This window comes from Aurantimonas sp. 22II-16-19i (assembly GCF_002088275.1).
Lineage (GTDB): Bacteria > Pseudomonadota > Alphaproteobacteria > Rhizobiales > Rhizobiaceae > Jiella.
Genome location: NZ_AQQS01000011.1, coordinates 1 through 56,838, shown reverse-complemented (window position 1 = coordinate 56,838; position 56,838 = coordinate 1). Strand labels below are relative to the sequence as shown.

Here is a 56,838-nt window from a genome sequence, read left to right as displayed (position 1 = left end):
GATGCGCAATCACATGCGCAAGGGCAGATGATCGGCCCGCCGACACTGATGGACGGCCGCCGTTCTGTCGGATGTCTCACGACATATCCGAACGCTACGCCCCCTTCGGCGGCAAGACTTGCGAGAGGCGCAGAACTCTTCAACATGGGCGCACCCTATCTGTTGGACAGCCGAATGACTGCAAAGGAACTCAGAAGATGATGATGATGGACGGAATGGGCTGGATGATGGGCGGCATGGCGCTCGTCTGGATACTGGTCCTAATCGTGCTTGTGCTCGCGATCATAGCACTCGTCAAATACTTGAAAACCTGACGTCCTGGCGACTGTCGCTATTCGGAGCGCAAGAAAAATGAACGACAGGGAAATCGTCATCATCACCGGAAGCAGCGGCTTTATCGGATCGGCGGTGATCGACACGTTGTCCGAGCGTTTCACGCTCGTCGGTTTCGATCGCGAGACTTCGCCGCACCCGCCGGCGGCGGCCGAGTGTGTCTGCATCGATGTGACCTCGACTGAGAGCATCGAGGCCGCCCTCAAGCGGGTACGTGTGGCACACGGTAGTCGCATCGCTTCGGTCATCCATCTTGCCGCTTATTTCGACCTGAGTGGCCAGCCAAACTCGAAATACGATGAGGTGACGGTCCGCGGCACCGAAAGGCTTTTGCGCGGTCTTCAGTCGTTCGAGGTCGAGCAGTTCATTTTCGCCAGCACCATGCTGGTCCATGCGCCGGGCGCGAAGGGTAAGCCGATCGACGAGGATTGGCCGCTCGACCCGAAGCTTCCCTACCGAGAGTCGAAGATCCGCACCGAGGCTCTGATCCGGGAGCAGCGGGGCTCCATTCCTGTCGTCATGGTGCGCCCTGCGGGCGTTTACGACGACATCTGTCATTCGGCATTCCTGTCTCGTCAGATCGCGCGGATCTACGAGCGCCAAATCACCGGCCACGTCTATCCGGGCGACCTCGATGCTGGGCAGCCGTTCTTGCATCTCGATGATCTAACCGATGCTTTGCTGCAGATCGTCGAGCACCGGAAGGAGCTGCCGACCGAGCTGCCGCTCCTTCTGGGCGAGAGCGAAACCTTGACCTTCGGTGAGCTTCAGCGCGAGATCGGGCGGCTGATCCATGACGAGGACTGGGGGACCCAGCAGATCCCGAAGGGATTGGCCAGGACCGGCGCTTGGGTCGAGAGCGAGATCTTGGACGAGGATCCGTTCATCAGGCCGTGGATGGTCGACATCTCCGACGACCACTACGAGCTCGACATTTCCAGTGCCCGCGAGCATGTCGGCTGGGAGCCGAAGCACTCCATTCGTGACACGCTCCCGAAGATGATCTCGGCCCTCAAAGCCGATCCTGTCGGATGGTATCGCGCAAACAAGCTGAATGCCGCAAAGGTGGCGGCGAAACAGAAGGAATCCGGCTCGAACGAGGAGACTTCAAGGAATCCCGCCCAGCATCAAGATATGATGCACGAACATATGCAGGGCATGCGGCAGATGCACTTCAATATGCTCTGGGTACACTTCCTGAATATTCTGCTGGGTGCCTGGCTTGCGACAAGCCCCTTCGTCTTCGGTACGTTCGCCGAGGACACATTCAGAGAGGCTGTCGTGCAGGTCTCGCAGGAGCGCGGCCTTTGGGAGCCCTCCTTTCGGAGCACCCTCACCGCCTGGAACGACGTCATCAGCGGCCTTATGATCATGGCCTTTGGTGCTCTGTCGCTTTCATATCGCCTGAGCTGGGCCCAGTGGGCCAACACTGCGGTCGGTATCTGGCTCCTTTTTGCGCCGCTTATTTTCTGGACGCCGAGCGCTGCGGTCTATGCCAACGATACCTTTGTCGGCGCCCTGGTCATCGCCTTCGCCATTCTTGTGCCGATGATGCCGGGAATGAGCATGGCGGGCATGATGGACTCGTCCGATACGCCGGCCGGCTGGACCTACTCGCCATCAACTTACCTGCAGCGGCTGCCGATCATTGCGCTGGGCGCATTCGGCTTCCTGATCTCCCGCACGCTCGCCGCGTACCAGCTCGGTCATATCGACTTTGTCTGGGAGCCCTTCTTTTCGGGGGACGCGATCCGAAACGGCACCGAATACATCATCACCTCCGACGTGTCTCGTGCCTGGCCGATCGCCGATGGGGGCCTGGGGGCCACAACCTACATGTTCGAGGTGTTGAGGGGGGTCATGGGCGGTCGTGCTCGCTGGCGCACCATGCCCTGGAGGGTGGCCGCTTTCGGCATCATCGTCGTACCCCTCGGCGTTGTATCGATCTACTTCATCATCATCCAGCCGATCGTCATCGGCACTTACTGCACCCTATGCCTCGTCGCGGCGCTGGCGATGCTGATCATGATTCCCTACTCGCTCGACGAACTCGTCGCCATGGGTCAGTTCCTGGTGCAGAGCCACCGGCGGGGAGAGCCATTCTGGCGCACCTTCTTCATGGGCGGCGCTGACCCGCTCGGCGGAAAAGACAAGAAGCCGGGCTTTCAGGCGCCCATTCCCGACGCAATCGCCTCTGCAGTCCGTGGAGTTACGATACCCTGGACGCTTGTTGCGAGCGTAATTCTCGGTGTCTGGCTCATGTTCAGCCGTCTTGTCTTCGGCAAGGTTGCACCAATGGCGGACAGCGACCACCTCGTCGGGGCGCTGATTATCACCGTGGCCGTGATCGCCATGGCCGAGGTTGCCCGGCCTCTACGTTTCATCAACGTTGCATTTGGCCTGTGGCTGATCGTTTCGCCATGGCTCCTCGACGGCGCGGGATGGGCCGCATCCTTGATGAGCATCGTCGTTGGCGTGGCTGCTATCGGATTGAGCCTGCCTCGAGGCTCTCGTAGCAAGGAGCACTACGGCAGTTGGGACCGTTATATCGTCTGATGACCCCGGCCCACATACTCGCGCAGAATTCAGCCGCGGCAATCATGCCGAGGACGACGATAGTACCTGAGCTTGGCTCAGTTGCGGCCCCTCACGAAACCCTTCGAGGCCGCACATCTGCGTGGCCCTCCATCTCCAGGGGCCAAGCGCCGGCAGCCCCGAAAGGACGTGAGCATCATGAGTGCTGAACACCAGAGTGATCTTCTTGCCGGGCATGAGCATCATGATAGCCACGGCCCTCGCTCTTCAGAAACCGGCACCGTGCGCGATCCCGTCTGCGGGATGAGTGTGGATCCTGCCACCACTCCGCACCGGCACGAGCGCGCAGGCAAGACCTACTATTTCTGCTCCGCCGGATGTCGGTCGAAGTTCGAAGCCCGGCCCGACGCTTTTCTGGACGAGGCGCCACGAGCGGCCGTGCAGGGGCCGAAGGATGCTATCTACACCTGTCCGATGCATCCCGAAATCGAGCAGATCGGCCCCGGCACTTGCCCGATCTGCGGCATGGCGCTGGAGCCGAAGGGCGTTGCGGTCACGGAAGGCCCGTCCGAAGAGTATCTGGACATGCGCCGGCGGCTCATTGTGTCGGCCGTCCTGTCCGTGCCGCTCGCGGTCGTCGCCATGGGCCGGCACTTCTATCCGCCGATGTCGGAGATCGTCTCGGCCCGGGCTCTCGACTGGATCGAGCTCCTCCTCGCCACGCCCGTGGTCCTGTGGGGCGGCTGGCCTTTCTTCGTGCGCGGCTGGCAGTCGGTGAAGACGCGCCATCTCAATATGTTCACGCTCATCGCGCTCGGCGTCGGGGTCGCCTACGTCTATTCAGTGGTCGCGACGATCGCACCCGGCATCTTCCCGCCGCAGTTCCGCGGCCACGAGGGCGAAGTTGGCGTCTATTACGAGGCCGCCTCCATCATCGTCGCCCTGGTGCTTCTCGGACAAGTGCTCGAGCTGCGCGCTCGCGAGCAGACCGGCGGGGCGATCCGCGCCCTTCTCGATCTCGCCCCGAAGACGGCGCATCTCGTCGAAGACGGGGCGGAGAAAGAGGTTCCCCTCGACCTCGTCCGGTCGGGCGACACGCTGCGCGTGAAGCCCGGCGAAGCCGTGCCGGTCGACGGCACCGTTCTCGAGGGCTCCTCTTCGGTCGACGAGAGCATGATCACCGGGGAGCCGATCCCGGTGAAGAAGCGGGCGGACGACGCCGTTACAGGCGGCTCCATCAACCAGACCGGCTCCTTCCTGATGCGGGCCGAAAAGGTCGGCTCCGAGACGATGCTTTCGCGCATCGTGCAGATGGTCGCCGATGCCCAGCGCTCCCGGGCGCCCATCCAGAAGCTCGCCGATCAGGTCGCCGGCTGGTTCGTGCCCGCCGTCATCGCCGTTGCCGTCCTCGCCTTCATCGTCTGGTCGATCTTCGGTCCCGAGCCCTCCATGGCCTTCGCCCTGGTCTCGGCCGTGTCGGTGCTGATCATCGCCTGTCCCTGCGCGCTCGGGCTCGCAACGCCGATGTCGATCATGGTCGGCGTCGGAAAGGGAGCGGGCAGCGGCATCCTCATCAAGAACGCCGAGGCGCTCGAGCGCTTTTCGGCGGTCGACACGCTAGTCGTCGACAAGACCGGCACGCTGACCGAGGGGCGGCCCGCCCTCGTAGGCGTGGAGACCGCCGAAGGCTTCACTGAAGTCGAGCTGCTGACCTCCGTCGCGGGGCTGGAGCGCTCCTCGGAGCATCCGCTGGCCCGCGCCATCGTCGAGGGTGCGGGCGAGCGCGGCGTTTCCGCGCCTCCCGTGCAGGACTTCGAAAGCGTCACGGGCAGGGGCGTCCGCGGCACGGTCGGGGGCCGCTCGGTCGCGATCGGCAACGCCGCGATGATGGCCGAGGCCGGAGCGGACGCCGAAGCCCTTCAGTCGATCGCGAAGGAACGTCAGGGACGGGGCGAGACGGCGATGTTCGTCGCGATCGACGGCAAGGCCGCCGGCATCATCGCCGTCGCCGACCCGATCAAGGCGACGACCGAGGCCGCCGTCCGGGCTCTTCATGAGGAGGGGCTGCGGGTCATCATGCTGACCGGCGACAGCAAGGCCACGGCCGAAGCCGTCGCGTCCCGTCTCGGCATCGACGAGGTGATCGCGGAGGTCCTGCCGGAGGACAAGCATGCGGTCGTTCAGCGGCTGAAGAACGAAGGCCGCGTGGTCGCGATGGCCGGGGACGGCGTCAACGACGCCCCGGCGCTTGCCGAGGCGGACGTCGGCGTCGCCATGGGAACCGGGGCGGATGTTGCGGTCGAAAGCGCCGGAGTAACGCTGGTCAGGGGCGATCTGGACGGCCTGGTCAAGGCGCGGCGGCTCAGCCGGGCGACGGTGTCCAACATCAAGCAGAACCTCTTCTTTGCCTTCATCTACAACGGCATTGGGGTGCCGATCGCCGCCGGCGTTCTCTACCCGGTGACCGGGCTTTTGCTGTCGCCGATGATCGCCGCGCTCGCCATGAGTCTGTCCTCGGTGAGCGTGATCGGCAACGCCCTGCGGCTTCGAACGCTGAAGCTATAGCTGCACCGACATCGTCCGAACGCCCCACGCATTCCGGTGCGCGGAAGGCCAGCGGGCCTCCAGATAGGGAGATCCGAGCAATGGATCAGATACTGCAAGCTCTTATGACCGGCGCCGGCATGCTGTGGAAGGCGCTGTGGGCGCTGATCTTTGGCTACGTCATCTCGGCCGGAATCCAGGTCCTCGTCACGCGCGAGCAGATGGCCAAGCTCCTCGGCGAGCGCGGGCTACGCCAGGCAGGTCTCGCCGGCTTCTTCGGCTTCATCTCCTCCTCCTGCTCCTTTGCGGCGCTCGCTGCCTCACGTTCGGTCCTGGTCAAGGGAGCGCATCCGGTCAACAGCCTCGCCTTCCTGATCGCCTCGACCAATCTTGTCATCGAGCTCGGCATCGTGCTCTGGGTATTGCTCGGCTGGAAGTTCACGCTCGCCAACTTACTGCTCGGCATCATCATGATCATCTACGCTTATGCGCTGACCAAGATCTGGTTCCCGGGCCATCTGGAGGAGAGTGCCAAGCACCACGCCGAAGAAGCGCAGAAGAGCGAGGGCATGGACATGGAGCACGGCATGGAGGGCTCCCTGCGCGACAAGCTCCTCTCCCTGAAGGGCTGGCAGAACATCGCGCACGCCTTCTTCATGGAATGGAAGATGGTGTGGAAGGAGATCCTGTTAGGCTTCACCATCGCCGGCTTCATCGCGGTCTTCGTGCCGCAGAGCTTCTGGAGCGCGATCTTCCTCGTCTCGGAGGGCGGTGCCGAGGCGAGCCCCGGTTTCTTCACCGTTGTCGAGAACGCGCTCGTCGCGCCGGTCGTGGCCTTCTTCACCTTCATCGGCTCGATGGGCAATGTTCCGCTGGCCGCCATGCTCTGGTCGCGCGAGGCCTCCTTCGGCGGCGTGGTTTCCTTCCTCGGAGCAGACCTCGTCGCGGCGACCGTGATTTGGGTGCATGCCAAATACTACGGCTGGGCATACGCGCTCTATCTGTCGGCCCTGCTTTATGTCTGCATGGTCGCGGCTGGGATCACGGTGCATTACCTCTTCGCGCTTGTCGGCATGATCCCGACGGAGCGCCCGTCGCTCCAGGAGATGGTGCGTTTTGGGATCGACTACACCTTCTTCCTCAATCTGGCCTTCCTCGCCGTGGCCGCCGCGCTCCTGTGGTTGCACTTCCGCGGCGGAGGCGGCGAAGCTCCGGTCGATGCTCACGACAGCCGTCACCAGGCCAGAGCGTGACCAGTGCTCTGAAGGAGTGAGAAAGCAGCGCTTGCAACCGCATCAGCGGCTTTCCTTCACCTGCAGATTTTCTCGAAGATGCCGACAAGCTCGCGAAACTTCTCCCGCTGCGCTTCTGGATTGGTCGAGGCGATCGCTTCCTCCACGCAGTCGTCTGCATGGTCCTCAAGAATGAGGACTTCCACCTGGGCTAGCGCGGAACGGATGGCCAAGGTCTGGTTGAGGATGTCCACGCAGTAGCGGTCATCCTCGATCATCCGGATGACGCCACGGACCTGTCCTTCAAGCCTGGCGAGGCGTTGCAGGGCTGCATGCTTGCGATCTCTCATTGCGTCGCTGCTCATTCGTCGGCTGCCGAAAAACCCATAACGGCTTCAGAAGGTTTCAGGGAACACCGGAAGATGAAACCCGTTGAGGTCTGATACCCCGGAGGGGTATGGGCGGACGCCCCCGAAGTGAACCAGAGCATCGAGCGGAACGAGCGACACTAGCGGGAGAGAATGCATGACGAAGAAGTTTGGAGCCGGCCTCGCGCTGGGCATCGTCGGGACCCTCCTGATAGCTGTCGCCGTCTGGCTGACCGTCGCCTACACGGGCGCTTACAACGTCGCTGCGTCGGATCAGCATGCTGATGTGGTCCGGTGGACGCTCGACACCACGATGCGGCGTTCGGTGGCCAGTCGCGCCGGCGGGGTAGAGCTACCAGAGAATGTCTCCGAGAACCTCCTCGCCGAGGGCGCAGGCCACTACTCGGAGAGCTGCGCCCATTGCCACGGAGCGCCGGGCAGTGAGCCTGCGGAATGGTCGCGGGGCATGCGACCCGAGCCGCCGCATCTGGGGGAGGCTGCCAGCGAGTGGACGCCGGAGGAGATCCACTGGATCGTCAGCAACGGCATTAAGATGTCGGGCATGCCGGCTTTCGGCAAAAGCCACTCGCCCGAGGCGATCGTTGCGCTTACCGCCTTCGTCAGCGCGCTCCCCGGATTGACAGCCGATGATTACGCGAGGCTGAGCGGCTCCGCTGAGGATCATGCGGAGCAGCCGCAAGCTGGTACCGAAGACGGATCAAACAGAGAGCCGGAGGGCGGAGCTCCGGAATCCCCCCTCCAATAGCTTATTCCAGCAGGAATGCGAGACATGTCCTACATCCGTTTCGGCCTGATGATCCTCACCTCCACGGTGGTGATGTTCATCCTGATGTACCTGAACACCTACGCTTGGGAGCACGTCTTCTTCTCCGAGACGCGCACCTACATGGCGATCATGATGGGCGCGACCATGGCGGTGATCATGCTCGCGTACATGCTCGGCATGTATTCCAACAAGCGGCTGAACATCGCGATCTTCGCCGGCTCCGTGATCGTCTTTGCGCTCTCGCTGTGGCTCGTTCGCAGCCAGGTCACGGTGTCCGGGCCGAGCTACATGCGGGCGATGATCCCGCACCACTCGATCGCCATCATGACGTCGGAGCGAGCGCAGATCCGGGATCCGCGCGTGCGAAAGCTCGCCGACGAGATCATCGAGGCGCAGCGTCGTGAGATTGCGGAAATGCGGTATCTCATCGCAGAGGTTTCCAATGGCAACACCGTGGAGAGCATCTACCAAGACCCGCCGGCCGAGCCAGGTAGCGTGGAAGACGCGCTCGCGAATATGCTGATCTCTACCCTCGACCTTGCGCCCATGCCGGAAGCCGAAGCCGACCGAGTGCTTGATGCTGCCGCGCGCTGCACCTTCAATCGTAGCCCCGAGACCGACCCTGTCCTGTGGGCTGCCCAGGACGGTGGCGCAGCGACCATGAAGCTGAACGGCATTCTCGTCAGTCTCGACGCGACCGGCGAGCCGCAGGATGGCGCCGCGGAGTTCTCGGCGCCTGGCGCCACGGTTACCGTCCGGCCGCTCGGCGACGAAGCCGACTGGCGCCAGAATGCTGAACTCGTCTTCCAGCTCGATCAGGGTTTCAGGGTCGGCTATCGCGGCTTCTACGGCTGTGAGGCGAACTGACGATCAAGGAGATCGAGTTCCTCGAATGGAGGCTTCACAAGGCTTTGGATCAGAGCGGAAAATCCGCGTCACTCTACCGGATGGTCATGCCCGACCACATCTGCCCCTACGGGCTGAAGTCAAAGGATCTGCTCGAACGACAGGGTTTCGCGGTCGAAGATCACCATCTGAAGACCCGCGAGGAGATCAATGCCTTTAAGAGAGAGCACGGGGTCGACACCACCCCGTAGACCTTCATTGATGGCGCACGGATCGGCGGCTACGACGACCTGCGCGAGGATTTCGGGCAGCAGGTCAAGGACGCCGACGAGACCAGCTACCAACCGGTCATCGCGATCTTCTCGGTCGCGCTCCTCATGGCCCTCGCCGTCAGCTGGTACACGTTCGGCGCTCGACTTCATCACCCCGCTTCAGTTCGAAAGGCAGGCCGCGTAAAATCGAGAACGCTCTCCACGAACGCGGCTCTTGCGCAAAGTGTGTGGTTTCATGTTGCCAGAAGCAACCTGCGGCGGAGTAGATCGAGGCTCCCGCGGCCATACATCGAGCGCTTCAGAAGCTTGAGCCTGTTGACCTGGCCTTCGACCTGAGCGTTGCTCCAGCCGGTTCGCAGAGCCGCATAGATAGCAGCGCCGTCCTGGTCGAGCCCCGCAGCGAAGGTCTCGACGGCGTGCACGCCGCAGTTCTTCGCGTCGAGAAGCCAAGCGTCGAAGACTGGACCGGCATCGCGGGACCTAATTCCGACGCGGCGCACGAGATCGACAAAGCGGCGAACTAGTCGGACCACCATGGCGGCTTCACGATCCTGACCGATCTGCTGGATCGCGGCGACGTCCTCGGTCGATCTCGTCTCGGGCGCCCGGACAATCAGCCACGCAAGCTGCTTTGGCGACGGAAGCGCCGATGGCCGCCGGGCTTCGACGCTCGGTAGAGCATCATTGCGTGGCCGGTGCGGCGCATGCTTCGATGGAGCCGTCCGGTGATCCTGAAGCCAGAGATGGATCTGCTTGGGCGAGCCGGAATAGCCAAACTCTTTGCATTCGCGCCAGAGCTGCAGGCCATTCTCGCAACCGTCCGCCAGCCGCGCCTCCAGCATCGGCAGAAACGGATCGATCATGCTTCTTCCGAGCCTCGGCGCCGCGCGCTCGGGAAAGGCTTCGGCATAGGCGAACTTGCGCACGGTCGTAGGGGACAAGCCCGTCGCGCGGGTGATCGCCATCAGCTTCTCGCCGGTGAGATGACGTCGGCGAACATCCTCATACTGGGCCATGCGCCGCGCCCGGCTGTCGGCGGCCACCGCCGCGTCCGATCGAATACGCCTGAAACTCTTCAGCCGGATGGCTTTGTTCGTCTTTCGCAGGGGCAGCACGGGAAGTCGCCGCAAATGCGCGTGGGCACCAGCAGCCCAGCGCTCAACCATCTGCCGCGCATTATAAAGCAAGTGCCATCGATCGGCGACCTGGACCGCGCCCGGGGCGCCGATGGTGATGGCGCGCCGATATTCGGTCGAGCGATCCCGTGCGACGATTTCGACACTGGGCCTCTGGTTGAGCCAGTCGCTCACTGTTCTCGCGGTGCGATCGGGCAAGAGATCAATTGGGCGATGGCGCTCGAGATCGACGATGATCGTGCCATAGCGCAGCCGCTTCTTCATGGCCCAATCATCGACGCCGATGACGGTGGGCTTCGGCGGGACCGGCTGCGGCATTCGGCGGACAAGACGCAGGATCGTGTCGCCGCTCGCCGGCATCGCAAGCTCTCGCGCAAGGCGACCGCCTGCTGCGCCGCCGAGTGCAATCCCGATCTTCGCCTGCGCCTTGGCAAGCCGCCTGGTTCTCCGCGCCGACGGCGCAACCAGCAACGGTAACGGCTCGGCGAAGGTTCGGCGTCGGCAACAGGTGTTCCGGCAGGCATATCGCCGAATCCGAAGATCGAGCCTGACCTGCCGTCCGGCAATGGGCAGATCGCTGGGGCGGCGACAATAATAACCATGCACGACCCTCGATCGCCGCCGGCATTCCGGGCAACATGCCCCATCATGCCGTCCGCGCAACAAAATGGTCAGTCCCGCCTGTCCTTCGCGCCGAGCTCCGTCGCAAAGGCAGCCGGACATTATGGAAAGCTGAAGCATCGTTCCTCCACCGCATCGTCTGCGGTGTCAGAAAGAGTCGCGACGCCTCACGACCACACAAAGTGCGCAAGAGCCACGAACGCGGAGCAAGTCCTACCTCCTGGCGCGGCGCTGGATGCGCTACAGATATATCTATCCATTCGGCGAGGCGCTGGCGGGCATCCTAACGGTGGCCGGGGCGCTGATCTGCATTGCTGCACCGGTCGCGCTCTTCATTGGAACCGTGGGCGCGGTCTCGGTCTTCAACCGCCGGCATAGGCGCCGTAGACCCGCGCCGGATCGGCGGGGCTGACCGTCAGCTGGTGGAAGTCCACCGGGCCGTTCACGCCCGGCGAGACCTGCTGCCGGGTCTGGCTCCGATCCACGGAGGTTGTATTAACTCAAAAAACGTATGGCTCGCCCCGCCTGCAAGCGACTTTTTGACGGCTTTTCAGTCTGCGCCAACGTATCCGGTCTCGGGGCCATGATCCTCCCCGGCCAAGATGGAGCTTTCGCACGTACCGATCCTCATAAACACCTCGGCGTCTGGCGCCATTTTTTTGGTCAGGATGCCGGTACGCCGTTCGACTGTCAGGCCATCTTTCCAGTCCACTCACAGACAACGCCGGCCTGAAGGATACCCTCCCTCCCGGCCGATCTCTGATCATCTCATCCGGCTGACGGCGACGCAGCCATCTCGAAGGGGCGGCCGCTTCTCAGCACCGCCCAGATGATCCTGGCCATCTTCGCCGCCAGCGCGACGACGGCTGTGTTCATGTGCGCTCGCGACAGCAATCCACGCAGCCACTCGCCCATCGGCGTCTTCCCCTTGGCCAGAGATGGCAGCGCCGCTCGCGCTCCATGGATCAGCATTCGCCGGAGATAGCCGTTGCCGCGTTTGGTGATCCCCAGAAGTCGCGGCTTGCCCCCGGTCGTCATCTGTCGAGGGACGAGACCGAGCCAGGCCGCGAGGTCACGGCCACGGCCAAACGTCTCGGCCTTTCCGATCGAAGCGACGAAGGCGGTCGCATTCAATGGGCCGATCCCCGGTATCGTCGACAGCAGCCTCATCGATGCATCGGTGCGGGCGAGGTCCGCGAATTCCGCATCGAGGGCCCCGATCCGGTTGTCGAGGGCGCGCCATTCGTCCCGCATATCCTCGATCAGCACCCTCATCCGACGGCCGATCGCCGTCTCTTCGGCGAGAAGCTGTTCCAGCCGAAGTTGAAGCTTGCGCCGCCCCTTGGCGATCACGATCCCCCGCTCGAGCAAGATCGCCCGAAGCTGGTTGATCAGAGCCGTGCGCTCCCCAACAAGCCGATCTCGAGCCCGGTGCAGGCTCTGCATGTCGAGCTGTTCGTCGCTCTTCAGATCAACGAAGCGCATCGTGGGACGGGTCGCGGCTTCCGCGATCGCCTCGGCATCCCGATCGTCGTTCTTCTGCGCTTTCACGTAGGGCCGGACATATTCGGGCGACATCAACCGGACATCGTGGCCCTGCTCGCAAAGCTGGCGGCCCAGATGGTGGGTGCCGCAACAGGCTTCCATTGCCATCACGCAGGCCGGCATGCCCGCCGCCAGCTTCGATACGCTGTCCCGACGCATTCGGCGCCTCAGCACCACTTTCCCAGCCTCATCAAGGCCGACAACGCTGCAAACGTCCTTTCCAAGATCGATACCAAGAACCCTGATCTCATTCAACGGCTCGCCTCCCTGCCATCCTCATCGACGACGCAATCATGCGCCGAGGGAAAGGGGCGAGCCATTCCATAAACTTTGCAGCCATCGCTCTAGGCTCCGGCCCGATCAGGCGGCCTGAGGCGCGTCGACCTCGACGGTCAAATGCGACAGGTCGTGGATGTGGGCGAGCTTCTGCCGATAGAAGTCCACCGGCTTTGGCTGGTCCGTGACGACGGATACGATCGCGGCGTGGTGGCCCGGCCCTACCTGCCAGACGTGAAGATCGCTGATGCGGTCCTCGTCCGTCTCGATCGCCTCGCGGATCTCCTCCGGTAGGTCCTCGCCCTCCGGCACATAGTCGAGCAGCACGCCGCCCGTGTCCCGGATAAGACCCCAGGACCAGCGGGCGATGACGAGCGCCCCGACGACACCCATGACTGGATCGAGCCAGATCCAGCCGTAGAGGCTGCCGAAGGCCAAGGCGACGATGGCCAGCACAGATGTCAGCGCATCCGCCAGAACATGGAGATAAGCGGCGCGAAGGTTCTGGTCCTGGCCTCCCTCGTGCCGGTGCTCGTGATGATCATGGTCGTCGTGACCGTGCGCGTGCCCATGGCCGTGATGGTGATGCGAATGGTCGTCCCGCAGAAGCCAGGCGCTGGCGAGGTTCACCAAGAGGCCGAGGACGGCGACCGCGATGGCTTGGCTGAAGGAGATTGCCACCGGGTTCGACAGGCGCAGGAAGCTCTCATAGCCGATAAATAGCGCGATCAGCGCCAGGACGATGGCGCTGGCGAACGCTGCGAGATCGCCGACCTTACCGGTTCCGAAGGTGAAGCGCGGGTTCTGGGCGTGCTTGCGAGCGAAGTAATAGGCGCCCGCTGCGATCAGCATGGCGGCGGCGTGAGTCGACATGTGGAAGCCGTCGGCCACCAGCGCCATCGAGCCGTAGATCGTGCCGGCGACGATCTCGATGACCATCATCGAGGCAGTCAGCGCGATCACGAACCAGACGCGGCGCTCGTTGCGCGCTTGACTCTCGCCCAAGAAGACATGGCTGTGGCCGATCGGCTCTGCGTTCACATCCCGCGGCATTATCGTCTCCGGTTCACTTTAAGTAGGTGCGCACGACATCGATCAGCTCGGCCGCGCCGCGAGCCCGCTCGGGATCGGGCTCGTGGGCCGGATCGACCACATGGAAGCGGATGTGATCTTCCATCACCTCGGCGGTGAGCCCGTTCACTGCACCGCGAACGGAGGCGATGAGCTGGAGAACGTCGGCGCAACCGATCTCAGCTTCCAGCGCGCGCTCGACCGCTTCAACCTGACCTCGGATGCGGCGGACGCGGGCCAGGAGCTTGGTCTTTTCGCGGATTGTATGCGCCATCGGTGTCTCTGCCGTGTTGGAATATAGGGTAGAGGGGTATATTAGGCGTTCAGGAATTGCAAGTTCAAGGTTTGTGGCCATGGCGCAGCGTCAGGATGAGATCACGTGGAATTGGCTGGGCAAAACCCTCCGCCTCGGAGTGGATCGGCTCGGCACCGGGCCGACCCTCCTGATGCTGCCGGCACTCAGCTCGATCTCGACCCGGCACGAGATGCGGCCCCTTCAAGAACGGCTCGCCGAAGCTTTCACGACGGTGTCGCTCGACTGGCCCGGCTTCGGTGATCGGCCGCGGCCCACCGTCGCTTGGGAGCCGGACGCCTACCGGGCATTCCTCGCGCATGTCCTGGCCGAATTGGTTCCTCACCCTCATGCCACGATCGCGGCGGGACATGCCGCGGGCTATCTCCTGGCTGAAGCCGCGGCATCGCCGGGAGCCGCGGGCCGGCTCTGCCTGATCGCTCCGACGTGGCGGGGTCCGCTGCCGACGATGACGGGAAGACATCATCCCGCCTTCGCCAGGATCGCGCGAGCCGGCGATCGGCCTGTGCTCGGCGCTCTTCTTTACCGGCTGAATGTGAACCGCCCTGTCATCGGCATGATGTTGCGGGGCCATGTCTATGCCGATCCGGCCTGGATGACGCGCGAGCGCATGATCGAGAAACTGGCCGTCGTCGAGGCCCCCGGTGCCCGGCACGCCTCCATCCGCTTCGTCACCGGGCTCCTCGATCCCTTTCCGAGCCGGGAAGGCTTCCTGGAAGCGGCCGAGCGCGTGTCCGACCCGCTTCTCGTCATCTACGGCGCAAACACGCCGCGCAAATCGAAGGCGGAGATCGAGGCGCTGGCAAAGCTGCCGAACGTCAGCTCCATCGTGCTCTCGAACGGCAAGCTGTCGGTACATGAAGAGTATCCGGACGAGATGGCGGCCGCTGTTGGGGCATTCCTCTCGCCGGATGCTCGGCCAGAAGAGGCAGGTCCGCCCCGTTCTGATGTTGCTCGTTGATGCCGGAAGGGATAGCCCCGGCTCAAAGCCCGGTCGCGGCCGTTCATCTGCGTCGGGCCAGGTCGGCCAACCACCTTCGCTCATTCCGCTCGCCCGACCCGCAAGGGGCGGTCGGGCCTGCCTGCCGTTCGAGGATGCCAGTTGGATAGAACAGTGAAGCTTGCTCTGGGCAGCGTCGCCGTCGGCTGCGTGGTGCTCGGCCTGAAATTCCTCGCCTATTGGCTGACGGGAAGCGTAGCCCTCTTCTCCGACGCGTTGGAGAGCATCATCAACATCGCCGCGGCCTGCGCGGCGGTGATGGCGCTGCGCGTCAGCTCCATTCCTGCCGACGCCAATCATCCCTACGGGCACAGCAAGGCCGAATATTTCTCCTCCGTGATCGAGGGCGTCCTGATCGTGATCGCGGCCCTCGCCATTCTGCGGGAGGCCTATTTCGGATTCCTCGATCCCCAGCCGATCGACGCGCCGACAACGGGCTTGGCGATCAACGGCCTTGCCTCCCTCCTCAACGGTGCCTGGTCGTGGCTGCTGATCCGCAATGGGCGGCGCTGGCGCTCGCCGGCGCTTATCGCTGACGGCAAGCACCTTTTCACGGACGTCGTCACCTCGGGTGGGGTCCTCATCGGCGTGGCGCTGGTCGGCCTCACCGGATGGCTGGTCCTCGACCCGCTGCTTGCCGCTCTTGTAGCCCTAAACATCCTATGGTCGGGTTGGGGACTGGTGCGCGAGTCGGTGGGCGGCCTCATGGACGAGGCGGCCCCGCCGGACATGCTCGATCGCATTCGCGCGCTGATCTCAAACCACGCCGATGGTGCGCTCGAGGCCCACGACCTGCGCACGCGCCACGCGGGCCGACGGACCTTCATCGAGTTCCATCTGGTGGTTCCAGGCACCATGAACGTGGCCGAGGCTCACGACATTTGCGATCGGATCGAAGAGGCGCTGAAGAACGAGATTGAGGACAGCACGATCACCATCCACGTTGAGCCGGAGATGAAGGCGAAGCAGACAGGCGTGCTCGTGCTCTGACGGTCTACGCTCAGCCTCGCGCCTTCGATCGGCTCGCCCGATGGCGCGAGGAGATACCAGCCGCCCCAATCATCATGAACGTCCTGACCCCCGGTGCCGCCGGACGTCTGATCGTCGTGGTAGTAATAGAGGGGCCAGCCGCTATAGGTGACCTGCATCGTGCCGTCGTCACGCGCGATCGTTCCCAGCATGGAGGCGTCAACCCCATCGCCAGCTTCTGGTTCGCCCGTTGTGGTCAGGAGCGGCCACTCCTCGACGCACTCGCCGGAGCAGACGCTGACTGCTTCGGTGCTGCCGGTAGCCTGCGTGTCGGTCTCGAGCATGTAAAGGCTCTTGCCTTCGTCATCGACGAGATATTGGCCGAACGGCTCCTTTTCGGACACCCAAACCGACTTTGCGACATTCGAAACGTGGGATTTTTGCGACAGCGAGAGGTCGCAGGAGGGCGGAAATCCGCACCCACGGCAGTCATTAGGCGCGATCGCGCGCGACCTCACAAGCGGACGCCCTCTTCTCCGCTACGCAGAGGTAACCAGCGCCGAGCAACCGTCGTTCGAGACGGATAACCGCCATGTGTTGTCGCGCCGCCTCCCACGGCCGGAATCGCTCATAATCGCGACTAACGCCGAAGCGTCGGGTTAGCCGTACACCAACATTGATCAGCCAGTCTGGCCAGCCTTGCGGGTGCTTGAGGCCGATCAAGCCGAGCCGTCCGCCGACAGGCAGTCGATGCGCCGTCCGGGCGATTACCCGCTCATATTCCGGCACCATCTCCAGGCCAAAGGTCGAGAGCGCCGAGCGCGTTCTGGGCGGCAGATCGAACGTGGCCACGTCCGCTTCTATCAGCTCGACGTGGCAAAAATCCGCTTGCGCGACCTTCTCCCGCGCTCGCTCCAGCATCGCTGCGGACAGATCCACACCGACAACACGGCCACCGCTCCCCACCGCCCGAGCGAGCTGGAGCAGGTTCTCCCCCGTCCCGCAGCATAGATCAACGACGGTGTCGCCCGGCGACAGCTCAAGCGCATTGATGAGCGATGCGCGCCAGCGGCGTAGCCCCGATAGCCGGAACAGGGCGAGACTGGCGTCGTATGCACCGGCCTGCTCATCGTAGAGACGCCGCACCTCATTGCTGTTCAGGATGGCCACACGCTCAACTCCCTCAGTACTGGGAACGCTCCCATGGCGCCGCGGTTCGCTAGGAGGGAAACCGCGACTTCAGCCCCTAGAACGCGACAGCAGATCGTTCTACACGATCGGCTCACCGGAACCTGTGCTCGTTGCCGACTTCCTCAACGGGGCAATAGTTTCGGCCTTAGTTTTGGACATATCGAGCGAGGGACGATGCTTCCTGCTGACCGTCTATCCATGTCGGCATGATCGAAGAATTGGAGCGGCAAAAGGCCTTCTCGGGAGATTGAAGACGACCTTCATATTGTAAGTGCGCTCTCCAGCCGGGAATTTCTGAAAACATTCGTTCGAAATTGAGCTAAATTGGAGTGCCGAGTTTGGATCGAGAGTAAAGCCGGCGTGTCATTCTTCTCCTCATAGACGAGGAGACGAAGATGCTAACGCGTTCTAAGCTGGTTACCAATCTCACACTCGGGCTTTTTGCCGTTATTCTTTCCTGCACCAATGCGGCGGCGAATCCTTCGTGGATGCCCACAACCGGCACGACATCTCAACCCGTCGGCCACTATGAATTCTGCCAGCAGTATCCGACGGAGTGCCAGCCGAATGCACCGGCAGCCACCCCGGAGCTGACTGCGGAAGTTTGGGAGCAGATGGTCGAGGTGAACAGCTCCGTCAACGCGGCTATCCTCCCGCGAACCGACGAGGAGATGTTTGGCGTCCCTGAGCTTTGGTCCTACCCCACGACCGAAGGCGATTGCGAAGACTATGCGCTCCTGAAGCAGTATATGCTCCAGCGCGCCGGGGTTCCGCGCTCGGCGCTCCTGATCACCGTCCTGCGTCAGCGCAACGGCGCCGGACACGCCGTGCTGACCGTACGGACCGATCAAGGCGACTTCGTGCTCGACAATCTGGATGAGCGTATTCTTGCCTGGAACGAGACGGATTACCTTTATCTCAAGCGGCAGTCGGAGCGGGACGCGGGAAAATGGGTCGCCATTGCCGATGACCGCGACATCCTCGTAGGCAGCATTCGCTGACCGATCTCATCGCGCAGGGGCTGGTCCAAATCCTAGCGCTTGACGCGGGGCGGGGAACCAAAGTTGTAAACCCGACAGTCCCTATTCCGCGGAGCGCGCAATTCAACCCTGAGCGGCTGTGTTCAAATCGAAGCTGACGCGCTGTCGAAATCCCGCCCGAGGAACACCCAAAGGCTGGCAGAAGCGCAGAAGTGAGGATTATGAGAGGGCCGCTCCACCCTCAGGTTAGTGGCGCAAGGCCAACGCTGGTGAGGGCATTCGACCGATGTTTTCAGTCACATCGTTCAATCCTGGCAGATGAAAGCCCCTATCCCTGAACCTCGCCGCATCGATGGCAACGGAAGATTTACCGCCGCTATGGTGATCTGCTTCATTCGTCATGGATGTTGACTTGAGGGAGAGCAGCAGATGATCGATCGGCGGCAGCTTCTGGCCGGCGTGGCCGCATGGATGGTCCTCGCCACCGAGGCCGGCGCGCACGGCGAGTTCCAGCTCGATCCGCAATTCCTGCCCCAGCGCGTACCCTTTTCCGGCTATCGACCCGCCACCATCGTGGTGGACCCCGGTGCAAGGTTCCTTTACCTGGTGAAAGAAGGCGGCTTTGCCCGGCGCTACGGGATCGGCGTCGGCCGGGCGGGATTGCGCTTTTCCGGCGATGCCATTGTCGGACGCAAGGCTGAATGGCCGCGATGGACGCCGACCCCGAACATGATCAAGCGCGAGCCGGGAAAGTACGCGAGATACGCTGGCGGCTTGAAGGGCGGCCCGGGAAATCCGCTCGGCGCCCGGGCCCTTTACCTCTACCGTAACGGCCAGGATACCTTCTACCGGATTCACGGGACCAACGAGCCGTCATCGATCGGCAAGGCGGTCTCGAACGGCTGCATCCGCATGATCAACGACCACGTCATCGACCTTTATGACCGCGTCAGCGTCGGAGCCGAGGTGGTGGTAGTGCGGTGAACGCGTGGATCCCGCATCAGCCCACGACAGACGACGCCATTTTCGATGAGCATAGCCTTCGCCTCAATTTCCAGTGTCTCCTGGGGTAACTGATCGGTCCTACGACGTGGCTGCACCCCGGCGCGAGGTTGCGCCTTCTCTGCCTATCATTGCTGCGATTCCGGTTTATCGACCACGGTGCCGAAAATCAGGTCTGCCGGTGCTGCCTCGCGAGAACTCGGCATCTCGCCTTTCACATCCATCATCTGAATGTCCGCCCCTTGCTTCACCTCGGCCATAATCTGCGGCACAAGGGTTTGAACAAGTTGTTCATGAAGCTGCGGCTTTATCTCCTGCAAAGTCGGCTGCGGAGGGATTCGCCTCTCCTCAACCAAGATTACATGCCATCCGAACGGCGTCTTGACCGGCTCTATCGTAAATTCCCCGGCGTCTAATTCGAACGCAGCCTCATCAAAGGCGGGCACCATCTGCCCTTGTGCAAACCATCCGAGATCACCGCCCACCTGCTTTCCAGACGGATCTGTCGTATTTGCGTTGGCCAGATCCTCGAACTCAGCTCCATTCGTGAGCTGCTCGATAAGCTCTCTGGCCTTGTCCTCGCTCTCCACCAGTATGTGGCGTGCCTTCACCTGCTCCTGTGGTGGATTGTTTGCGAGATAGTCCGCGAAGGCCTCCTGGAATGCCTGGTCGCTCATGCGACGATCCAGTTCGCGCTGTAACCAGACGTCCCCGACAACACGGCGCTCCTCCTCTTTTATGCGCGCCTGCACCTCTGGATCGCTCTGAAGTCCGGCCTCATAAGCCTTCTCCGCAACGAGCCGGACGGCAGCGATCTGTTGGGCCATCTCGGGTATCAGCACCTCGATCGGCACCTGCTGGTACTGTGGCGGCAAGCCGCTGATCACTTCCAAGACCTCGGATCTCATGATCGGCTGACCATTGACCGTCGCCACCACGGCATCGTCGCTCTCCGGCGCATGCTGTTCGGAGGGCGATGAGGACGGGGCGGGTGCCGGCACTTGCGCCATCACCGGCGCAATCATTCCTGCCATCACCGCCGCGGCTGCGAAACCACGAAGGCCAAGAGATGTCATATGATGCTACCCTTCTGAGAGTTGAGCCAGCCTAGATTTGCCTCGCTATCCTGAAAGGTGAGTCTCGCGAGCGGCCGTGGAATAACAAAACTGAACGAAGCGCCGCCATTCAATCCCAGCCACCGCCGAACGTCCGATAAAAAATATGGCGTCCGATCTTGTCGACGCGCTTCATAGCCTGGGCCCACCGCGGGCTGACATAGGTTGCATGGTAATTGGTGGCGGAACCGACGCTCGGAAGCCAGATCTCTCCGTTGGTGACCTTATGGCCGATAAGCTCGGCTGTCTCATAGGCGCGGCGATCAGTGATGCGATCCGCGATGTCATCACACGCGAAAGAGAACTGGCAACGGTTCTTCCAACTCTGATTCTGATAGACGACACCGCAGATGGTATCGGGGTAGGCTGGATTGCGGACACGGTTGAGGATGACCTGCGCGACCGCGGCCTGACCCCTTTCTTCTTCGCCGCGCGCCTCGAAGTAGAGGCCATTGGCAAGGCACGTCTGCTCATCTTTTGCGAAGGCGGAGGCCGGCAGTGGCGTTGCGGCCCAGGAGTGGTCTTCCGGCCCGAGCGGCGGCACGAAGCTCCTCTTCGGCTCACCGAGAACATGATCGAAAGGCGAAAGCTCCGGTCTGACTGCGGGCGCATAGGCAAGCGTCAGGAGCTCGTCCTTCTTACCGGCGGCATCTGCTGCACGTTCACTAGAGCTGGAAGGCAACTGCGCATTGATTTCTCCGTCTCCAGCCTCGGGTGATCGGAGATTGGAGTACCTTGAACGAAAAACCGTGGCGGTCCGGACGCGACCCTCGATCGACTCTGGCCCGGCGAGCGTCGTGCGTACTTGCTCGTCTCCGGTCCCGAGTGCCGGCCGCAGAATGCCTTGACGCCGTATTAAGTTGAGAGAACTTGAGCGGCTATGATCCGCGGCGACGAGAACACGGCCTCCCTTCCCGGAGGAGGTTCTACTGGCTTCAACCATCGAAACTCGAGGCAGGCGTTGCGGTCTTTCTGCAACGCTTGCCGTTATGGTTAGAGATGCGGCTTCCGGGCTAATCTTATGTCGGTCAATAGCCTCTAAACGTTCTTTACCTGCCGATCCTAAACCGTCGAGCGACTGGCTAACCCCTGCAGCTTCTTTGGAAGCGGCGACCCTCTCTAAATGCTGCTCTAGAGCGGCCGCGCCGCGTCCGGACGCTGCTCTTTCCTGGAACGTCGCTTGCTCGCTCGGAATGAGAACTGAAGCGCACGAAATCAAGCCGAACAAGACAGCGCGTTTAACAATTGAGCGGACTGGCAACTTCAAGCCGCGAACTGTCTGTTGTTCCGGTGGTTTCCCATGACGTCCCCCGATCCCCCTCACCGAATGCGGGTCATCATTATCTGTTAACCCTAATCGGCGGTTAACGGGCGCTCGGAGGCGATTGTATGGCACGGCACACGACCGCCGATTGCTCAGGAGCGCACCGACGAGCGGTTGAGACCGAGCGCTGATCCAGATTTGCAAGCTGTTCGACACAGTTTGGCGACAACGTCTCCTTAACCACACTATGTCGAAGCTGGGCGGAACAGCCTTATCGCGCAATAATGGGATGCGCGAACCAGACACGGGTTTAGAGAATGCTGCAAGCGATCAGGATGGCGGGGATCGGGGCGCTGGCCCTCGTGCTGAGCGCATGCGTCTCCAGCGTTCTTGAGGTAGACAGCAAGGCGACACAGCCTATTCCCACAGCGCTCATGGCCGAGATGTCGCGGAAATCCATGTCTCCCTCGGCGCCTATCCTGATCAGGATCTTCAAGCAGGAAAGCGAGTTGGAGATCTGGAAACGCGACCGCAGTGGCCAGTTTGCGCTTTTGAAGGTCTATCCGATGTGCCGATGGTCCGGGAAGTTGGGTCCGAAGAAACAGGACGGCGATCGCCAAGCGCCGGAGGGCTTCTATCATGTTAACGCCGGCATGCTGAACCCAAATTCCCAATACTACCTGTCGTTCAACTTCGGTTACCCAAACCGGCTTGAGGCGGCTCTCGGCTACACGGGCGATGCGCTCATGGTCCACGGAGCCTGCTCGTCATCGGGATGCTACGCGCTGACCGACGAGGGCGTTGCAGAGATCTACGCGATTGCCCGCGAAGCGCTCCAGGGCGGCCAGATCGCCTTCCAGGTTCAGGCGTTTCCGTTCCGAATGACGCCGCAGAACCTGGCGAAGAACCGTAACGATCCGAATTTCGCCTTCTGGACCGATCTGAAGCGTGGAAACGACGTCTTCGAGGTGAGCCGACAGCAACCCAAAGTCTCGTACTGCAGCGGCCGCTATGTCTTTGACACCGAGTTTCAGGGAGGAGAGCCGCGCGACCCTCTGGCGGCATGCCCTCCTTCTGCCAATTCGGCAGAGCCAGTTGTCGCAGGCAGAACCGAGACTGATCTCGCAGCCGCGGAGCAACTGTTGGCGAATGGCGCTGCATTCTCGGCCCATGCCTACGCCGACGGCGGCATGCATCCCACCTTCAGGAAGCTGCTCGAGCGGGTTGGGAAGAAAGCGCTTGCCAGGAGGACATCGCTGACGTCGGTCCCGATCAGCCGTCCGGATGCGGCGCTCGCTGATCCGCATTCGCCCCAGGAACAGGAATGAGACCGATGATCGGGATGACCTTGCTCGCTTTCCTTATGTTGCGCCGGTTTGGCTCATCGGCCTAGCGGGATTCATCGCGGTCGTGATCGCGACCTTGAACGTGAAGCTGCTGCTGAACTTTGTATTTGTTTGAGGGTCGTCCCAACCGCCACCGATCGTCGCCTATTGACGCGGGCAGTCCGGTGCCGCAAGCAAATCGAGCTGGGTCAGCGTCCCTGCGAAGCCGTAGTCACCCGTGTCGAAGGCGATTTCTCCGGAGATGCCGTTCTCGAAGAGGGTGTAGGTGGTTTGGAAGAGCGGCAGCCCCTCGGGATCGCTGTCGCTGTTGTAATAGGCCTCATTGACTCTCCAGGCTTGTAGTCCTCTCAGCTCTTCAGGCAACTCGCGAGCGACGCGCTCCGCTGAAGGCGAATCTTCTTCGATCGGAGTGATGAGGGCGGTGGTGGACAGGAGCTTATCGGCCTCGTTGTCGCCGTCAAACAGCCTGGTCTCAACGATGCTCTCACCCGCCTTCGCCTTCTCGACCAGCTCCCGCGTGTGGGCAGACGGAAAGACCGACAGCGGAAGCTGGATGCTGCGGACCTCGGGCTCCTGCAGATCAACCCTTGTCGAGGACCCTGAATTGGTCGCCTGACCCCGGATCACCCACGCCGGAGCGCCATCCACAAAGGTCTTGGTGGTGAAGGTGAAGGTGTTCGCGACGGTATTCTCGGTGGACACCGTCTGCTGGTCGGTCACAACGGTGGCGTCTTCGCGCTCAAACCGGGCAACGAAGCGATAGTCGAGATCGAACGTTCCGCAGGTCCCCTGACGAAGCTCGATCGCGATCCTGCCCGATCCGTCCAGCAGATCCATCGATTTCGACGTCAGGACAAGATCATAAACCGCTCGATGCGGCGCAAGGCTCGCGGCGATCGATCCAGTTGCCGCCAATACGGCAGGGATTGTCAGTAAGAGGCCCATCACATGCGACATTTCTGCTGCCCTCTCTTCAACATCACTCCAGATGTTCCTGCCAGCCAGCTTCTATCGCCGAGCTAGCACTGAAGAGCAACTCTCTCCGCTGCAGTTCTTGAGCGCCAGTCGCGCTCGCTTTCGACGCTTCAACTGTCAGACATTTTTGCGCGAATTTTCTCTTGCTCCTCCAGTCGCTGGAGAAAGTAGCATGCCGGCATGAATGTGGGATCCCCTTCGATGACAACAGCGCTTCATCAAACACGCTACCGCGTCAGCGGCATGGACTGCGCCTCCTGCGCGGCCAAAATCGACACGGCCGTTCGACGCCTGCCCGGTGTGGAGGACGTCGCGGTCTCGGTCGCAGCCGGTACGATGACGGTGACCCATGGCGAGGCGATGTCGGGCGAAGCGCTTGTCCGGCAGGTAAAAAATCTTGGCTACGGCGCATCCGCCGCAGGCACCGGTTCAGGTGAACGGTCTGCGAGAACAGACAGCGCTCACGACCATAAGCATGATCACTGCTCTGGCGAACACCAACACGGCCATGAGCATGGTCACGGCCATGGTCTTCACTCGCATAGCCATGATGATGCCGATGATAAGCCTTGGTGGCGCATGCAGAAGGCGCTGCTGACATTCGCTTGTGGGGCGGCTCTGGCCGTTGCCTATCTCGCTGGGTTGGCCTTTCCTGCCATCGAGCGCTGGGCCTTTCTCCTGGCGCTCGCCGTCGGACTGATCCCGATCGCCCGGCGCGCAATTGTCGCGGCGCGTTTCGGGACACCGTTCTCGATCGAGATGCTGATGACGATCGCTGCCATTGGCGCCGTGATTATCGGCGCCGTGGAAGAGGCGGCGGCCGTCGTGCTCCTCTTTCTCGTCGGTGAGATGCTGGAGGGCGTGGCCACGGGCCGGGCGCGTAAGAGTATCCAGGGCCTGACGGACCTCGTGCCCAAGACGGCGCTGCTCGAACAGGATGGCGGGACGGTGTCGGTTCCTGCTGAAGGGCTCGCCGTCGGCTCCATCATCATGACTCGCCCGGGCGACCGGATCGCGGCCGATGGTGTCATTGTCGAGGGCTCGAGCGAGATCGACGAGGCGCCGGTCACGGGCGAGAGCGTTCCCAAGCGCAAGGGTAACGGGGACACCGTCTTCGCCGGCACGATCAACACCGACGGCGTGCTGCGCGTCAGGGTGACCGCGGCCGCGGCCGACAACACCATCGCCCGCGTGGTGCGGCTGGTCGAGGAGGCGCAGGAGAAGAAGGCCCCGACCGAGCGCTTCATCGATCGCTTCTCGAGGTTCTACACGCCCGGCGTCATCGGCATCGCAGCGCTGACGGCGGTCCTTCCGCCGCTTCTGTTTGGCGAGCCGTGGAACGAGTGGGTTTATAAGGCCTTGGCGATCCTGCTGATCGGCTGCCCCTGCGCCCTGGTCATCTCGACGCCTGCCGCCATCGCTGCCGGCCTGTCCGCCGGCGCCCGTCGCGGCCTCCTGATGAAGGGCGGCGCGGTACTGGAGAACCTCGGCAAGATCACGGCCGTCGCGCTCGACAAGACAGGCACGATCACGGAAGGGCGCCCGAAGGTCGTCGACGTCATCCCGGTCGGCCGGTCCGCGCGCGACGTCATCTCCCTGGCGGCCGCTCTGGAGCAAGGATCCAGCCATCCGCTGGCCTCGGCCATTCTCGATCACGCCAAAACCTCTTCGGCGCCGGTCCCGCCCGCCTTCGATGCACAGGCCATCCCAGGAGAAGGTGTCACCGGCACCGTTGGCGGAGAACTAGTGTTCCTTGGCTCCCCGCAAGCCGCCGCGAAGCGTGTTCCGCTGCAAGACCGGGACCTCACGATCGGTGCCCTCAACCACGAAGGCAAGACGGTTTCCGTACTGCTGGTCGGCAATGCGGTCGCGGGGCTGATCGCCATGCGCGACGAGCCGCGGCCCGACGCAAGGGAGGGCCTCGCCGCGTTGAAGGCGGCGGGCGTGCGCACGCTCATGCTGACGGGCGACAATCGCAGGACCGCCGAAGCTGTTGCGGCCAGCCTCGGGATCGAAGCTCGTGCTGAGCTACTGCCGCAGGACAAGCAAGCGATTGTTCGCGACCTTCAGATGAGCGGCTATCTCGTCGCCAAGGTCGGCGATGGCATCAACGATGCCCCGGCGCTCGCCGCCGCCGACATCGGCATCGCGATGGGCGGGGGAACGGACGTGGCGCTGGAGACAGCCGATGCGGCCATCCTGCACGCCCGGGTCCAAGACATCCCGGACATGATCGCGCTGTCGCGATCGACGATGGGCAACATCCGTCAGAACATCACCATCGCGCTGGGGCTGAAGGCGGTGTTCCTGGTCACGACGCTTCTTGGCATCACCGGCCTCTGGCCTGCCATTCTCGCCGACACCGGCGCGACCGTGCTCGTCACGGCCAACGCCATGCGGCTCCTGGGCTGGAGAGCCCATTGACCGACGCCCTTCTTCGCTCCGGACCTCTCGTTCTCCTGGCGGCCGCCTGCCTATGGCTGATGCTCGCCACCGGGCGAACCTCCTCGGCGGTCGGGCACACGGCTTATGGGTTCGGCGGCACCATCCGTCAGCAAGCCGCCCAGCGACTGTTCCGCGTGAGCATCGTCGGAGCGCTCTTCGGTGCCGGCGGCTATGCGATCGGTCTCGAATGGGCGGTGTTGCACCCAATGATCGATGTTTCCGCGTCGCTTCGCCTCACCGGGCTGGCGATAGCGCTCCTGGGATCGGGCCTGACGGCGATCGCGCAGTCGAACATGGGGCGGCGGTGGCGAGTGGGTGTTCCGGAGAGGGCTCCGGACGCGCTGGTCACGACCGGCCTGTTCGGCATGTCCCGGAATCCCGTGTTTCTCGGCATGCTGATGCTGGCGCTGGGATTGGCCTTGGCTCTGCCGTCCGCTGTGATAGTCGCTTGCACGGTGGCGTTCTGGCTCGCTTGCGAGATCCAGGTGTGGGACGAGGAGATGTTCCTCGAAAACGCCTTCGGGGCCGATTACACGGCCTACCGGCGATCGGTCCGACGCTGGATCTGAAGAAAATCAAAAGGAAGGAAGACACCATGGGTGCGTATCGAAAATTGCTTGTGGCAGGCGCGCTAAGCCTGCTGTCGACCTCTGCGCTCGCGGCTGCGGGCGAGAAGGTCGAGGTGTTCTCGACATCCGGCTGCGGCTGCTGCCTGGGCTGGGTGCGGCATCTGGAAGAAGCCGGATTCGACGTCACCAACGAGAACCTTGCCATGGCGGATCTCTGGGCGAAGAAGACCGGGGCCGGTCTGACGCCGGAGCTGACCTCCTGCCATACCGGGTTCGCTGAGGGTTACGTCCTTGAAGGCCACGTTCCAGCCAGGGACGTCACACGCCTCCTCACCGAGCGGCCCGACGCGATCGGCTTGACGGTACCGGGTATGCCGGCGGGGTCGCCCGGCATGGGCGAGAGTGACGAGCCCTATGATGTTCTGCTTGTCCTGAAGGATGGCTCAACCGAAATCTTTGCCAGCTACCCCCAACCGAAAGGATCGACTGCAGAATGAGATTGCCGATCGCCTTCGCCATATCCGTCGCCCTCACCGGCGTCACCGCTGCGCATGAATTCAAGACGGGAGATCTCGTCATTGATCATCCTTGGTCCCGGACGACGCCATCCGGCGCGCGTACCGGCGCCGGTTACGTGACGGTGACCAACAATGGAACCGAGACGGACAGGCTAGTTGGCGGTTCGGCCGAGATATCGGAAGGCTTCGAACTCCATACCTCGGTAATCGTCGACAGCGTCGCGAAGATGCGTCCACTCACGAACGGCCTTACCATCCCAGCCGGCGCGACGGTAACCCTGGAGCCGGGCGGCACACACGCGATGCTGACAGGCATTAAGGAGCCGATCCAGAAGGGCAAGCCCTTTGCCGGCACGTTGGTTTTCGAACGGGCAGGAGAGGTTCCGATCGAGTTTATGGTCGAGGGCTTCGGCGTGCGCCCCGAAGCGGCAGCGGATGCTCATGGAGGGCACCAACCATGAGCTTTACCGTCTTTCGCTGGATCCTTTGGAGTGCTGTGGTCGTGCTCTTCACAGGGCTTGGCTCGGTTGTGGGGTTGATGTTCCTACAAAGCGCAAGTCAGCGGCCGATCACGCCCGTTAGCTCAACCGGCGTGGCAGACATCGGCGGCGAGTTCACGCTTGTCGATGATGAAGGCCAGCGTCGAACTTGGTCTGACTTTCGTGGCACTCCAGTGGCGCTGTTCTTCGGCTTCACCAACTGCCCCGACGTTTGTCCCACGACCCTAGGAGAGTTGTCAGTGCTTCTCGACGATTTAGGCCCGCAAGGTGATGACCTCCAAGTGGTGCTGCTCTCCGGCGATCCGAAGCGTGACACGCCGGAGCGTTTGAACGAGTATCTGCAATCCTTTGATCCGCGCATCGTTGGCTTGACGGGTGCTGAGGAGGAGGTCGACCGAGCCTTCAAGGTGTTCAAGGCCTATCGGGCGATCGTGCCACTGGATAGCGGGAACTACACCGTCGATCATCCCGCCGGCGTCTACCTGTTCGACCGCAAAGGCGATTTCTTCGGAATCCTGGACAGCCACGAATCAAAGGACGTTCAGCGGCAGAAAATCGAGCGTCTTTTGGCCATTTAGGGCACGTTGGCGGCAATAATTTCGTCCACCGGCCCTAACGACGCCGGAAGGACGTTAGAAACGTGGCGTCCAATCAATTAGCGGTCCGGGGCAGCAACCCTGCATGGATGCAAGAGACAGAATGAAAACAGGAATAACAAATTTGATCAGGATCGCATTACTAGGCGTAGCGGTCGCCTTTGCGGCGGGGTGCGCGTCTACCGGCAGTTCAACCGATACGCCGCCCGTATCCACCGTATCGACTGGGGCGCTCGAGACCGACAGAGCTGCAGCGAATCCTATCCCCACGGCAGATACCCCTTCGGGCGAAGCAGTCCAGGAACTCTATTATCTGGAATTTCGTGCCCGCTCGGCCGAGAGCTATGGTCACACCTTTGCGATGTTCGGCAGAAGAAACGCAAAGGGAGACATTCTCACACGGGAGGTTGCAGGCCTTCACCCCGCTTCGACAAGCGACGTTCCCTACGTGCTCGGGCACATCATTCCCGTTCCCTCTGAGACCGGCCCGAGCGACGGCGATCTTGAAGATCAGTACATGACGGCGCGCTACCGCCTCGACCTGTCGAAGGCCGAATATGACGACGTGGTCGACTATATTCGCGAGCTCCAAGCGAGCTCGCCGGTCTGGCACGCAGTGCTCTACAACTGCAGTGCCTTCGTGGGGGACATCGCCCAATATATGGGCCTGCGCACACCAAGTTCGCTCCTCTTCCCGGAGGCCTACATCAACACGCTGCAGGAATTGAACACATAGGCACCGCCGCAGCGGACGCGGACCGTTACCGTGAACCGCCCCTGAACTCAGCGTAAGGGAGCCGCACATGTTTGGCCGCATAGCCCCGTTGTTGGCAACCACTGCCACTCTTCTCGCTCAGAGCAGCATCGGATTGAGCGCTGGTACGCAGGAACCGCAACGTTCTGCCGAAGTCGTCGTTGAGCACGCGGATCTGATCATCTCTTCAAACTCCGATGATCCGTCGCTGGAGGGCTACCTGGTCATTTGGAATGGGACAGACCAAAGCACCAGCATCACTGACATGCGCAGCAGTGCCTTCGAGGAGATCACGTTCGTCCAGACGGTCAAGACAAAGGGCGAGGCGCGGGTGGTTGTGCAAGAGACCCTCTCGATCCCTGCCCATTCTGAACTGTTGATGCGGCCTGGAGGGGTCTTTCTATCCATCGATCCTGGGAAACTGGCGCTCCGCGTGGGTGAACAGGTCAGTCTGGAAATCCTCTACGCGAACGGTACGTCGGCTGAAGTCGCGGCAATGATCAAGCCTGACGGGGCAGCGCTCGAAGATCACCATCACGGCATGCCGCAGACGGGGCGCCCTTGACGCTGCGCCTGCGGACCTTTGATGGCGGCGCCATCGCCCATTTTCCGAGCCAGATGAATCAATCTCGTCCGTGTCTTAAGCGCAAGGCAACGGCCCTGCTGCTAAGACCTCGATGATGAAGTGCTTCATTCGGCTCATGCTGCTGGCCAATCTCCTGCTCGGATCGGTGAGCCTCGCCCAGCCCGTGCCCGGCTCTTGCAACGATCTGCTCATGCTGGAGCCAAGCGCCGTGGCGCTCCTCGCCATGACGGGCGACGCAGCCGATGACCGAATACCGTCACCGTCCGGACCGAGCGACGCCTTCCCATCCGACAGCTTGCATTGCAAATTTGCCGCCGTTCAGGCTTCCCCGCCCGTCGTCGTCGGCTGTCACCGATCGGTTTCGTCTCCTCTTCCTACCCCGAAAAGCCACGGATCGGGACAAGCGTCGGCCCGTATCGATCGGCCGCCTAATCCTCTGCTGCGGAGGGCGACGGTCTGACGCGAGGCTCTCGTCGTGCCTTCAGGATTGAACGCGACAAAGCCGAGCGCCTGAGCCCTCGCCGAAAGAGCATCCCATCCGCAGCCACCGCTTTCTGGTGCGCCCTGTCGCAGAGCCCGCAAACGCGCGCTTCGGGTCCGGCGAGCACGCTCGTGCTCCACACTGACTTACATTTCGAGGAAATAGCATGATCAATCTCAAAAAGCGGCGGAGCGGGACCGACATGCGTCCGCTGCCGGCTTCTTCACCTCACCAAGGCAGCCTCGCTCACGTCGGCAGCAAGGTCCATCGCCGCGCCTTTCTGATCGGAGCGGCCACCGTCGCCCTCTCGGGCTGCGTCGGCACGCCGACACCGGCGCCCATCATCGTTCCCGAACCGGAACCGGAGCCAATTCGTCCTGCGATGTACCAGGCTCTGCCGAATGAACGCTTTCCGATCCCGGCCGTCAACGTCAGGAAGCTCGAGCCGCATCTCTGGCGGCAGGTCGTCGACTACCCGACGCAGGAGCGCGTCGGAACGCTGGTCGTCGACACACCCGCTAAATATCTCTATCTGGTAAGGGAAGGCGGAAAAGCCATGCGTTACGGGATCGGTGTCGGCCGCGACGGCTTCTCCTGGTCGGGACGTGCTGTCATCGCCTACAAGCGCAAATGGCCGACCTGGACTCCGCCCGCCGAGATGATCGAGCGGCAGCCCGAACTGGCGCCTTACAGTGCCGCCAATGGGGGCATGCCGCCGAGCCTCGACAATCCCCTGGGCGCTCGGGCGCTCTACATCTTCCAGGACGGGCGGGACACCCTCTACCGCGTTCACGGGACCAATCAGGCATGGTCGATCGGACGGGCTGTGTCCTCGGGCTGCATCCGCCTTTTGAACCAAGATGTCATCGACCTCTACGGCCGCGTCCCGGACGGCACACCGATCGTGGTCATTCCCGATCAATCGACGGCGATTTCGACATAGCTTGCAGCAAGCCCGGCCTAGCGGGATCCGCTTAGGCCGGCTCACCGGCGCCGGCCCCTTCAGACTTCCTGTTCCGGGATCAGGTCCCGCTTTGGGACAGACGATCGCCTGCCGACGACCTGAGATACGCGACGGGCGCGAGCACCGCGAGGAGTATCGCCCAGCCCGCGACGGCCAATTGAAGAAGGGCCGGAGAAGCGTTGCCGAGGCCGAAGATGGTCTCCACAAGCTTCAAGGTGAGGAAGCCGGTCGTGACGCCAAGGAGGAGGCCAAGAACGGCATAGACGAAGGCATATATGCCAATCGCCAGATTGTGCAGGGCTCGTCTCATCAGCGCCTTCCATCGAGAAGATCCATGAAGGAGGCCGATAGTTCCTCCAGCCGCTGTAGGAGCAAGCGATATTCCGGGGCTGCGCCGGACTCAAGCGTCGGTCAGGTGGTGCTGACACTGGGAGTGGTCGGCCAGCGTCTGGATGACGCGGCAGTTACAGACCCGGCCGTGTCCGCATTCATCGATCATTCGCTGGAGCTCCTTGCGGAGCAGGTTCAACTGGTTGATCCGGCGATCCACGCCCTTCATGTGATGACGGGCGATCCGATCGGCCTCCTGGCAGGAGGCGTTGGGCCTTTTGGCCATGCTCAAGAGGCCCCGGATGTCCTCGATCTCGAAGCCGAGCTCGCGCGCATGCCGGATGAAGGTGATACGCTCGATCTCCTCTTCCCGGTACTGGCGACGGTTTCCCTCCGTTCGGATCGGAGGTGAGATCAGTCCGATGCCCTCATAGAACCTGATGGTCGTGACCTTCACGCCGCTGCGCTGTGAGGCTTCGCCGATGGAATATCCACGTTTAGCCATTTTTTGCTTGCTCCTCTAGTCGCTGGAGGAACTATCGGCGCGCGAGATATTGTGCAAGGAGCTCAGGGATGACTCTCTTCAATTTGGGACGTTCAGTCGCGGTGCGCTCTGCCCATCCCGCCGAGAAAAAGGCCTGCTGGGTCGCAAGCTGCGCGGCGTTTTCTTCGCCGGCCAAGGGCGAGGAAACCTGATGTCGGCGACCCTCGATGACGCGAAGGCGGCTACGAGGGGCACAAGCGTCGCGCAAACCCGGCCCGCCTCTCCGGCACGGTACGTCTTCGTCGACGTGTGGCGCGGCTTGGCCATCATCGGCGTCGTCCTCTACCATTTCGGCTGGGACCTGAACTTCTTCGGCTTCATCTCGCCCGCAGTGATGTTCAGCGGGCCGGTCACGATCTTCGCCCGCGCCCTTGCCGGCTCCTTCATGTTTCTCGCCGGCGTCAGCCTGGTCCTGGCCCACGAGAGCAACGTTCGCTGGCGCAAGTTTCTTGTACGTCTTGCCAAGCTCGTCGCGGCCGCCGCCGCGATCTCGATCATCACCTATGTCCTGTTCCCCGAAGGGTTCATCTATTTCGGGATCCTCCATGCGATCGCGCTGGCCTCGGTGCTCGGACTTGCCTTCCTGCCGCTTCCGACAGGGCTGATCTTGCTTGCCGCCCTGGTGATGCTCGCGGCGCCCTTCTTCTTTGAGACATCCACCTTCGACACCCGAATCCTCGCCTGGATCGGCTTTGCCGCAAATCCGCCAATGGCGAACGACTTCGTTCCCGTGTTCCCGTGGTTCGGCGTCACGCTCGCCGGGATGGGCTGCACTCGCCTCTTCCTGTCCAGGCAGACGGCAGGACATACATCGCAGAAGCCTGCGGAAGGCGCCCTCACCAGGGCACTGGTGTGGATCGGGAAACGAACGCTGCCGATCTACCTGCTTCACCAGCCCCTTCTGTTCGGCGGTTTCGTCGCTTTCACCCGACTGGCGGCGACCTAGTTTGCCGAAGCCAACACCCATCCTCAACCACGGAGATCAGCAGTGATCGGGATCATCAAGCACAGTCGTCAGATAGTCGTGCCCTCACGAGCATCCTGCAAGTTGAGAGGGCGCGGCCCAGGCCTTCTTCTTCTCGCCCTGCTCGGATGCTCGGCGATTGGAGCCACGAGCGCGGCAGCACAATCGGCAGCCGAAGCACAAACTGGACAGACGGCCGAGTCATCGGCAGCCGTAGGCGTCGAGGCGCCGGAGCCCGCCGGGTCTGTGGACGTCGCCGAGCTCATGGCCGAGGGCCCGCTGCCGGATATCGTGATCGGGGATCCGAACGCGCCCGTGACGATCGTGGAATACGCCTCGATGACCTGCGGCCACTGCGCCAATTTCCACGAGAGCAGCTATCCTGTGATCAAGAAGGACTACATCGACACCGGCAAGGCGAAGCTGATCATCCGCGAGTTCCCCTTCGATCCACGCGCCCTTGCCGCCTTCATGCTGGCGCGCTGCACGGGCGACGACGAGAAGCGCACGGCGATGATCGACGTTCTCTTCGACCAGCAGGACCAGTGGGCGCGGGCTGAGAACGCCTCCGCCGCGCTCCTGAACATCGCCAAGCTCGCTGGCTTCACCCAGGAGAGCTTCACCGCCTGCCTGAACAATAAGGAGCTCCAACAGCAGATCGTCGAGACGCAGGAGCGCGGGCAGCAGGAATTCGGCGTCGACGCGACGCCCACCTTCTTCATCAACGGCGACAAATATGCAGGCTCGCTTCCCGCCGACCAGATGGCCGCGATCATTGAGGAAAAGCCATAGAGAGCGGCAACGCGAATTGCGGAGGACTTGCGCTGGCACAGCTAAATGATACGCGGCCCGCGGGCGAAGGTCAGGCACTGGCCAAACTAGGCAAGCGTCTTGCGACCAGCATCGTGGCTCTCGGTGCCATGGTGCTGTCGCCACGATTTGCCGAGGCGCATGCGGCCAATCCGCCGGAGGGTCCCGCCGATCTGTGGGCGGCCTGGACGTTGGATCCGATCGTCTTGGTTGGCTTTGTAGCAATCGTCGCCGGATATGCGCTTGGGGTCGGAAAGCTGTGGCGCCGGGCCGGGGCCGGTCGCGGGATCGCCCCGTCGGGGGTTGCAAGCTTCACGGCGGGCATGGCGGCCTTTTCTGTCGCGATGGTCTGGCCTCTCGACGCGCTCGGCGAGATCCTGTTCTCGGCGCATATGGCCCAGCACATCGTCCTGACCGCTGTCGTTCCGCCCCTCCTCTGGCTCGGGCGGCCCGTGATCCTGCTTTGGAGCGTTCCGAGGCAGCTTCGCAGCCATGTCGGTGCGTGGCTCCGGATCCGGCCGGTTCGCACGCTCTGGACCTGGATGACCCTGCCGCTTCCAGCCTTCCTCCTGGAAGGAGCTATCTTGTGGGGCTGGCATGCTCCGGGCGCCATTGCGGCGGCTCTTGAAAACGAGGCGATCCATGCCGCCATGCACCTCAGCTTCCTGGTGGGCGGCTTGTTGTTCTGGCACGCGCTGGCCCATGCGGGCCGGAGGCGGGGGACCGGATATGCCGAGACGGCCGCGCTGTCGTTCTTGACCATGATGCACACCGGCCTTCTCGGTGCACTCCTCACCTTCACGCCGAGACCGCTCTATTTGGCCTATGGCGACAGCCCCCTGGCATGGGGCCTGACGCCGCTCGAGGATCAGCAAATTGCCGGTATCATCATGTGGGTGATCTGCGGCACGATCTATATCGTGGCTGGGGTTCTCCTTCTCGCCGCTTGGCTAGGCCAGATCGAGCGGCAAAACGTCTCAGCTCCGTCATTTCTAAGCGAGTATGAGTCCGCACGTCCGGCCCTGCGCCTGGCCCGCTCGGACGTCCGCCCCTACCCAAAATCGGAACCGGGCTGAACAAGGTCCCTTCCATTTGTCATCCCGATCACGAGCGGAATGAGGCCCATGCACGACCACTCCGAAAACAATGCCGAAGGCCGAGGCAAGCGCCTGCTAATCGCGGTTGCGCTCAATGTCGGCATCACCGTGGCGCAGATCGTCGGCGGCCTGATCTCCGGTAGCCTCTCCGTGCTCGCAGACGCGGCCCACAACGCCAGCGATGCCGCAACCCTCGGGATCTCCTATGGCGCCTGGCGTCTGTCGAGACGCAAGGCCGATGAGAGGCGCACCTTCGGCTATAAGCGTGCCGAGACGGTCGGGGCGTTGATCAACCTCACGACGCTCTTCGTGATCGCGCTGTACCTGCTCTACGAGGCCATCAACCGGTTCTTCAACCCTCAGGAGGTCGGTGGCTGGGTCATGATCATCGTCGGCGCGATCGCCGCCGTCGAGGACGGCCTGTCCGTGTGGGTGCTCTCGAAGGACCAGGGCAGCCTCAACATGAAGAGCGCCTTCCTGCACATGATCGCTGACACCATGGCGACGGTCGGCGTGATCATCGGCGGCGTTCTCATCCTTCTCTTCGACATCAAGTGGGTTGACCCGCTGATCACCGCCCTGATCGCCGTCTACATCTTCATTCACGGCTATCACGAGATCCGCAAGACCATCAGTGTACTCATGGAAAGCGCCCCGAAGGACTTCGACTTCGACGGGATGATCCGGGATGTGAAGAGCGTGGACGGCGTAGAGGACATTCATCACGTCCATGTTTGGCGTCCCGATGAGGAGCGCCTCGCCTTGGAAGCCCATATCGCGACCAAAGAGCGAGATCTCGCCAAAGTCGACGAGCTGAGGCATCGGATCAAGCGCTTGCTGCAAGAGCGTTTCAAGATCGACCATGCGACGCTCGAGGTCGAATTCGCTGATGCTATCGATCACGACCGCGCGGTTATTCGGCAGGAGTGAGAAGATGCGAGGAGAGCGACAGGCACTGACCATTCTTCCGCCGCCCAGGCGATCAGAAGTGTTACTGAGGAGAAGCGCATGAGCGGCTTGCTCGCAGTTCTCGGCTTTGCGCTCCTGCCGGCGCTCGGCAATTTCGGAGGCGGCCTCCTGGCCGAGTTCATCCGAACCTCACCGCGTGCCCTGAGCTGGGCGCTGCACGCGGCCGCCGGCATCGTCATTGCGGTCGTCGCGGTCGAGATCATGCCGGAGGCGATTTCCAAGGTCCCGGGCTGGGGCCTCACGGTGTCGTTCCTGCTCGGCGGGGCCTTCTACATGGCCGTGGACTGGGTCGTCGGCCGCGTCCAGGGCGCCGGCGGCTCGGGCATGTGGATGATCTATTTCGCCGTCTGCATGGACCTTTTCAGCGACGGGCTGCTGATTGGGGCGGGCTCCGCTGCATCATCGAGCCTGGCCTTGGTCTTGGCGCTCGGCCAGCTTCTGGCCGACGTCCCCGAAGGGTTCGCCGCGATGGTCAATTTCAAGGGGAAGAATGTCCCGCGGACCAGGCGCCTCTTACTTTCCGTGTCCTTCGCGGTGCCGGTCCTTCTGGCTGCTACGCTGGCCTATGTCCTGCTGCGCGGCCGCAGCGAATCCCTGCAGATGGCCGCCATCGTCTTCACGGCTGCACCGCTCGTGCTGGCGGCCGTGGAGGACATGATTACGGAAGCCCATGAGAGCGCAGAGGATAGCAAGATCTCGATTATGGCCTTTCTCGGCGGCTTCGCCCTGTTTACCTTAGTCTCCACCTCACTTGGATGATCATGGAATGAATTCTGGCTCGCGCTAGAGACCGAGCATCACAATCAGTCTAGGGAAGGAAAATCAGCTGTTGAATATGATCGAGACGATGCGTCGAGAGCGTCGGCGATGACCGGAAGCGTGGGGTCGACGGCAGCCGGGGAGAAACCGGACGGCGCGGAAGTTCCGGCCGAAGCGACGACAAGTGGTTCATGGCTAGCGTTGTTCGCGGCATGGCTGATCGCGCTCGGCTCGACACTCGGGGCATTGTTCGTCGGTGAGGTGATGGGGCAAGTGCCTTGCAACCTTTGTTGGCACCAGCGAGCCTTCATGTTCCCGCTGGCGGTTATCCTGGCCATTGCGGCGTTCCGTGGCGACACAAGCATATGGCGCTACGCCTTCCCTATCGCGGTGATCGGAGGTCTGATTGCCGGCTTCCACGGCCTGATCTATCTCGGCGTTATGCCGGAGGCGATCGAACCTTGCGGACAGGGGCCTTCTTGTGCGAGCGCCGATATGACAGTCCTCAGCGGTTTACCGCTTCCGCTTCTCTCGTTCGCGGCATTCGCGCTCATCGCTACGTTTCTCCTACTTTCGCGCAGGCCTTATCGCCCATGAACCGCCGAACTCTCGTATCCACGACCGCCCTTCTGGCGGTTGCCGCGTTCGCCGGGTCTGCTGTCCTGTATGGGCGCCAGCGCAGCGCTGAAGCTCTCGCGGCGGCTGGGGGAAGCCAACTCATCCGCTCTCATTCGCCCGTTATCGGCACGGCGGACGCGCCGGTAACCGTGGTGGAGTTCTTTGATCCCTCTTGCGAGGCGTGCCGAGCCTTTTATCCGATCATGAAGCAGATCCTGGCCGCCCACCCGGACGATGTTAAGTTGGTCTTGCGCTATACCCCACTTCACGAGGGCTCGGACGAGGTGGTCCGCATCGTTGAAGCTGCCCGGCGTCAAAACATGTTTGAAACCGTTCTGGAGGCCCTACTAGCTCGTCAGGCCGAATGGGCGGTCCACGGTGCTCCCGATCTTGACAAGGCGTGGAACATCGCCGGAGCCGCCGGCCTCGATATCGACCGCGCCAAGAGAGATGCGGCGTCGCCGGAGATCGCGGAAGTACTCCGGCAGGATGTTAAGGATATGGAAGCTGCCAAAATCCAAAGAACACCAACCTTTTTCGTCAACGGAAAGCCGCTGACAGAGTTTGGTCCTCAACAGCTCTACGATCTTATCGTGAGCGAAATCCCATCAAACAACGACGGGTCGTAAATTCGCATTTGTGTGCTTTCGGAGTGTAGGAATTGCCATACATAAGGCCGCATGGGAAAAAGTCAGCTATGTTGACCTTTTTTGCCTATGCGGGCCCTGCCCTCGCTGAAATTGCTGGATGCTTCGCCTTTTGGGCATGGCTTCGCCTCGACAAGTCGCCTGTGTGGCTAGTGCCGGGAATATTGTCGCTTACGCTGTTTGCCTACCTGTTGACTCTCGTTGAGAGTGAGGTGGCGGGGCGGACCTATGCGGCCTACGGCGGCGTTTACATCGTCGCTTCCATCTCTGGCTATGGCTAGCCGAGGGGCACCCTCCGGACTGGTGGGACGTTACGGGCGCGACCGTCTGCATCATGGGCGCAGGGCTTATCTTGCTCGCCCCCGTACATAATTCAAGAATTATGGACAGTTTTGGTTGTGCAGTTTGCTCAATGGGTTACACTGTCCATAAATCATGGACAAAAGTATCGCCCCTTTTCGCTCGTTCGGCTATGCCTGGGTCTCGACCGTCGGCCAGACGCTCGAGGCCCAGCTTGAGGAGCTGCACGCCGCTGGCTGCACCAACGTCTTCCGGGAAAAAGTCTCCGGTGCGAAGGCTGACCGCAAGGAGCTGATGAAGCTCCTCGCCACTCTCGGTCCTGGCGACGAGTTGGTGGTGACGCGCATTGACCGCCTGGCTCGCTCAACCTTCGACATGTTCGCCATCGTCAAGCGCATCGTCGATGCCGGTGCGCGCTTCCGCTCGCTCGCCCAGCCTTGGGCGGATACCGACGACAGCACCGGCCGTCTCATGCTGGCCGTGCTCGGCGGTCTCGCCGACGTCGAGCGGGATCTGATCAAGACCCGCACGGCTGAACTGATGCGGTGGATGCCCCCACGCAGCGGCATCCTGTATGCCATGACGGTTCTATAGGAACCAAGCGGAGGGCGCATCAATGACGAAGATCAGCATGTTGGCGATCGACCTGGCAAAGGGAAGCTTTCAGGTCTGCGCCGTCGGGCCGGATGGGGCGGTTCTCTACAATCGGGCGCTGTCGCGGCCGCGTTTGATGGCATTACTAGCCGGCGAACCGGCTTGCGTGGTGGCGATGGAGGCCTGCGCGACGTCGCATCACTGGGGCCGGGTGGCGCAGGCGCACGGCCATGAGGTCCGACTGGTTCCGGCCGTCTACGTGAAGCCCTTCGTCAAGCGCCAGAAGAACGATCGCGCGGATGCCGAAGCGATTGCGGAGGCCGCGTCGCGACCCTCGATGCGCTTCGTAGCGGTGAAGAGCACCGAGACGCAGGGCCGTGCAGTCGCCTTCCGCACCCACCAATGCCTGGTGCGGCAAAGGACGCAACTGATCAACGCGCTCCGTGGCCATCTGGCCGAGTTCGGACTCGTGGCGCCGAAGGGGCCGGCGAACCTCAAAGTGCTGGAGGGTGCGCTCGCTGACGAGGCCAGTGATCTGCCTGCCGTCGTGCGAGAGATGGGGGCGATATATCTTGGGCAGATCGCGCAGCTCACGGAGGTGATCGAGCGGCTGGCCGATGAACTTGAGACAGCCTCGAAGACGGACACAGAGCTTCGACGGCTCTGCACCATACCGGGGATCGGGCCGGTAACGGCGGGCGCTGTTGCGGCCTTCGCGCCGGACCTCGACACGTTCGACAGCGGGCGCAACTTCGCGGCTTGGCTGGGCCTCGTGCCCAGGCAGCGGTCGACGGGCGGCAAGTCCAAGCTGGGATCGGTCAGCAAAATGGGCCAGACCGACATCAGGCGGCTCCTCATCGTTGGCGCCATGAGCGTGATCCGATGGGTGGTCAGCAAGGGTGGTAGTGCGAACCGCTGGCTCGCGAATCTCGTTGCGCGCAAGCCGAAGATGGTCGCGGCTGTCGCACTCGCGAACAAGATGGCGCGCATGATCTGGGCCATGACCATGAAGAAGGAAGATTACCGGATGGCGTGACCTGAAGCCCGTCAGGGGAACAAGGCACGGCATGGCCGCAAGGCCGGGGTGAGCGATCGACGAGGAGTAGGCGACACGGACTTCGAAGTTCAAGGCAGGGACATTCAGACCCGGGGCTCGAGCGCATGCAGCTCTCTGAACCGATGTGAACCCCGCTTTCCGAACAGCATACCGGCCCGTGGCGTCATCAAGGCCACATCGAGAGGCCTGACACACGTCCGATCGAAGACCCCGCCGCCGAAAGACCGAAGATTACGCTTGCCAAACAGGGGGCATCCACACACGCACCGGGTTTGCCGGAGGCTCCAACTCTTGAGAGACTGGAGCCATGACAAGCAAGACGACGAATAGGTTTTCCGCGGAAGTGCGCGAACGCGCTGTGCGAATGGTGCTCGAACACCAGAGCGATCACGCCTCGCAATGGGCGGCGATTGGTTCGATCGCAGCGAAGATCGGCTGCACGGCCGAGACGCTTCGGAACTGGGTTCGGCAAGCGGAGCGTGATCAAGGCCTTCGTCCCGGACCGAGCAGTGAAGAGCGCGACCGGATCAAGGCGCTGGAGCGGGAGGTCCGCGAGCTACGCCAGGCCAACGAGATCCTTCGCAAGGCGTCAGCGTATTTTGCCCAGGCGGAGCTCGACCGCCCGTTCAAGCGATGAAGGCCTTCATCGACGAGCATCGCGGCGTCTATGGGGTCGAGCCGATCTGCAAAGTGCTGCCGATCGCCCCGTCGACCTACCGCGAGCATGCTGCCCGACAAGCTGATCCGGGCCGGGCGTCAGCGCGTGAACGCCGTGATGCCGGCCTCTGCGAAGACATCCGCCGGGTCTTCGCGGCGAACTTCGAAGTCTACGGCGTGCGCAAGGTATGGCGGCAGATGAAGCGCGAAGGGAGCGACGTCGCCCGCTGCACGGTGGCCCGCTTGATGCGGCAGATGGGCTTCAAGGGTGCCGTCCGCGGCAAGACCGTGCGGACCACGATCAGCAATCCTGCCACCCCGTGTCCGCTCGATCGGGTGAGCCGCCAGTTCAAGGCGCCGTGTCCGGATACCCTCTGGGTTTCCGACTTCACCTACGTCGCTACCTGGGCCGGGTTCGTCTATGTCGCCTTCGTGATCGACGTCTTCGCCCGGCGCATCGTCGGCTGGCGCGTGTCGCGCTCGGCCAGGACGGACTTCGTTCTCGATGCTCTGGAGCAGGCGCTTCACAATCGACGGCCCGTCCGGAAAGGAGGCCTCGTCCATCACAGCGATCGTGGCGTCCAACTCTCAGGGCGCAATCTCGAAGCTCCGGACCCCAATTGGACGCTCGACGATTTCCAGTGCGAAGAGGACGTCCCTTTTTGAGCGCTCCCGCAGCTTCGGGCTCGCTTAACCGCCATCGGCGAAGACATGGCGCGGCTACGGCCAGAGATGTTGCGGATCAATCACATTCCATCATTTTCGTTCATGCCGTCATTTCGTCGCCTCGATGCAAACGTTAACCCTTCACTAAGGTTAATAAATGATTCTCGGCTCCGGTCGTGACTGGAATTGAGAGCTGGGAATGCCGCCGATGGGTTTGAAGAAGCGCACACGCAGTCGCGTGCAAGTCCTCCCTCACACGATTGCCGCACGTGCGTTTGGAACGGCCCTGATTCTGATGGTATCGGTTCTCTTTTCGATCGGGGAAGTGGCATTTCAGGATGTGAGGGTTCCGAGTATGGGGATCTCGCCCACGCTAGAAACGAAAGTCGCAACGCCATTTAAACGATCTGGGCAGCACAGCACCCTATCTGTCCAGAGTGCTTTGGCCAGCACGCGTCACGCCTCGACGACAACGGTGTCAGCCCACCTATCGGCCTCAACAAAAATCGGGGCTTCAAGGCTTGCGGAAAAGGGTAGTCGTGTCGTGTCGTCGTCAGGTGGAGTAACACGGATAACGGCCGCGACGGGGCAAAGTTTCGTTCAAGCCAGCCGGGCTCTTGGCGATGCCAGAATGCGTAGAACGCTTGCTGGCCGAGCTGCGGCGGACAATCGTGACATGGTCGCGCAAACTTTCAGCTCTCGCGTTCTAGATGAGTTGAGACGCCCCGCAGATGACGCAGCCGAAACGGCAACATCGATAGACGCCAGATTTGCCGCACTTGCAGCGAGCGCCCCTGCGAAGAATGTCTTGGAAAAAGAAAAGAAAAAGTCGCTCTTAACGCTTGCCTATGCGCCCGCGTCGACATTGACTTCGGATGTTTTCGACCATGTCCTGAACGAAAAGGAGCGTGGCTTCACTCCGCCGATCGGACCTCAAGACCATTCCTGGGCGGCAAAATCGTTGCCGGCAGCTGCGTATTCGGATCGCGAACAAAAATGCCTTAGCAATGCAATTTATTTCGAGGCGCGAGGCGAAGAAGAAGAAGGGCAGGCGGCCGTCGCCCAAGTGATCCTAAATCGCGTAAGAAATCCTGCCTACCCAAAAACGATCTGCGGCGTTGTATATCAAAACCAAAGCTGGAAGAATCGTTGCCAGTTCTCGTTTGCCTGCGACGGCGTCGAAGATCGTATTGACGATCGCCAAGCTTTTGCAATAGCCAAGCGCATCGCTCATAAGGTCACGGCCGGAAAGACATGGGTGCCGACCGTGGGATCGGCGACAAGTTACCATGCCACCTACGTCAAGCCGCGATGGGCAAAAGCGATGGAGCGGGTCGACAAGATCGGTCGTCATATCTTCTACCGGACCTTCGGCGGCGGATGGAGCTGATTATCGACATCATCGCGGAAAGCTATGCTCCTTCGGCTTTGGGCGATCCCTTGCCGGTGAGTTGGTAAAGTCTGGACCAAATTCACGCTTATTTTCGTCGCCCATTAATGACCGCACTTTTCGGGATGTATGCAAACGCTGCTACGATCGGTGATCGGTGGTCCGCGTTGCTCAATGATCTGCGGCGTTTTTATTCACGGCATCGTCATAGGCCTGATGATGCAAGCAATCCGATTGTCGAGCATAGTCTTGTTTGAAGCGGAACAGAGACGCTCGTTTCCGACAAAAGGAGTACCTCGTCTATGAGCTTTAAGACAGCTTTCGCCGCCGGCATCGTTTCCGGTCTCTTGCTGACCTCTTCTCTGGCTTCTGCGCATGATAAGATCGACGTAATTTCGACGTCTGGTTGCGGGTGTTGCATAGGCTGGGTGCGCCATATGCAGGACGCCGGCTACAAGGTCACCAATCTGGCAATGGCCGACCTACATGCCAGAAAAATGCAAGCCGGCCTGAAGCAAGGCCAGACATCCTGCCACACCGCGTTCGTGAATGGCTATGTAATCGAGGGGCATGTTCCCGCGACAGACGTCGGTCGGCTTCTAAGCGAAAAACCTGATGCCATCGGGCTGACGGTACCGGGGATGCCTCAGGATGCGCCGGGCATGGGAACCGGCGATGAACACTACGACGTGTTTCTCGTGAAGAATGATGGCACGGCCGAGATCTTCGGCAGCTATCCTGTCTGAGTGTCTAGCGGCCCGGACGCTTCGCCATCGCGAAGGTCATCACGACTAGAATGACTGCGATCCGGAGGCTGAGGAGGCTCATTCCCTCGACCAACCCACTTGCCCAGACCGCTTCGCGCCTTTCGTTGCGGCTCGTCTTCTGTGCAACTACGTCGCCCGTTTGTGAACCGCGAGTTTGAGATTCGATTCTTGGTTATCGCAGCGAGACGTCTGCGACTAAACAGCATAGACAATTTGTAACGTCCCACCTTCAAGGTGAGACGTTGCGGAACGACGAGAACGAGATTGACGCTGAGATGGCCATGATTATCGCTATAAGCTTTAGCGTAAACGGAAGGCAGGAGCAAAAATGAATTGGCGCCCCGGCAAGAATGGTGCCGTCATCTTCGGCACGACAACAGTCGTTGCCGTGATGATCGGCCTTGTTTCTTATTCGCCGACGCTCTACCAGCTGTTTTGCGCTGCGACGGGTTACGGCGGTACGGTGCAGCGGGCGAATGCCGCGACCGCTCCGGCCAAAATGATCGACCGGTCGGTGACGGTGCGCTTCGATGCGAATGTGGCGGCTGGCCTCGACTGGGACTTTGCTCCTGAAAGGCGTCAAATCACCGGCAAGTTCGGGGAGCCGATCCAAACCTACTACACGGCGACGAACAATTCCGACAAGACAGTCGTGGCCCACGCCGTCTTCAACGTCACGCCCTACCAGGCGGCGCCGTATTTCTTCAAAATCGAGTGCTTTTGTTTCACCGATGAGAAGCTGAAGCCGGGTGAAAGCGCCAAAATGCCATTGGTCCTTTACGTTGACGGTCAGATGGCCAAGGATCCGACGACGGCTTCGCTCAACAGCGTGACGCTTTCCTACACCTTCTACAAGCAGGTAAATCCATCGGCGGAGACAATCGCCAACGCCAGGGATCTCGGTGAGGGTTCTCGAGAAAAGGCAGCGGAACTGAGTGAAAACTTCGAAGCGGCGACTTACGCCAACGATGCGCCGCGAAAATAGCCAATTTCGTGCGTGCCCGCGGAATCGAGTTTGAACACAGAGGACCGCCATGCAACTAAGCCGAACGATGCGGATGACGCGCGCCAGTACCGCTTTAAGCTTTACCTTCTTTGCGGCCGCACCGACAGTCAAAGTGGACCACGCGGTTGCGCATGACTATCGCCTGGGCGATCTTCAGATCGGCCACACCTGGACGAAACCCGCGGTGGCGGGAAGCGATGCCGATCTCTACGCGCCGATCTTCAATATGGGGGACACCGAGGCGAAGCTGGTCGCCGTGTCAAGCCCAATCTCTGACAGTGCGCAGTTGCATGGATCTGCGGACGACGGCGATCTGCCAATCGCGGCTGTCGATCTCCCGCCGGGTAAGCCGGTCGCTACGGCCCCTTGGCGCGAGCATGTTGTCTTGACCAATTTGAAAAGGACCTTGGTTCACGGTGATAGCGTCAAAGTGACATTTGACTTCGGGCGCGCAGGAACTCAGGTTCTCGACGTCGAAGTCGAAGATCCGTCTGGTGATTGATTGACGCAAGTTCTAATTCCTGTGCATTTTCTTCATGGCTGGCTGTCGCTGTTTGACTCTTTGATCGGAGCCGTTGCAGCCGAAAAGGAAATCTGATGTCGGTCAGTCCTTGAATGACCGCGCAAGTGACGGGCAAGACTTTCGTACTGAATCTAAATTGTCTCCCGTGAAGTATGTCGAAGCCATTGAAATGGCGGGCTTATCGGCTTCAGGGAAGAATTAATTTTCGCCAGTTTTAGCCGTCTGTGGGCTGAGACACTTGCAAATTGCGTTGCGGTGGCTGGCATTATTCCATGGCTTTCGGGTCCATGAATCGGGAGCTGCGGAATGCGTCCGAAGGAGCGGCGGGACAGCGGGCAGACGGACATGTTCCGTGCCCGGCTCGACCAGATCGTCGACACGAACCATGCTCTCGCCAGGCTCGGCCGGGCGATCGACTGGCAATTTCTGGAAGAGCGGCTCGGCGCGGTCTACACGGACGCGCCCGGCCACCCGCCTCTTGCGACGCGGCTGATGGCCGGACTGGCGATCCTGAAGGCGATGCACGATTTGTCCGACGAGGCACTGTGCGATCGCTGGCTGGAGAACCCCTATTATCAACTGTTCTGCGGCGAGGAGTTCTTCTGCCACAGGCTGCCCTTCGACCGATCCTCGATGACGCGCTGGCGCCAGCGGATGGGCGAAGAGAGGTTGAACGCGCTTCTGCAGGAGAGCCTCGCCACGGCGACGCGCACCGGCGCGGCCAGGCCCGCCGACTTCACCAAGGCCATCGTCGACACGACCGTGCAGCCCAAGGCCGTCGCCCATCCGACCGATGCCAAGCTGATGCAGCGCTCGCGCGAGCGCCTGGTGCGCTTGGCCAAGACGCTGGGGATCGATCTGCGCCAGTCCTATGAGCGGGTCAGCAAGTTCGCCCTGATCAAGCAGCAGCGCTATGCCCATGCCAAGCAGTTCAAGCGGGCGAACAAGGCGCTGAGAACCCTCAGGACCTATCTCGGCCGGGTCATCCGCGACATCGTCAGGAAGACCAAGGGCGACGCCGAGCTGGAAGCCGCCACCGCCCATGAGCTGATGCTGGCCCGCCGGGTCCATGCCGGCAACCGCAATCTCAACCCCGTCAGGGGCCAGCCGAGAGACGCCGATCTCAGGGTCTTCAGCCTGCATGCGCCCGAGGTCGAATGCATCGGCAAGGGAAAAGCCCACCGGCCCTACGAGTTCGGCGTCAAGGTCTCCGTCGCCACAACGTTGAAGCGCTCGAAGGGCGGCCAGTTCGTCACCCATGTCGCGGCGCTGCCGGGCAAGCCATATGACGGCCATACATTGGCAAACGTCATCCCCGCCATCGAGCGCCAGGTCGGCGCGACCCTCACGAGGATCATCGCGGACGCCGGCTACAAGGGCCACAACGCCCCTCAAAGCCATCGCCTCAAGGTCTACACCTCGGGCCAGAAACGCGGCATGACCGAGGCCATCCGCCGCGAGATGCGAAGGCGGGCGGCCGTCGAACCCGTCATCGGGCACCTCAAGGCCGATCACCGAATGGACCGCAATCTTAGGTGGTCCCCGTTCTCCGACTCTTCCGCAGATTGTGTGGTCATGAGGCTTTGCGACTCTTTCTGACACCGCAGATGATGCGGTGGAGAAGGCATGCTTCAGATATCCATGGTTCCCGGCTGCCTCTGCGGTCGAACCCGGCGCGAAGGGCCGTCGGGATTATCCGTTTCTGCGCAGAGCCGGCGTAGCGGGGCAACATGCCCGGAATGTCAGCAGCGATCGACAATCATTCACGGGCACTATCACCGGCGTCCGTTGGATCTGCCCCTGATTGGTCGCCATGTCCGGCTCGATCTGCGCGTTCGGCGGTATGCCTGCCAGAACGCAAATTGCCGACGCCAAACTTTCGGAGAACGACTCCCGATGCTGATCGCGCCCTCGGCGCAACGGACCAAACGTCTGGCGAAGGCGCAGGCGAGGATCGGAGTGGCTCTCGGTGGCGCGGCAGGCAGCCGCCTTGCAGCGAAGATCGCCATGCCCGTGAGCGGCGACACGGTTCTGCGCCTGATCCGCCAGATGCCGCAGCCAGTCCTGCCGCCGGCCACGGTCATCGGTATTGACGACTGGGCCATGAAGAAGCGTTTGCGTTACGGCACGATCATCGTCGATCTCGAGCGACATTGCCCGATCGACCTCCTACCAGATCGTACGGCGGGAACGGTGACCGATTGGCTTCGCCAAAGGCCTGAGATCGAAATCGTCGCACGGGTCGCTCGACCGAATACCGTCGTGGGATCACGACGGGCGCTGCGAACGCCGTCCAGGTCGCCGATCGTTGGCATCTTCTCTCCAACACGCGGCAAATGGTCGAGCGATGGACTGCAGGCGCTCATGCGCGGCTTCGGAGTTTGCCGCCGCTCCAGAGCGTAGAGACGTCAGGAAAGGGCCGCACCAAGGCGTTTCCCCGCACGCGGTCGGACGCCACGAGCGCCGCCGATAGCCGAGGACGGCGCATGGCCCAGTATGAAGACATCCGCCGCCGCTATCTCGCGGGCGAGACGCTGATGGCGATGACCCGTTCGACCGGCCTGGCTCGAGCAACCGTGCGCAAGTTTGCTCATGCCGAAAGCTTTCCCGAACGCTCGGCTCGAGCGCCGCGGAGGAGCATCATCGACCCTTATCTGCCGATGCTCGAAGCGCGATTGGCAGAGGGCTGCGAGAACGGTCTTCGGCTTTGGCGTGAAGCCCGGGATCAGGGCTTTCCTGGAACGCCCAAGCAAATTCGGCGGTGGCTTCAGGATCGACGGACCGGCCTCTCGAAGTTCACCACGCATCGTAACGGCGATCATGCTCGACCGCAGCAAGCCCCGCAACCACCGTCCCTGCCTTCCTCAGCAACTCGCGTGGATGATCGTCAAGGCGCCCGAGACGAGATCGGTCGATGTGACCTGATACCAACGGGCATTCATCAGAACCCGTGAGCCCAGTCACGCATGCCGATGGAGATGATTTTCCACGGCTGGTCGACGAGCTTGTTCCAAGCTTGGCAGCAGTGGGCGAGGATGTCGTCGTAGTCGAAGAAGATGCGGTTCGACAGCCAGTTGTCGCGCATGAACTGCCAGACGTTTTCCTGCGGGTTCAATTCGGGCGCCTTCGATGGCAGGAACATCAGGGTGATGTTGGCAGGCACCTCGAGCTTGGGCGTCGTGTGCCAGCCGGCCTGATCGAGGATGAGAACGGCGTGAGCGCCGGGGTCGATGGCGAGACTGATCTCCTTCAAATGCTGGTTCATTCCGCCGGTGTCGCAATAGGGCAGGACGAGACCGGCGCCCTTGCCCTTCTTCGGACAGATGGCGCCGAAGATGTAGGCCCATTGGGTGCGCAGGTCGCTGGGAGCCGAGGGGCGGGTTCCACGCTTGGCCCATCGTCGCGTGACCTTGTTCTTCTGGCCTATCCGGGCCTCGTCAGCCCACCAGAGTTCGATCTCGGTGCCTTCCGGGAGGCTCGTCTGGATGGCTGCCAACTCGCTCGGGAAGCTTTTTTAAAATCCTCCACCTCGACCTCGTTCTGGGCATGGTGGCGCGGGCGAGCCGAGAGTTTGGCAAAGCCCAGCGCCTTGAGTTCGCGCCCGACCGTCGTCTCGTCGATCTCGATGCGGAATTCCTCGAATATCCAGCGCACCAGATCCTTGCGTCGCCACCTGACGACGCCGTGGATCGCCGGGATCGGTCCCCGTTCGACCACGTCTACCAGCGCCTGACGCTGCTCCTCGTTCAGCTTCGGCCGATTGCCCGGCGCCTTGCCGTTGATCAGTCCATCCAGACCGCGGGCATTGAACCGCATCACCCAGTCGCGGATGATCTGCAAGGTGACGCCGCCGATCCGTGCCGCATCGCTGCGCGAGCCGCCGTCGTAGATCTCGGCCAGTGCCAAAAGGCGCCGGGCCTGGGCGGCGTCCTTCGTCCTCTTTGCCGCTCTTCTCAGCAAAGGCCCATCGAAATCTGGCCGAAGCGGGATCGGTATCGCCATGGCAAACCTCCGTTTGCCATCAATGATTCAGACTTTCCTAGCGTTGGGAATCCCCAGAGAGTCAGCCTCCACGCACGTTGGTATGAGACCCTGAACTTCCTCCAAATTTGGGTAGAGTCCGTCGATCACGGAGACGGACGATGCGACCATCACGGTTCACAGAGGAACAGATCATTGGAATGCTGAAGGAGCAGGAGGCCGGCGCGAAGACGGCGGATGTCTGCCGCAAGCACGGCATCTCGTCGGCGACCTTCTACAAGTTCAAGGCGAAGTTCGGCGGCATGGAGGTGTCGGACGCCCGCCGCCTGAAGGCGCTTGAGGACGAGAATGCCCGGCTGAAGAAGCTCCTTGCCGAGCAGATGCTCGACAACGCGATCCTGAAGGATGTCGCCGCAAAAAAATGGTGACGCCCGACGCGAAGCGGAAGGCTGTGGTTCATGCCTGCGAGGTGCATGGGGTGTGAGCCAGCGTCGGGCGTGCCAAGCTCTGAGGATCGACCGTTCGACGGTGCGCTACACCAGCATCCGTCCGGACGATGAACCGTTGCGCGAGGCGATGAAGACCGTGGCGGCGGAGCGTCGGCGGTTCGGCTATCGCAGGATCCACGTCATGCTGCATCGTCAGGGCCTCGTGATGAACCAGAAGAAGCTGCGGCGCCTCTACCGCGAGGAGAAGCTGCAGGTGCGCCGCCGTGGCGGCCGCAAGCGCGCGCTGGGCACGCGAAGGCCCATGCTCGTTCCCGATCGCGCCAACGCCCGCTGGAGCCTGGACTTTGTCTCCGACGCCTTCACCGACGGCCGTCGCTTCCGGGTGCTGGCCGTGGTCGACGATTATACGCGGGAATGCCTGGCGCTGATCGCCGACACCTCGCTGTCGGGACTGCGTGTCGTGCGCGAGTTGAACGCCATCATCTGCTGGCGTGGGCAGCCCGCTACGATCGTCTCCGACAATGGCACTGAACTGACCTCGATGGCGGTCCTGCGATGGTGCCAACAGACCGGCGTCGAATGGCATTACATCGCGCCGGGAAAGCCCATGCAGAACGCCTTCGTGGAGAGCTTCAACGGGCGCTTCAGGGACGAGTGCCTCAACGACACGCTGTTCTCGACACTGTCCGAGGCCCGCAGCGCCATCACCTCATGGAAGGAAGATTACAACCACCACAGACCACACTCGGCCCTCGGCAACGTGCCGCCGGCCGAGTTCGCAATGAAATCCACGCTGGAAAAACAGGCCGCATGAGGCCAAGAACGAAACCCAGGACTCTCGCTCAAACCGGAGGAGATTGGGGTCTCAGGTCAGATGAAGTCGACGTGATCCGGCGGATCGGCCAGGACCGTGACGCCATCGTCCTGATTCATCTTGTCCGTCGATTTGTTGACCTCGTCCGCCGTGTCGGCACGAAAGCTCGCGATGCCGGCCCGGTCTTCGACACATGGCTTCTTGAAGCAAAAACGTGCGGCGTGCGTGCGATGGAAACCTTCGCCGCAGGGCTCGAACAGGACCGCAGCGCAGTCAACGCCGCTTTGCAAACCGGCTGGAGCAACGCGCAAACGGAAGGGCAGGTCAACAAGCTCAAACTGTTCAAGCGTTCAATGTACGGACGCGGAAACCTCGATCTCCTTCGCCGACGGTTCCTCATGGCATCATGAACCACACAATCTGCGGAAGAGCCAGGAAACCGGGACCACCTCAATCATCTGGCCCACCGCATCGGCGACGCCGCCAACGCCGTCCTCGCCGCCGTCGGCTACAACTTCCGCCGCATCCTCGCTTGGCTGAAGCTTTTTGTCGCCTTCATCCAGATCGCGATCATCAGCCTATTCGGAACCCGCCAAACCGCCGCCGCCGCTTAGGGAGCCTTCTTCACGGGGGACTAAATTCCCCCCTCGTTGTTCGCTTGGCTTCTGCCTTTCTTGGCCTGACGACGATCAGCTGATCAGCGCACTGCGAATGATGAAGGCGATAACGCCAACGACGCCGACGCCGGCGAGCCAGAGAAGAACGAACCAGCCGATCCGCTTGACCCAGCCTGGCGGCGCGTCTCCATCCGTCGTCGATGGGCGGGAAGGGCGATTGCATTCTCGTTTTCGCCCAGACGAAATCAATGGTGATACCCCTCGTCGCGGCCGATCTTGCCCCGGAAGATCCAGTAGGCAAAGGTCGTATAGGCGAGAATCGTCGGAATCAGGATGGACGCGCCGACCAGCAGGAACTTCATCGAGGCATCAGGCGCGGCAGCCTGCCAGATGGTGACGTCCGGCGGGATGATGTGCGGATAGAAGTTGATGCCGAGCCCGGTATAGGAGAGCAGGAACAGTGTCAGCGCCGACAGGAACGGCTGGACATGTTTTCCCGTTCCCAACGACTGGAAAAGGCTGAAGGCCGCGAAGGCGACGAAGATCGGCACCGGCGCGGCGTAGAAGAACTGCGGAAAGGTGAACCACCGGAAGTAGAATTCGACGTCGAGAAACGGCATCCACAGACTGACGCCGCCGATCAGAGTGAGAATGCCGATGCCGGTGATGAAGGCGTAGCGCCGTGCGATGTCGTGGAGTTCCCCTTCGGTCTTCATCACGAGCCAGGTGGCGCCGAGCAGCGCATAGCCCACGACGACCGCGACGCCGGTCAGGAGCGAGAACGGCGTGAACCAGTCGAACCAGCCGCCGGCATAGGCCCGACCCTCGACGTCGATGCCCTGGACGAGGGCACCGAGTGCGATCCCTTGCGTGAGGGCTGCGACCAACGAGCCGATGAAGAACGACACGTCCCATAGCCAGCGGCCGCGCACCGTCTTGAAGCGGTATTCGAAGGCAACGCCGCGGAAGACTAGCGCGAGTAGCATGGCGATGATCGGTGCGTAGAGCGCCGGCATGATGATGGCGTAGGCGAGCGGGAACACGGCGAAGAGGCCGCCACCGCCGAGGATCAGCCAGGTCTCGTTGCCGTCCCAGATCGGCGCGAGAGTGTTCATGGCCGTGTCGCGGTTTTCGTGCCGCGCGAGGAACGGAAACAGGATTCCGGTGCCGAGATCGAAGCCGTCGAGAATGACGTAGGCGATGACGGCGAAGGCGATGATGAAGGCCCAGACGACGGCGAGATCCATGATGTCGTCCTTTTCTATTCGGCCGGATCGGCGATAGTGCGGTCTTCGAAGGCCGGCGCCGGGGTCAGGCCCGCCGTGCGGATCGGATGGTGGGGAGTGTCGGCCTCGAAAGGCGTCGGCTCGTGGCTCATCAGGCGAAGGATATAGAAGGTGCCGGCGCCAAAGAGCAGGAAGTAGACGACGATGAAGGCGATGAGGGATGTGCCGACCGCTTCCGCCGCGATGGGCGAATGGCTTTCGGCGGTACGTAAAAGGCCGTAGACCGTGAACGGCTGACGCCCGACCTCAGTGGTTATCCAGCCGCAGATGACGGCGACGAAGCCAGCAGGTCCCATCGCGATCATCGCCCGATTCAGCCACGGACTCTCATAGAGAGCTCCTTTGAATCGGGTGTAAAGCGACCACAGCCCGACGCCGAGCATGGCAAAGCCGATGCCGACCATGATGCGGAAGGTCCAGAAGATCAGCGCCGCGTTCGGCCAGTCTTCGCGCGGGAACGCCTTGAGGCCCTTGATCTGGCCGTCGAGCGAATGCGTCAGGATGAGGGAGCCGAGATAGGGAACGTCGAGCGCGTAGCGGGTGACCGCCGCCTGCATGTCGGGAATGCCGAACAGCGTCAGCGGCAAGGGCCCTTGCGCGTCGGCTTCGAAATGACCCTCCATCGCGGCGATCTTGGCCGGCTCGTATTCGAGCGTGTTGAGCCCATGAGCATCGCCGGCCAGGATCTGCAGCGGCGCGACGATCACCGCCATCCACAGCGCCATCGAGAACATTTTTCGGGCGCTGGCATTGTACCGGTTGTGCAGGAGGTGAAACGCGCCGACCGCGCCGACGACGAAGGCCGTCGTCAGATACGCGGCGAGGACCATGTGGACGAGGCGGTACGGGAAGGAGGGGTTGAAGACAATCGCCCACCAGTCTTCCGGCACGAACTGCCCGACCTCGTTCATCGAGAAGCCCGCCGGCGTGTGCATCCAGGAATTGACCGACAGGATCCAGAACGCCGAAAACAACGTGCCGATGGCGACGACAAGGGTCGCCGCAAAATGCAACGCCTTGCCGACACGCTTCTGCCCGAACAGCATGATGCCGAGAAATCCGGCTTCCAGGAAGAAAGCGGAAAGTACCTCATAGGCCATCATCGGGCCCAGCACGGGGCCAGTCTTGTCGGAGAAGACCGACCAGTTGGTGCCGAACTGGTAGCTCATGGTGATGCCGGAAACGACGCCCATGCCGAAGGACACGGCGAAGATCTTTATCCAGTATTTGAACGTGTCCATGTAGACGGCCTTGCCGGTCCACAGCCACAGGCCTTCGAGCACCGCGAGATATGAGGCGAGGCCGATCGAGAAGGCCGGGAAGATGATGTGGAAGGAGACCGTCAAGGCGAACTGGATGCGGGCGAGGAGGACGGGGTCGAAGCCTTCAAACATCGGTTATCTCTTCCACTCTCTGGACTTGCCGCATCGCACCTAAGTCGCGATGCGCCGCGCTGAAACCATGTGCGACCATTGATCTTACGCGCCATCCGGCTGCTACGCCGACCTGTTGGCTCGACGATCGTTTCAGAGGAATCGAATTGTCGATGACGATCCGAGTGACGCTGCCTTTGGAATCAAAAAACGTTCCCAAATATTTCCATGACCTGCGACAGCCAGGATTGGGAAGCTTGGTTGATCTTCTCGTTCGGGTAGACACCCCACAGAACTCGTTGCCGCAAATATCCGTTGATCTGCGCTTGGCGAACCGCGACGGCGCACCAGCGTCCATCACAAGATAGATCGTTGAGTATTACGCCCTGTTCGAGCTTTGCATCGACGGCACTGCGCTTGTCGGGGGCGGCGTATAGCGGAACTGGTGTCTGCGCCCAGCTTGCGACCTGAGCCGTTCTGCGGCCAGACAAAAGCGCTCCGTTGATCCATCCACTTTTACCATCCATCCCACGAATTCGTCGCCAGTTTCCGAATTCCTGATAGATTTCCAACGGAATGCCCGATCTGACGTAAACCCATGAGATTTGATAAGAGAGACTTGGGCCGCTTCGAACGTTGGCCTTGGAGGCCTTCAGGGAAACGAAGCGCGGAACGGGCAGGTCAACGCCTGCTGATCCCGGAGTGGCAATCGTTGCGAACACGGTCGCGACGCATATTATCCGCCAAGTGTGCCGTCGGGGATTAAAACGCATTGATCGCACGGCCCTCATGCCGGATGTAAATCACGCGGTTCGAGCCGAGAACTCCATGTATACAATGACAATTATCGAAACGAATGAAAATAGAACAATAATCCGAACGTATTAGAACGAACGTAATGGCGAAAATAATTGTCTTTTTGATGATTTCGTTTTGTCATCGCCTTGATTTCCTTGCCTTGTTTCGACGAATAGGCTCACGAATGCGAGTAAACTCTTTGGAACGCTTTTTCCCTCATGCCAACACACCGATACCGATCGCGGCCAGGAACATCGATATGGAGAAGATCGAGAACCCAAGGGCCATCGCTTTGTTTTTCGGCCTTGCCTTCTCAATCAGAGCTGCTCCGGTGGTCGGATAGTCCATGGCCGCCGAATTCGATGGCGTCCATTTCAGGCGTGTTGCTTCGTGCCGGGTTTCGTTCAACCCCATCGCGTGAATGGTAAGCAAGAGGGCCAGGAGGCACATCATACTGCTGGGAATCCAGATGATGAGGCCACCGAACTGTTCATCGGCGATGCCGGAAAACCCGTACATACGACCATTCACATCGTAGGCTGGATAGAGCACCGCCGCCTTCAATACGGTGTAGGAACCAAGGCCGATGTTGGAGAGGATCACGATAAGTAACGTCATCAGTCGCAGACCAAAGGGCCAGCCCTTTGGGTCGGGTCGTGGATCGAATATCTTCCACCAGAACAGCAATCCGACTGCCAGCATCGAAACATGCATCAGATAATGCAGCGGCTCACTGGACAGAGCTGCATCGTGATAGCGCGGAACTTGCCAGAAATAGAGGACCCCGATGAAAAGGATGGTTGCGGCGGCGGGATGTCCGATCATTCCAAAACCCCGGCGCAATGGCGGGCTCGAGAGAATCGGAACGAGGATCGTCTTGCGAATTGATCGGGGAAGTCCGGCAATCAGAAAGGCCGATGGCCACGACAACGCGATCAGCATCGGCCCCAACATCCGCAGAAGAAAATGCTGAATCTGATGGACGAAAAAAAGTCGCTCGGCCAATGGGTCGATCGGTGACTGCAATGCGATGACGATGGAGGCGACGCCCCCGAGGAAAGCCAGATGACGCCAGCGAGGCGTCGACAAGCCCACGTCGGAGCGCCGCCTGGCTCCCCAGACGTACACAAGGAGCAGAGCGATCGTCGGCAAGGCGATATCCAAGGAAATCGACCATGCCGACCAGACAGCGCCTTCCGTAAAATCAACACCGCCATGAGCTTGCGCTTGGGGTACGCTGATCAACAAGGTCCCGATGAAAGCGCCGCAAGCTGCAGTGGCAGCAATTATATCGCTGGATCGATCAGGCGTGCGCGATCGCTTGATAGCCGCTGACGTCCGTTCCGTTGCTGGGTCGACGAACAAGAGCATGTTGGCTCGCGACCTGACACCTGCGCCCGTGGAATTACGAATGGCCATGGGGTTCGAGACTGCAGCGGCACTGATTTTCGGTCTCATGCTGGAATGTTGCATGCCCGATACCGAACCGCTTTTTCATTTCGGCCTTGGCGTTTTCAAGAAACCCGTCGCCCGCACCATCCGGCATGACGAGATGGGTGGTGAGAGCGGTCTCTGTTGTGCTGAGCGGCCACACGTGAAGATCATGAACATCCGTCACACCTGGCATTGCTTCTAGTGAGGAACGAATCGCCGTCAGATCGATGCCCGGGGGCACCGCTGCCATCGACATAGCGAGGCTGTCCTTCAGCAAACTGCACGTGCTCCAGAAGATGACGGCGGCGATGACAAGGCTCAGCACAGGATCGATCCAGAGCCAACCGGTAAAGATAATGGCAAAGCCGGCGACGACGACACCGGCGGAAACCAGCGTGTCGGCCAACATATGGAGGTAGGCACCGCGGATGTTGATGTCGCCCTTCTGCCCGGATGAAAAAAGCCACGTGGTTATCCCGTTGATGACGATGCCGATGGCGGCGACGACGATGACCGTCGTGCCCCCTACCGGTTGCGGATCCTGGAACCGCCGGACAGCTTCCCACGCGATCACGCCGACCACGACGAGCAGGATTATTCCGTTAAACAGTGCTGCCAGAATGGACGATTTGTGAAGTCCGTAAGTATACCGTTCCGTTGGAGGGCGGGTTCCAAGAAATACGGCGACCCAGGCTACGATAAGTCCAAAAACATCGGAAAGGTTATGACCGGCGTCGGCGATGAGCGCGACCGAATTGACCGCATATCCATAACCTGCCTCGATCGCCACGAACACGATATTGAGACTTATGCCGATTGCAAACGCCTTGCCGAACGTAGCAGGGGCGTGATGATGGTGGTGCCCTTCATGGCCGTGATTGTCGCCGTGGTCGTGTCTTGTCATCACGCGCTCCGTTTGGATCGATTCCGGCGGCATCGCTGTGTCGCCTGTTGAACCGACAAGCTTTCAAGGGGCGGCGTAACACCTCGAGTGGCTGGAGGAGCAAGCCGAAATTTTAGAAGATGAAAAGGTGCCGATTATCCAGTCGGAAGGCCATTGCCATCGAAAACGACGTCCGCGGTCTCCTGCGCAACTCCTCCGGTGTAGAGTTTTCTGAGACAAGATTTTGGCCTTGAGTGGCTCCGTTGAGGAGGAGCCATGACAGACGAGAAGAGCGCCAGGGCGGGCGAGACGGAACGCGCCCATCACGCAGGAGACGGCTCGCCCGCCACGCCGCGCCAGCGGCGTATGTC

The 56,838-nt window shown here is 61.6% G+C and carries 53 protein-coding genes, 7 pseudogenes and 1 other annotated feature (1 of these 61 only partly in view); of the genes and pseudogenes, 41 read left to right on the top strand and 19 right to left on the bottom strand.

What is annotated here, in order from left to right:
- The 4 genes from ATO4_RS10895 to ATO4_RS10880 form a co-directional block, all read left to right on the top strand.
- Positions 1 to 31, top strand: partial view of a TVP38/TMEM64 family protein gene (locus tag ATO4_RS10895; protein WP_083591548.1) — the final stretch only. The gene continues 740 nt to the left of window position 1, outside the view; only the last 31 of its 771 coding nucleotides appear in the window; the start codon falls outside the window, past its left edge; the stop codon is at positions 29 to 31.
- 320 nt (positions 32 to 351) lie between these two features.
- Positions 352 to 2,889 carry an NAD-dependent epimerase/dehydratase family protein gene (locus ATO4_RS10890; protein WP_083591547.1) on the top strand — a complete coding sequence of 846 codons (2,538 nt, stop codon included), beginning with the start codon at positions 352 to 354 and terminating at the stop codon, positions 2,887 to 2,889.
- A 177-nt stretch (positions 2,890 to 3,066) separates the two neighbouring features.
- Positions 3,067 to 5,433, top strand: coding sequence for a heavy metal translocating P-type ATPase (locus tag ATO4_RS10885; RefSeq protein WP_083591546.1), 2,367 nt, complete (start codon positions 3,067 to 3,069; stop codon positions 5,431 to 5,433).
- An 80-nt stretch (positions 5,434 to 5,513) separates the two neighbouring features.
- Positions 5,514 to 6,665, top strand: coding sequence for a permease (locus ATO4_RS10880; protein ID WP_083591545.1), 1,152 nt, complete (start codon positions 5,514 to 5,516; stop codon positions 6,663 to 6,665).
- A 56-nt stretch (positions 6,666 to 6,721) separates the two neighbouring features.
- Here the strand turns inward: ATO4_RS10880 and ATO4_RS10875 are convergent, their stop codons facing one another.
- Positions 6,722 to 6,994, bottom strand: a complete 273-nt coding sequence (locus ATO4_RS10875) for a metal-sensitive transcriptional regulator (RefSeq protein ID WP_083591544.1) — start codon at positions 6,992 to 6,994, stop codon at positions 6,722 to 6,724.
- A gap of 175 nt (positions 6,995 to 7,169) precedes the next feature.
- On the opposite strand from ATO4_RS10875, the gene ATO4_RS10870 reads away from it, so the two are divergent.
- The 3 genes and pseudogenes from ATO4_RS10870 to ATO4_RS28330 all read left to right on the top strand — a co-directional run.
- Complete coding sequence (locus ATO4_RS10870; RefSeq protein ID WP_083591543.1) at positions 7,170 to 7,778, top strand: cytochrome c; 609 nt, start codon at positions 7,170 to 7,172, stop codon at positions 7,776 to 7,778.
- A gap of 24 nt (positions 7,779 to 7,802) precedes the next feature.
- Entirely contained in the window at positions 7,803 to 8,666 is an 864-nt protein-coding gene (locus ATO4_RS10865; protein ID WP_083591542.1) for a DUF305 domain-containing protein, read from the top strand.
- A gap of 80 nt (positions 8,667 to 8,746) precedes the next feature.
- Positions 8,747 to 9,043, top strand: a pseudogene (locus ATO4_RS28330) (glutaredoxin); the annotation flags it as partial.
- Between the two features lie 107 nt (positions 9,044 to 9,150).
- Here the strand turns inward: ATO4_RS28330 and ATO4_RS10855 are convergent.
- Positions 9,151 to 10,794, bottom strand: coding sequence for an ISL3 family transposase (locus ATO4_RS10855; protein ID WP_083591541.1), 1,644 nt, complete (start codon positions 10,792 to 10,794; stop codon positions 9,151 to 9,153).
- 91 nt (positions 10,795 to 10,885) lie between these two features.
- Between ATO4_RS10855 and ATO4_RS28325 the strand changes: the two are divergent.
- Positions 10,886 to 11,038 (top strand): annotated as a pseudogene (locus ATO4_RS28325) (glutaredoxin); the annotation flags it as partial.
- On the opposite strand, the gene ATO4_RS28680 reads toward ATO4_RS28325, so the two are convergent.
- The 4 genes from ATO4_RS28680 to ATO4_RS10835 all read right to left on the bottom strand — a co-directional run bounded on the left by ATO4_RS28680 (position 11,037) and on the right by ATO4_RS10835 (position 13,840).
- Complete coding sequence (locus tag ATO4_RS28680) at positions 11,037 to 11,159, bottom strand: hypothetical protein (protein ID WP_268883946.1); 123 nt, start codon at positions 11,157 to 11,159, stop codon at positions 11,037 to 11,039. The pseudogene ATO4_RS28325 and the gene ATO4_RS28680 sit on opposite strands and share 2 nt — an antisense overlap.
- Before the next feature lie 283 nt (positions 11,160 to 11,442).
- The gene (locus ATO4_RS10845) at positions 11,443 to 12,465 is read right to left on the bottom strand and encodes an IS110 family transposase (RefSeq protein WP_176222954.1); all 1,023 of its coding nucleotides are present in this window, start codon (positions 12,463 to 12,465) and stop codon (positions 11,443 to 11,445) included.
- Positions 12,466 to 12,579: 114 nt separating this feature from the next.
- Positions 12,580 to 13,548: a CDF family Co(II)/Ni(II) efflux transporter DmeF gene (gene dmeF / locus ATO4_RS10840; RefSeq protein ID WP_083591539.1), complete on the bottom strand. Its 969-nt coding sequence runs from the start codon at positions 13,546 to 13,548 to the stop codon at positions 12,580 to 12,582.
- Between the two features lie 13 nt (positions 13,549 to 13,561).
- A complete protein-coding gene (locus ATO4_RS10835; RefSeq protein WP_083591538.1) occupies positions 13,562 to 13,840 on the bottom strand; it encodes a metal/formaldehyde-sensitive transcriptional repressor in 279 nt (92 codons plus the stop codon).
- A 79-nt stretch (positions 13,841 to 13,919) separates the two neighbouring features.
- On the opposite strand from ATO4_RS10835, the gene ATO4_RS10830 reads away from it, so the two are divergent.
- Positions 13,920 to 14,840, top strand: a complete 921-nt coding sequence (locus ATO4_RS10830) for an alpha/beta hydrolase (protein ID WP_139802386.1) — start codon at positions 13,920 to 13,922, stop codon at positions 14,838 to 14,840.
- Positions 14,841 to 14,981: 141 nt separating this feature from the next.
- Complete coding sequence (locus ATO4_RS10825; RefSeq protein ID WP_083591536.1) at positions 14,982 to 15,869, top strand: cation diffusion facilitator family transporter; 888 nt, start codon at positions 14,982 to 14,984, stop codon at positions 15,867 to 15,869.
- Here the strand turns inward: ATO4_RS10825 and ATO4_RS10820 are convergent.
- Entirely contained in the window at positions 15,752 to 16,252 is a 501-nt protein-coding gene (locus ATO4_RS10820; RefSeq protein ID WP_083591535.1) for a hypothetical protein, read from the bottom strand. The genes ATO4_RS10825 and ATO4_RS10820 overlap by 118 nt on opposite strands.
- An 88-nt stretch (positions 16,253 to 16,340) precedes the next feature.
- The gene (locus ATO4_RS10815) at positions 16,341 to 17,018 is read right to left on the bottom strand and encodes a class I SAM-dependent methyltransferase (RefSeq protein WP_083591534.1); all 678 of its coding nucleotides are present in this window, start codon (positions 17,016 to 17,018) and stop codon (positions 16,341 to 16,343) included.
- A 509-nt stretch (positions 17,019 to 17,527) separates the two neighbouring features.
- Between ATO4_RS10815 and ATO4_RS10810 the strand changes: the two genes are divergently transcribed.
- The gene (locus ATO4_RS10810; RefSeq protein ID WP_245308695.1) at positions 17,528 to 18,040 is read left to right on the top strand and encodes a transglutaminase-like cysteine peptidase; all 513 of its coding nucleotides are present in this window, start codon (positions 17,528 to 17,530) and stop codon (positions 18,038 to 18,040) included.
- Between the two features lie 408 nt (positions 18,041 to 18,448).
- Positions 18,449 to 19,003, top strand: coding sequence for a L,D-transpeptidase (locus ATO4_RS10805; RefSeq protein ID WP_083591532.1), 555 nt, complete (start codon positions 18,449 to 18,451; stop codon positions 19,001 to 19,003).
- Positions 19,004 to 19,149: 146 nt separating this feature from the next.
- On the opposite strand, the gene ATO4_RS28320 is transcribed toward ATO4_RS10805, so the two are convergent.
- Positions 19,150 to 20,097 (bottom strand): peptidylprolyl isomerase, encoded by a 948-nt coding sequence (locus tag ATO4_RS28320; RefSeq protein WP_083591531.1) that lies wholly within the window; start codon positions 20,095 to 20,097, stop codon positions 19,150 to 19,152.
- Between the two features lie 109 nt (positions 20,098 to 20,206).
- Positions 20,207 to 21,364, bottom strand: a complete 1,158-nt coding sequence (locus ATO4_RS10795) for a cell wall hydrolase (RefSeq protein WP_245308688.1) — start codon at positions 21,362 to 21,364, stop codon at positions 20,207 to 20,209.
- Between the two features lie 353 nt (positions 21,365 to 21,717).
- Between ATO4_RS10795 and ATO4_RS10790 the strand changes: the two genes are divergently transcribed.
- Entirely contained in the window at positions 21,718 to 22,728 is a 1,011-nt protein-coding gene (locus ATO4_RS10790) for a murein L,D-transpeptidase family protein (protein ID WP_245308687.1), read from the top strand.
- A 162-nt stretch (positions 22,729 to 22,890) separates the two neighbouring features.
- On the opposite strand, the gene ATO4_RS10785 is transcribed toward ATO4_RS10790, so the two are convergent.
- A complete protein-coding gene (locus tag ATO4_RS10785) occupies positions 22,891 to 23,703 on the bottom strand; it encodes a DUF1849 family protein (RefSeq protein ID WP_083591529.1) in 813 nt (270 codons plus the stop codon).
- 219 nt (positions 23,704 to 23,922) lie between these two features.
- Here ATO4_RS10785 and ATO4_RS10780 point away from each other — a divergent pair, with 219 nt between their 5' ends.
- The 8 genes from ATO4_RS10780 (at position 23,923) to ATO4_RS10745 (ending at position 31,113) form a co-directional block, all read left to right on the top strand.
- Positions 23,923 to 26,145 carry a heavy metal translocating P-type ATPase gene (locus ATO4_RS10780; protein WP_083591528.1) on the top strand — a complete coding sequence of 741 codons (2,223 nt, stop codon included), beginning with the start codon at positions 23,923 to 23,925 and terminating at the stop codon, positions 26,143 to 26,145.
- Positions 26,142 to 26,735, top strand: coding sequence for an isoprenylcysteine carboxylmethyltransferase family protein (locus tag ATO4_RS10775; RefSeq protein WP_083591527.1), 594 nt, complete (start codon positions 26,142 to 26,144; stop codon positions 26,733 to 26,735). Before ATO4_RS10780 ends, ATO4_RS10775 begins: the two co-directional genes overlap by 4 nt.
- A 26-nt stretch (positions 26,736 to 26,761) precedes the next feature.
- Positions 26,762 to 27,232, top strand: coding sequence for a DUF411 domain-containing protein (locus ATO4_RS10770; RefSeq protein WP_083591526.1), 471 nt, complete (start codon positions 26,762 to 26,764; stop codon positions 27,230 to 27,232).
- Entirely contained in the window at positions 27,229 to 27,714 is a 486-nt protein-coding gene (locus ATO4_RS10765; protein ID WP_083591525.1) for a copper chaperone PCu(A)C, read from the top strand. The genes ATO4_RS10770 and ATO4_RS10765 overlap by 4 nt, the downstream gene beginning before the upstream one ends.
- Entirely contained in the window at positions 27,711 to 28,331 is a 621-nt protein-coding gene (locus ATO4_RS10760; RefSeq protein WP_083591524.1) for an SCO family protein, read from the top strand. Before ATO4_RS10765 ends, ATO4_RS10760 begins: the two co-directional genes overlap by 4 nt.
- A gap of 142 nt (positions 28,332 to 28,473) precedes the next feature.
- Positions 28,474 to 29,085 (top strand): hypothetical protein, encoded by a 612-nt coding sequence (locus ATO4_RS10755; RefSeq protein WP_245308686.1) that lies wholly within the window; start codon positions 28,474 to 28,476, stop codon positions 29,083 to 29,085.
- A gap of 67 nt (positions 29,086 to 29,152) precedes the next feature.
- Complete coding sequence (locus ATO4_RS10750; RefSeq protein ID WP_083591522.1) at positions 29,153 to 29,668, top strand: copper chaperone PCu(A)C; 516 nt, start codon at positions 29,153 to 29,155, stop codon at positions 29,666 to 29,668.
- Between the two features lie 668 nt (positions 29,669 to 30,336).
- Positions 30,337 to 31,113 (top strand): L,D-transpeptidase, encoded by a 777-nt coding sequence (locus ATO4_RS10745; RefSeq protein ID WP_245308685.1) that lies wholly within the window; start codon positions 30,337 to 30,339, stop codon positions 31,111 to 31,113.
- 79 nt (positions 31,114 to 31,192) lie between these two features.
- Here ATO4_RS10745 and ATO4_RS10740 read toward each other — a convergent pair whose 3' ends face one another.
- Both ATO4_RS10740 and ATO4_RS10735 read right to left on the bottom strand, forming a co-directional pair.
- Entirely contained in the window at positions 31,193 to 31,444 is a 252-nt protein-coding gene (locus tag ATO4_RS10740) for a hypothetical protein (protein ID WP_083591521.1), read from the bottom strand.
- A gap of 90 nt (positions 31,445 to 31,534) precedes the next feature.
- Positions 31,535 to 31,969, bottom strand: coding sequence for a helix-turn-helix domain-containing protein (locus tag ATO4_RS10735; protein ID WP_083591520.1), 435 nt, complete (start codon positions 31,967 to 31,969; stop codon positions 31,535 to 31,537).
- Between the two features lie 49 nt (positions 31,970 to 32,018).
- Between ATO4_RS10735 and ATO4_RS10730 the strand changes: the two genes are divergently transcribed.
- From ATO4_RS10730 to ATO4_RS27050, 18 genes and pseudogenes are all read left to right on the top strand, one after another.
- Positions 32,019 to 32,954, top strand: a complete 936-nt coding sequence (locus ATO4_RS10730; RefSeq protein WP_245308684.1) for a heparan-alpha-glucosaminide N-acetyltransferase — start codon at positions 32,019 to 32,021, stop codon at positions 32,952 to 32,954.
- Between the two features lie 42 nt (positions 32,955 to 32,996).
- Positions 32,997 to 33,764 (top strand): DsbA family protein, encoded by a 768-nt coding sequence (locus tag ATO4_RS10725; protein ID WP_245308683.1) that lies wholly within the window; start codon positions 32,997 to 32,999, stop codon positions 33,762 to 33,764.
- A 113-nt stretch (positions 33,765 to 33,877) separates the two neighbouring features.
- A complete protein-coding gene (locus ATO4_RS10720) occupies positions 33,878 to 34,858 on the top strand; it encodes a cytochrome c oxidase assembly protein (protein WP_139802385.1) in 981 nt (326 codons plus the stop codon).
- Positions 34,859 to 34,906: 48 nt separating this feature from the next.
- A complete protein-coding gene (locus ATO4_RS10715; RefSeq protein WP_176222942.1) occupies positions 34,907 to 35,809 on the top strand; it encodes a cation diffusion facilitator family transporter in 903 nt (300 codons plus the stop codon).
- 78 nt (positions 35,810 to 35,887) lie between these two features.
- On the top strand, positions 35,888 to 36,607 hold the full coding sequence (locus tag ATO4_RS10710) for a peptidoglycan-binding protein (protein WP_083591516.1): 720 nt from the start codon (positions 35,888 to 35,890) through the stop codon (positions 36,605 to 36,607).
- Positions 36,608 to 36,715: 108 nt separating this feature from the next.
- Complete coding sequence (locus tag ATO4_RS10705) at positions 36,716 to 37,204, top strand: disulfide bond formation protein B (RefSeq protein ID WP_083591515.1); 489 nt, start codon at positions 36,716 to 36,718, stop codon at positions 37,202 to 37,204.
- Positions 37,201 to 37,854: a thioredoxin domain-containing protein gene (locus tag ATO4_RS10700; protein WP_083591514.1), complete on the top strand. Its 654-nt coding sequence runs from the start codon at positions 37,201 to 37,203 to the stop codon at positions 37,852 to 37,854. The genes ATO4_RS10705 and ATO4_RS10700 overlap by 4 nt, the downstream gene beginning before the upstream one ends.
- Before the next feature lie 71 nt (positions 37,855 to 37,925).
- Positions 37,926 to 38,194, top strand: a pseudogene (locus tag ATO4_RS10695) (YnfA family protein); the annotation flags it as partial.
- 113 nt (positions 38,195 to 38,307) lie between these two features.
- Positions 38,308 to 38,766, top strand: a complete 459-nt coding sequence (locus tag ATO4_RS10690; protein ID WP_139802384.1) for a recombinase family protein — start codon at positions 38,308 to 38,310, stop codon at positions 38,764 to 38,766.
- Positions 38,767 to 38,788: 22 nt separating this feature from the next.
- Positions 38,789 to 39,802: an IS110 family transposase gene (locus tag ATO4_RS10685; RefSeq protein WP_083591513.1), complete on the top strand. Its 1,014-nt coding sequence runs from the start codon at positions 38,789 to 38,791 to the stop codon at positions 39,800 to 39,802.
- 328 nt (positions 39,803 to 40,130) lie between these two features.
- Positions 40,131 to 41,065: pseudogene (locus tag ATO4_RS10680) on the top strand (IS3 family transposase); the annotation flags it as partial.
- Positions 40,415 to 40,531, top strand: a sequence feature (AL1L pseudoknot). (Overlaps the previous pseudogene by 117 nt.)
- A gap of 961 nt (positions 41,066 to 42,026) precedes the next feature.
- A pseudogene (locus ATO4_RS28315) lies at positions 42,027 to 42,536 on the top strand (cell wall hydrolase); the annotation flags it as partial.
- 302 nt (positions 42,537 to 42,838) lie between these two features.
- A complete protein-coding gene (locus ATO4_RS10670; RefSeq protein WP_083591512.1) occupies positions 42,839 to 43,282 on the top strand; it encodes a DUF411 domain-containing protein in 444 nt (147 codons plus the stop codon).
- Positions 43,283 to 43,631: 349 nt separating this feature from the next.
- Positions 43,632 to 44,288 (top strand): cytochrome c oxidase assembly protein, encoded by a 657-nt coding sequence (locus tag ATO4_RS10665; RefSeq protein WP_083591511.1) that lies wholly within the window; start codon positions 43,632 to 43,634, stop codon positions 44,286 to 44,288.
- A 73-nt stretch (positions 44,289 to 44,361) separates the two neighbouring features.
- A complete protein-coding gene (locus ATO4_RS10660) occupies positions 44,362 to 44,811 on the top strand; it encodes a copper chaperone PCu(A)C (RefSeq protein WP_176222941.1) in 450 nt (149 codons plus the stop codon).
- Between the two features lie 327 nt (positions 44,812 to 45,138).
- A pseudogene (locus ATO4_RS10655) lies at positions 45,139 to 46,362 on the top strand (IS5 family transposase); the annotation flags it as partial.
- A gap of 96 nt (positions 46,363 to 46,458) precedes the next feature.
- Positions 46,459 to 47,235, top strand: coding sequence for an ISL3 family transposase (locus ATO4_RS10650; RefSeq protein ID WP_083591509.1), 777 nt, complete (start codon positions 46,459 to 46,461; stop codon positions 47,233 to 47,235).
- 83 nt (positions 47,236 to 47,318) lie between these two features.
- Entirely contained in the window at positions 47,319 to 47,786 is a 468-nt protein-coding gene (locus ATO4_RS27050; protein ID WP_139802383.1) for a hypothetical protein, read from the top strand.
- On the opposite strand, the gene ATO4_RS10645 is transcribed toward ATO4_RS27050, so the two are convergent.
- Positions 47,774 to 48,834, bottom strand: a protein-coding gene (locus ATO4_RS10645; RefSeq protein ID WP_176222940.1) for an IS630 family transposase whose coding sequence is annotated in 2 segments (ribosomal slippage) — positions 47,774 to 48,342 and positions 48,342 to 48,834 — 1,062 coding nt in all. Because the reading frame shifts where the segments join, the coding sequence is not laid out codon by codon here. The genes ATO4_RS27050 and ATO4_RS10645 overlap by 13 nt on opposite strands.
- 140 nt (positions 48,835 to 48,974) lie before the next feature.
- On the opposite strand from ATO4_RS10645, the pseudogene ATO4_RS10640 reads away from it, so the two are divergent.
- Together ATO4_RS10640 and ATO4_RS10635 are read left to right on the top strand one after the other, a co-directional pair.
- Positions 48,975 to 50,076, top strand: a pseudogene (locus ATO4_RS10640) (IS3 family transposase).
- Complete coding sequence (locus tag ATO4_RS10635; RefSeq protein WP_139802381.1) at positions 49,974 to 50,486, top strand: transposase; 513 nt, start codon at positions 49,974 to 49,976, stop codon at positions 50,484 to 50,486. The pseudogene ATO4_RS10640 and the gene ATO4_RS10635 overlap by 103 nt, the downstream one beginning before the upstream one ends.
- Positions 50,487 to 50,938: 452 nt before the next feature.
- Here ATO4_RS10635 and cydB read toward each other — a convergent pair whose 3' ends face one another.
- From cydB to ATO4_RS10610, 5 genes are all read right to left on the bottom strand, one after another.
- Positions 50,939 to 51,940 carry a cytochrome d ubiquinol oxidase subunit II gene (cydB, locus tag ATO4_RS10630; RefSeq protein ID WP_083591507.1) on the bottom strand — a complete coding sequence of 334 codons (1,002 nt, stop codon included), beginning with the start codon at positions 51,938 to 51,940 and terminating at the stop codon, positions 50,939 to 50,941.
- Between the two features lie 14 nt (positions 51,941 to 51,954).
- Entirely contained in the window at positions 51,955 to 53,373 is a 1,419-nt protein-coding gene (locus tag ATO4_RS10625; protein ID WP_083591506.1) for a cytochrome ubiquinol oxidase subunit I, read from the bottom strand.
- A 182-nt stretch (positions 53,374 to 53,555) separates the two neighbouring features.
- Positions 53,556 to 54,074, bottom strand: coding sequence for an SH3 domain-containing protein (locus tag ATO4_RS10620; protein ID WP_245308681.1), 519 nt, complete (start codon positions 54,072 to 54,074; stop codon positions 53,556 to 53,558).
- Positions 54,075 to 54,366: 292 nt separating this feature from the next.
- Positions 54,367 to 55,521 carry a cytochrome c oxidase assembly protein gene (locus ATO4_RS10615; RefSeq protein ID WP_176222939.1) on the bottom strand — a complete coding sequence of 385 codons (1,155 nt, stop codon included), beginning with the start codon at positions 55,519 to 55,521 and terminating at the stop codon, positions 54,367 to 54,369.
- Positions 55,522 to 55,555: 34 nt separating this feature from the next.
- Positions 55,556 to 56,488 carry a cation diffusion facilitator family transporter gene (locus ATO4_RS10610; RefSeq protein WP_083591635.1) on the bottom strand — a complete coding sequence of 311 codons (933 nt, stop codon included), beginning with the start codon at positions 56,486 to 56,488 and terminating at the stop codon, positions 55,556 to 55,558.
- Positions 56,489 to 56,838 lie beyond the last annotated feature (350 nt).

Excerpts from the sequence above, each read along its gene's own strand:
- ATO4_RS10890 (WP_083591547.1), top strand. The coding sequence starts at position 352 with ATGAACGACAGGGAAATCGTCATCATCACCGGAAGCAGCGGCTTTATC.
- ATO4_RS10885 (WP_083591546.1), top strand. The coding sequence starts at position 3,067 with ATGAGTGCTGAACACCAGAGTGATCTTCTTGCCGGGCATGAGCATCAT.
- ATO4_RS10880 (WP_083591545.1), top strand. The coding sequence starts at position 5,514 with ATGGATCAGATACTGCAAGCTCTTATGACCGGCGCCGGCATGCTGTGG.
- ATO4_RS10875 (WP_083591544.1), bottom strand. The coding sequence starts at position 6,994 with ATGAGAGATCGCAAGCATGCAGCCCTGCAACGCCTCGCCAGGCTTGAA.
- ATO4_RS10870 (WP_083591543.1), top strand. The coding sequence starts at position 7,170 with ATGACGAAGAAGTTTGGAGCCGGCCTCGCGCTGGGCATCGTCGGGACC.
- ATO4_RS10865 (WP_083591542.1), top strand. The coding sequence starts at position 7,803 with ATGTCCTACATCCGTTTCGGCCTGATGATCCTCACCTCCACGGTGGTG.
- ATO4_RS10855 (WP_083591541.1), bottom strand. The coding sequence starts at position 10,794 with ATGCTTCAGCTTTCCATAATGTCCGGCTGCCTTTGCGACGGAGCTCGG.
- dmeF (WP_083591539.1), bottom strand. The coding sequence starts at position 13,548 with ATGCCGCGGGATGTGAACGCAGAGCCGATCGGCCACAGCCATGTCTTC.
- ATO4_RS10835 (WP_083591538.1), bottom strand. The coding sequence starts at position 13,840 with ATGGCGCATACAATCCGCGAAAAGACCAAGCTCCTGGCCCGCGTCCGC.
- ATO4_RS10830 (WP_139802386.1), top strand. The coding sequence starts at position 13,920 with ATGGCGCAGCGTCAGGATGAGATCACGTGGAATTGGCTGGGCAAAACC.
- ATO4_RS10810 (WP_245308695.1), top strand. The coding sequence starts at position 17,528 with ATGCCCACAACCGGCACGACATCTCAACCCGTCGGCCACTATGAATTC.
- ATO4_RS10805 (WP_083591532.1), top strand. The coding sequence starts at position 18,449 with ATGATCGATCGGCGGCAGCTTCTGGCCGGCGTGGCCGCATGGATGGTC.
- ATO4_RS28320 (WP_083591531.1), bottom strand. The coding sequence starts at position 20,097 with ATGACATCTCTTGGCCTTCGTGGTTTCGCAGCCGCGGCGGTGATGGCA.
- ATO4_RS10790 (WP_245308687.1), top strand. The coding sequence starts at position 21,718 with ATGCTGCAAGCGATCAGGATGGCGGGGATCGGGGCGCTGGCCCTCGTG.
- ATO4_RS10785 (WP_083591529.1), bottom strand. The coding sequence starts at position 23,703 with ATGTCGCATGTGATGGGCCTCTTACTGACAATCCCTGCCGTATTGGCG.
- ATO4_RS10780 (WP_083591528.1), top strand. The coding sequence starts at position 23,923 with ATGACAACAGCGCTTCATCAAACACGCTACCGCGTCAGCGGCATGGAC.
- ATO4_RS10770 (WP_083591526.1), top strand. The coding sequence starts at position 26,762 with ATGGGTGCGTATCGAAAATTGCTTGTGGCAGGCGCGCTAAGCCTGCTG.
- ATO4_RS10765 (WP_083591525.1), top strand. The coding sequence starts at position 27,229 with ATGAGATTGCCGATCGCCTTCGCCATATCCGTCGCCCTCACCGGCGTC.
- ATO4_RS10760 (WP_083591524.1), top strand. The coding sequence starts at position 27,711 with ATGAGCTTTACCGTCTTTCGCTGGATCCTTTGGAGTGCTGTGGTCGTG.
- ATO4_RS10750 (WP_083591522.1), top strand. The coding sequence starts at position 29,153 with ATGTTTGGCCGCATAGCCCCGTTGTTGGCAACCACTGCCACTCTTCTC.
- ATO4_RS10745 (WP_245308685.1), top strand. The coding sequence starts at position 30,337 with ATGATCAATCTCAAAAAGCGGCGGAGCGGGACCGACATGCGTCCGCTG.
- ATO4_RS10740 (WP_083591521.1), bottom strand. The coding sequence starts at position 31,444 with ATGAGACGAGCCCTGCACAATCTGGCGATTGGCATATATGCCTTCGTC.
- ATO4_RS10735 (WP_083591520.1), bottom strand. The coding sequence starts at position 31,969 with ATGGCTAAACGTGGATATTCCATCGGCGAAGCCTCACAGCGCAGCGGC.
- ATO4_RS10715 (WP_176222942.1), top strand. The coding sequence starts at position 34,907 with ATGCACGACCACTCCGAAAACAATGCCGAAGGCCGAGGCAAGCGCCTG.
- ATO4_RS10710 (WP_083591516.1), top strand. The coding sequence starts at position 35,888 with ATGAGCGGCTTGCTCGCAGTTCTCGGCTTTGCGCTCCTGCCGGCGCTC.
- ATO4_RS10705 (WP_083591515.1), top strand. The coding sequence starts at position 36,716 with ATGACCGGAAGCGTGGGGTCGACGGCAGCCGGGGAGAAACCGGACGGC.
- ATO4_RS10700 (WP_083591514.1), top strand. The coding sequence starts at position 37,201 with ATGAACCGCCGAACTCTCGTATCCACGACCGCCCTTCTGGCGGTTGCC.
- ATO4_RS10690 (WP_139802384.1), top strand. The coding sequence starts at position 38,308 with ATGGACAAAAGTATCGCCCCTTTTCGCTCGTTCGGCTATGCCTGGGTC.
- ATO4_RS10685 (WP_083591513.1), top strand. The coding sequence starts at position 38,789 with ATGACGAAGATCAGCATGTTGGCGATCGACCTGGCAAAGGGAAGCTTT.
- ATO4_RS10670 (WP_083591512.1), top strand. The coding sequence starts at position 42,839 with ATGAGCTTTAAGACAGCTTTCGCCGCCGGCATCGTTTCCGGTCTCTTG.
- ATO4_RS10665 (WP_083591511.1), top strand. The coding sequence starts at position 43,632 with ATGAATTGGCGCCCCGGCAAGAATGGTGCCGTCATCTTCGGCACGACA.
- ATO4_RS10660 (WP_176222941.1), top strand. The coding sequence starts at position 44,362 with ATGACGCGCGCCAGTACCGCTTTAAGCTTTACCTTCTTTGCGGCCGCA.
- ATO4_RS10650 (WP_083591509.1), top strand. The coding sequence starts at position 46,459 with ATGCTTCAGATATCCATGGTTCCCGGCTGCCTCTGCGGTCGAACCCGG.
- ATO4_RS27050 (WP_139802383.1), top strand. The coding sequence starts at position 47,319 with ATGGCCCAGTATGAAGACATCCGCCGCCGCTATCTCGCGGGCGAGACG.
- ATO4_RS10635 (WP_139802381.1), top strand. The coding sequence starts at position 49,974 with ATGGAAGGAAGATTACAACCACCACAGACCACACTCGGCCCTCGGCAA.
- cydB (WP_083591507.1), bottom strand. The coding sequence starts at position 51,940 with ATGGATCTCGCCGTCGTCTGGGCCTTCATCATCGCCTTCGCCGTCATC.
- ATO4_RS10625 (WP_083591506.1), bottom strand. The coding sequence starts at position 53,373 with ATGTTTGAAGGCTTCGACCCCGTCCTCCTCGCCCGCATCCAGTTCGCC.
- ATO4_RS10615 (WP_176222939.1), bottom strand. The coding sequence starts at position 55,521 with ATGCTCTTGTTCGTCGACCCAGCAACGGAACGGACGTCAGCGGCTATC.
- ATO4_RS10610 (WP_083591635.1), bottom strand. The coding sequence starts at position 56,488 with ATGACAAGACACGACCACGGCGACAATCACGGCCATGAAGGGCACCAC.